41 protein-coding genes and 1 tRNA gene (1 of these 42 cut by a window edge) are annotated in these 49,283 nt (G+C 63.8%); 17 read left to right on the plus strand and 25 right to left on the minus strand.

From position 1 onward, the window contains the following. From C4S71_RS09750 to C4S71_RS09775, 6 genes are all read right to left on the minus strand, one after another. On the minus strand, positions 1-333 hold the 5' end (the start) of the coding sequence (locus C4S71_RS09750) for an ABC transporter permease (RefSeq protein ID WP_086510913.1). The gene continues 474 nt to the left of window position 1, outside the view; 333 of the gene's 807 nt are visible here — the first part of the coding sequence; the start codon lies at positions 331-333; its stop codon lies beyond the left edge, outside the window. After that, positions 330-1,217 carry an ABC transporter permease gene (locus C4S71_RS09755; RefSeq protein WP_086510912.1) on the minus strand — a complete coding sequence of 296 codons (888 nt, stop codon included), beginning with the start codon at positions 1,215-1,217 and terminating at the stop codon, positions 330-332. Before C4S71_RS09755 ends, C4S71_RS09750 begins: the two co-directional genes overlap by 4 nt. After that, a complete protein-coding gene (locus C4S71_RS09760; RefSeq protein ID WP_086510911.1) occupies positions 1,210-2,379 on the minus strand; it encodes an ABC transporter ATP-binding protein in 1,170 nt (389 codons plus the stop codon). The genes C4S71_RS09755 and C4S71_RS09760 overlap by 8 nt, the downstream gene beginning before the upstream one ends. 204 nt (positions 2,380-2,583) lie before the next feature. Continuing rightward, entirely contained in the window at positions 2,584-3,699 is a 1,116-nt protein-coding gene (locus tag C4S71_RS09765; RefSeq protein WP_086510910.1) for a substrate-binding domain-containing protein, read from the minus strand. A 168-nt stretch (positions 3,700-3,867) separates the two neighbouring features. Next, positions 3,868-4,947: an NAD(P)-dependent alcohol dehydrogenase gene (locus tag C4S71_RS09770; RefSeq protein WP_086510909.1), complete on the minus strand. Its 1,080-nt coding sequence runs from the start codon at positions 4,945-4,947 to the stop codon at positions 3,868-3,870. An 88-nt stretch (positions 4,948-5,035) separates the two neighbouring features. Beyond that, positions 5,036-5,602, minus strand: a complete 567-nt coding sequence (locus C4S71_RS09775; protein ID WP_103969025.1) for an NnrU family protein — start codon at positions 5,600-5,602, stop codon at positions 5,036-5,038. A 196-nt stretch (positions 5,603-5,798) separates the two neighbouring features. On the opposite strand from C4S71_RS09775, the gene C4S71_RS09780 reads away from it, so the two are divergent. Together C4S71_RS09780 and C4S71_RS09785 are read left to right on the plus strand one after the other, a co-directional pair. Then, positions 5,799-6,266 carry a DUF2243 domain-containing protein gene (locus C4S71_RS09780; RefSeq protein ID WP_086510907.1) on the plus strand — a complete coding sequence of 156 codons (468 nt, stop codon included), beginning with the start codon at positions 5,799-5,801 and terminating at the stop codon, positions 6,264-6,266. A gap of 3 nt (positions 6,267-6,269) precedes the next feature. Next, positions 6,270-7,070 (plus strand): cytochrome c oxidase assembly protein, encoded by an 801-nt coding sequence (locus tag C4S71_RS09785; protein WP_103969026.1) that lies wholly within the window; start codon positions 6,270-6,272, stop codon positions 7,068-7,070. 37 nt (positions 7,071-7,107) lie between these two features. Here the strand turns inward: C4S71_RS09785 and C4S71_RS09790 are convergent, their stop codons facing one another. Then, the gene (locus C4S71_RS09790) at positions 7,108-8,598 is read right to left on the minus strand and encodes an FAD-dependent oxidoreductase (protein ID WP_103969027.1); all 1,491 of its coding nucleotides are present in this window, start codon (positions 8,596-8,598) and stop codon (positions 7,108-7,110) included. 229 nt (positions 8,599-8,827) lie between these two features. On the opposite strand from C4S71_RS09790, the gene C4S71_RS09795 reads away from it, so the two are divergent. Beyond that, entirely contained in the window at positions 8,828-9,319 is a 492-nt protein-coding gene (locus C4S71_RS09795; protein WP_010629529.1) for a YciE/YciF ferroxidase family protein, read from the plus strand. 78 nt (positions 9,320-9,397) lie between these two features. On the opposite strand, the gene C4S71_RS09800 is transcribed toward C4S71_RS09795, so the two are convergent. From C4S71_RS09800 to C4S71_RS09810, 3 genes are read right to left on the minus strand one after another with little or no spacing between them, the layout of a single operon-like run. Next, on the minus strand, positions 9,398-12,268 hold the full coding sequence (locus C4S71_RS09800; protein WP_103969028.1) for a type III restriction-modification system endonuclease: 2,871 nt from the start codon (positions 12,266-12,268) through the stop codon (positions 9,398-9,400). Further along, positions 12,252-12,956: a hypothetical protein gene (locus tag C4S71_RS09805; protein WP_086510903.1), complete on the minus strand. Its 705-nt coding sequence runs from the start codon at positions 12,954-12,956 to the stop codon at positions 12,252-12,254. Before C4S71_RS09805 ends, C4S71_RS09800 begins: the two co-directional genes overlap by 17 nt. Beyond that, on the minus strand, positions 12,956-14,848 hold the full coding sequence (locus C4S71_RS09810) for a site-specific DNA-methyltransferase (protein ID WP_103969029.1): 1,893 nt from the start codon (positions 14,846-14,848) through the stop codon (positions 12,956-12,958). Before C4S71_RS09810 ends, C4S71_RS09805 begins: the two co-directional genes overlap by 1 nt. A gap of 318 nt (positions 14,849-15,166) precedes the next feature. On the opposite strand from C4S71_RS09810, the gene C4S71_RS09815 reads away from it, so the two are divergent. From C4S71_RS09815 to C4S71_RS09835, 5 genes are all read left to right on the plus strand, one after another. Beyond that, positions 15,167-16,846 carry a methyl-accepting chemotaxis protein gene (locus tag C4S71_RS09815; protein WP_103969030.1) on the plus strand — a complete coding sequence of 560 codons (1,680 nt, stop codon included), beginning with the start codon at positions 15,167-15,169 and terminating at the stop codon, positions 16,844-16,846. A 154-nt stretch (positions 16,847-17,000) separates the two neighbouring features. Then, positions 17,001-17,528: a helix-turn-helix domain-containing protein gene (locus C4S71_RS09820; RefSeq protein WP_086510900.1), complete on the plus strand. Its 528-nt coding sequence runs from the start codon at positions 17,001-17,003 to the stop codon at positions 17,526-17,528. Then, complete coding sequence (locus C4S71_RS09825; RefSeq protein WP_103969031.1) at positions 17,525-18,271, plus strand: AzlC family ABC transporter permease; 747 nt, start codon at positions 17,525-17,527, stop codon at positions 18,269-18,271. Before C4S71_RS09820 ends, C4S71_RS09825 begins: the two co-directional genes overlap by 4 nt. Beyond that, positions 18,264-18,602 carry an AzlD domain-containing protein gene (locus C4S71_RS09830; RefSeq protein WP_103969032.1) on the plus strand — a complete coding sequence of 113 codons (339 nt, stop codon included), beginning with the start codon at positions 18,264-18,266 and terminating at the stop codon, positions 18,600-18,602. Before C4S71_RS09825 ends, C4S71_RS09830 begins: the two co-directional genes overlap by 8 nt. A 51-nt stretch (positions 18,603-18,653) precedes the next feature. Further along, positions 18,654-20,384, plus strand: coding sequence for an ExeM/NucH family extracellular endonuclease (locus C4S71_RS09835; protein WP_103969033.1), 1,731 nt, complete (start codon positions 18,654-18,656; stop codon positions 20,382-20,384). Between the two features lie 78 nt (positions 20,385-20,462). Here C4S71_RS09835 and C4S71_RS09840 read toward each other — a convergent pair whose 3' ends face one another. Further along, entirely contained in the window at positions 20,463-20,699 is a 237-nt protein-coding gene (locus C4S71_RS09840; RefSeq protein ID WP_010629537.1) for a hypothetical protein, read from the minus strand. A gap of 642 nt (positions 20,700-21,341) precedes the next feature. Further along, positions 21,342-21,418: transfer RNA gene (locus C4S71_RS09845), tRNA-Ile, on the minus strand. Positions 21,419-21,562: 144 nt separating this feature from the next. On the opposite strand from C4S71_RS09845, the gene C4S71_RS09850 reads away from it, so the two are divergent. Together C4S71_RS09850 and C4S71_RS09855 are read left to right on the plus strand one after the other, a co-directional pair. Beyond that, positions 21,563-22,156 (plus strand): hypothetical protein, encoded by a 594-nt coding sequence (locus C4S71_RS09850; RefSeq protein WP_103969034.1) that lies wholly within the window; start codon positions 21,563-21,565, stop codon positions 22,154-22,156. Positions 22,157-22,307: 151 nt separating this feature from the next. Further along, on the plus strand, positions 22,308-23,891 hold the full coding sequence (locus C4S71_RS09855) for a sodium:solute symporter family transporter (RefSeq protein WP_103969035.1): 1,584 nt from the start codon (positions 22,308-22,310) through the stop codon (positions 23,889-23,891). 163 nt (positions 23,892-24,054) lie between these two features. Here the strand turns inward: C4S71_RS09855 and C4S71_RS09860 are convergent, their stop codons facing one another. Then, positions 24,055-25,866, minus strand: coding sequence for an ABC transporter ATP-binding protein (locus tag C4S71_RS09860; RefSeq protein ID WP_086511875.1), 1,812 nt, complete (start codon positions 25,864-25,866; stop codon positions 24,055-24,057). 138 nt (positions 25,867-26,004) lie between these two features. Here C4S71_RS09860 and C4S71_RS09865 point away from each other — a divergent pair, with 138 nt between their 5' ends. The 4 genes from C4S71_RS09865 to C4S71_RS09880 all read left to right on the plus strand — a co-directional run bounded on the left by C4S71_RS09865 (position 26,005) and on the right by C4S71_RS09880 (position 31,049). Continuing rightward, complete coding sequence (locus tag C4S71_RS09865) at positions 26,005-26,880, plus strand: AEC family transporter (RefSeq protein WP_086511876.1); 876 nt, start codon at positions 26,005-26,007, stop codon at positions 26,878-26,880. A 108-nt stretch (positions 26,881-26,988) separates the two neighbouring features. Beyond that, on the plus strand, positions 26,989-28,143 hold the full coding sequence (locus C4S71_RS09870; protein ID WP_103969036.1) for a PQQ-dependent sugar dehydrogenase: 1,155 nt from the start codon (positions 26,989-26,991) through the stop codon (positions 28,141-28,143). A gap of 63 nt (positions 28,144-28,206) precedes the next feature. Beyond that, the gene (locus C4S71_RS09875; RefSeq protein WP_086511878.1) at positions 28,207-29,664 is read left to right on the plus strand and encodes a sensor histidine kinase; all 1,458 of its coding nucleotides are present in this window, start codon (positions 28,207-28,209) and stop codon (positions 29,662-29,664) included. Next, complete coding sequence (locus C4S71_RS09880; protein WP_086511879.1) at positions 29,661-31,049, plus strand: sigma-54-dependent transcriptional regulator; 1,389 nt, start codon at positions 29,661-29,663, stop codon at positions 31,047-31,049. Before C4S71_RS09875 ends, C4S71_RS09880 begins: the two co-directional genes overlap by 4 nt. 233 nt (positions 31,050-31,282) lie before the next feature. Here the strand turns inward: C4S71_RS09880 and C4S71_RS09885 are convergent, their stop codons facing one another. The 6 genes from C4S71_RS09885 to phnC all read right to left on the minus strand — a co-directional run bounded on the left by C4S71_RS09885 (position 31,283) and on the right by phnC (position 36,393). After that, a complete protein-coding gene (locus tag C4S71_RS09885; protein ID WP_103969037.1) occupies positions 31,283-31,951 on the minus strand; it encodes a hypothetical protein in 669 nt (222 codons plus the stop codon). A 107-nt stretch (positions 31,952-32,058) separates the two neighbouring features. Continuing rightward, entirely contained in the window at positions 32,059-32,481 is a 423-nt protein-coding gene (locus tag C4S71_RS09890) for a hypothetical protein (protein WP_086511881.1), read from the minus strand. A gap of 343 nt (positions 32,482-32,824) precedes the next feature. Then, positions 32,825-33,820 (minus strand): NAD(P)-dependent oxidoreductase, encoded by a 996-nt coding sequence (locus C4S71_RS09895; RefSeq protein ID WP_086511882.1) that lies wholly within the window; start codon positions 33,818-33,820, stop codon positions 32,825-32,827. A gap of 2 nt (positions 33,821-33,822) precedes the next feature. Then, a complete protein-coding gene (gene phnE / locus C4S71_RS09900) occupies positions 33,823-34,632 on the minus strand; it encodes a phosphonate ABC transporter, permease protein PhnE (protein WP_086511883.1) in 810 nt (269 codons plus the stop codon). Continuing rightward, positions 34,632-35,498: a phosphate/phosphite/phosphonate ABC transporter substrate-binding protein gene (gene phnD / locus C4S71_RS09905; protein WP_086511898.1), complete on the minus strand. Its 867-nt coding sequence runs from the start codon at positions 35,496-35,498 to the stop codon at positions 34,632-34,634. Before phnD ends, phnE begins: the two co-directional genes overlap by 1 nt. 19 nt (positions 35,499-35,517) lie before the next feature. Further along, the gene (gene phnC / locus C4S71_RS09910; protein WP_086511884.1) at positions 35,518-36,393 is read right to left on the minus strand and encodes a phosphonate ABC transporter ATP-binding protein; all 876 of its coding nucleotides are present in this window, start codon (positions 36,391-36,393) and stop codon (positions 35,518-35,520) included. A 126-nt stretch (positions 36,394-36,519) separates the two neighbouring features. Here phnC and C4S71_RS09915 point away from each other — a divergent pair, with 126 nt between their 5' ends. Next, positions 36,520-37,401, plus strand: coding sequence for a LysR substrate-binding domain-containing protein (locus C4S71_RS09915; protein ID WP_086511885.1), 882 nt, complete (start codon positions 36,520-36,522; stop codon positions 37,399-37,401). A gap of 62 nt (positions 37,402-37,463) precedes the next feature. Here the strand turns inward: C4S71_RS09915 and C4S71_RS09920 are convergent, their stop codons facing one another. The 4 genes from C4S71_RS09920 to C4S71_RS09935 all read right to left on the minus strand — a co-directional run bounded on the left by C4S71_RS09920 (position 37,464) and on the right by C4S71_RS09935 (position 41,969). After that, a complete protein-coding gene (locus C4S71_RS09920; RefSeq protein ID WP_086511886.1) occupies positions 37,464-38,315 on the minus strand; it encodes an ABC transporter permease in 852 nt (283 codons plus the stop codon). 3 nt (positions 38,316-38,318) lie between these two features. Further along, positions 38,319-39,572 (minus strand): ABC transporter permease, encoded by a 1,254-nt coding sequence (locus C4S71_RS09925; RefSeq protein ID WP_103969038.1) that lies wholly within the window; start codon positions 39,570-39,572, stop codon positions 38,319-38,321. A gap of 79 nt (positions 39,573-39,651) precedes the next feature. Further along, positions 39,652-40,773, minus strand: a complete 1,122-nt coding sequence (locus C4S71_RS09930; protein ID WP_200825270.1) for an extracellular solute-binding protein — start codon at positions 40,771-40,773, stop codon at positions 39,652-39,654. A gap of 50 nt (positions 40,774-40,823) precedes the next feature. Further along, a complete protein-coding gene (locus tag C4S71_RS09935) occupies positions 40,824-41,969 on the minus strand; it encodes an ABC transporter ATP-binding protein (RefSeq protein ID WP_200825271.1) in 1,146 nt (381 codons plus the stop codon). A 567-nt stretch (positions 41,970-42,536) separates the two neighbouring features. On the opposite strand from C4S71_RS09935, the gene C4S71_RS09940 reads away from it, so the two are divergent. Beyond that, positions 42,537-44,216, plus strand: a complete 1,680-nt coding sequence (locus C4S71_RS09940) for a BCCT family transporter (RefSeq protein WP_086511888.1) — start codon at positions 42,537-42,539, stop codon at positions 44,214-44,216. Positions 44,217-44,457: 241 nt separating this feature from the next. Continuing rightward, on the plus strand, positions 44,458-46,242 hold the full coding sequence (locus tag C4S71_RS09945; RefSeq protein WP_103969039.1) for a putative bifunctional diguanylate cyclase/phosphodiesterase: 1,785 nt from the start codon (positions 44,458-44,460) through the stop codon (positions 46,240-46,242). 31 nt (positions 46,243-46,273) lie between these two features. Here C4S71_RS09945 and C4S71_RS09950 read toward each other — a convergent pair whose 3' ends face one another. Beyond that, a complete protein-coding gene (locus tag C4S71_RS09950) occupies positions 46,274-46,999 on the minus strand; it encodes a 3'-5' exonuclease (RefSeq protein WP_103969040.1) in 726 nt (241 codons plus the stop codon). A 3-nt stretch (positions 47,000-47,002) separates the two neighbouring features. Next, positions 47,003-48,922, minus strand: a complete 1,920-nt coding sequence (locus C4S71_RS09955; protein WP_086511891.1) for a DUF294 nucleotidyltransferase-like domain-containing protein — start codon at positions 48,920-48,922, stop codon at positions 47,003-47,005. Between the last annotated feature and the right edge of the window lie 361 nt (positions 48,923-49,283).

A 49,283-nucleotide genomic window follows, 5' to 3' on the forward strand; every position in this document is an offset into this window, starting at 1 on the left:
GAGTAGCGGCGAGAGGATCAGGGCGTACAGGAACGGCTTGGCACGACTGGTCACGGTATTGAGGAACAGCGCCGTGGCGATGCCGATGGGCACCGCCACGACCAGCACCCCGGCGGCCACGATCAGGCTGTTGCGCAGCGCCTGCCACATGCCGCGGTCGGCGGCCAGCTCGCCGAACCAGCGCAGCGTGGTGCCGTCCCAGGGCGTCACCGTGGGGAAGCGGCTGTCGTTGAAAGTGGCTGCCGCCATGATGATCAGCGGCAGGAACAGGTAGATGAAGAAGATCACCACGTAGAAGCGCAGGCCGAAGGCGAGGAAGCGTTGCGAACTCATTTTCCTATATCCCCCAGACCCACTTTAAACACTTTCATGATCAACGACATGAAGCCGATACACAGCACCAGCAGCAGGAAGGCGTAGGCCGCGCCCTGGTTCCAGTTGCCGCCCTCGAAGAACCAGTTGTAGATGATCTGGGTGAACCAGCGGCTGCCCGGCGAGCCGAGCAGCGCCGGCACCGCGTAGCTGCCCGCCGCCAGCATGAAGGTCATGATGCAACCGGTGGCGATGCCCGGCTTGGCGTGGGGAATGACGATACGGCGATGAGTACGCACGGTGCCGGCACCGAGATCCCGGGCGGCACGCACCTGGTTGTCGTCGAGGCTCTCGATGGCGTTGTAGACCGGGAACACCATGAACAGGATATAGGCGTAGACCATGCCCACCATCACCCCGCCGTTGCCGCTGAGGAAGCGGATGGGTCGATCGATCAGTCCCAGCATCATCAGCACCTCGTTGAGCGGGCCGCGAAACGCCAGGATGATGAACCACGAGTAGGTGCGCAGGATCTCGTTGATCCAGAATGGAATGATCAGCAGCAGGATGCACAGCGCCGCCTGCCGCGGGGTCGCCACCTTGGCCAGGTACCAGGCCAGCGGATAGCTCACCGCCAGCGTCAGCAGCGTGACCAGCACGCTCGACCAGATGGTCTTGAAGAAGATGGTGCGGTGGATGTCGTTGTTGAACAGGGTGGCGTAGTTGGCCAGGGTGAGACGGTCGTCCGGCCCACCGATCTGCGCCGGCAGCAGATTGGGCCGCAGCGAGTACTCGATCATCTGCAGCTGCGGCAGGGTCACCATCACGATCAGCCAGATGCCCAGCAGAGTGACGATGGCCATCGCCAGCGGCCCACCGAAGCGGGCCCGCAGTTGCCTAAACATGGGCACCCCCCGCAGCCGCCGGGCGCCCTTCCACCACCTCGCCGGTCTCCTCGTCCACCACCGGGCTGCCGTCGTCGGGCAGCACCACGGCATCGGCCGGGTCGAAGCCGAAGACGAGCCGCTGGCCCACCGAGAGGGTATCGGCCTGGCTGCGCGACAGCTCATGACCGAGCTGCACGCGCAGCTTCTCGCCCGAGGCGACCAGGCGCGTCTCGAGCATCACCCAGGCGCCCTCAAAGTGCACCGCCTCGATCTCGCCCTCGAGCTTCGGCCCCGAGGCCTGGGGCTCCACCGGACGCAGATGCTCGGGGCGCACGAACAGCACCGCCGCCTCGCCGTTGCTCAGGCGCGCGCTACCGCTCGCCCGCCCCGCCAGCTCGCCCAGGGCACCGCCATCGAGGCGCACCCGCTCGCCTTCGCAATCGATCACCCGCGCCTGGAGGCGGTTGTTCTCGCCGACGAAGGCAGCCACGAAGCCGGTGGCGGGCTGGCGATAGAGCGTCATGGGGTCGGCGACCTGCTGAATGCGCCCGGCGGACATCACCGCCACCCGGTCGGACATGTTCAGCGCCTCGCCCTGGTCGTGGGTGATGTAGATGAAGGTGATGCCGGTCTTGCGCTGGATCGCCTTGAGTTCGGTGCGCATGTGCTGACGCAGCTTGAGGTCGAGCGCCGAGAGCGGCTCGTCGAGCAGTAGCACCCGGGGCTCCACCGCCAGGGCACGAGCGATGGCCACGCGCTGCTTCTGCCCGCCGGAAAGCTCGGTCACCATCTTCGGGCCGCTGCCTTCCAGCGCCACCAGCGCCAGCAGACGCTCGGACACCTCACGCCGCTTGCGCTTGTCGACCCCGCGCACCTCGAGGCCGAACTCGATGTTCTCGAACACGGTCATCAGGGGGAAGAGCGCCAGGTTCTGAAAGATCATCGCCGTGGGCCGGCGATTCACCGGCACCCCGGCCATGGGCTCGTCGCCGATGTAGACCTGCCCTTCGCTGGGTACGAGAAACCCGCTGACGATGTTGAGCAGGGTGGTCTTGCCGCAGCCCGAGGGGCCGAGAAAGCTGAAAAATTCGCCTGAACCTATCGCAAGCGAGGTCTTCTCGATGGCGGTGAAATCGCCGAAGCGCATCACCACCTCGTCCAGTCTGACGCTACCGTCCATTCAATGACTGCCTATTCTTGTTCCAATAATGCGAGAAGCGGCCTCAAACATCGAAGCCGCCTTTCAGAGCTACTTGCGGAAAGTCGGCGAGCAATGGCCAGACTAGGCAAAAATCAGCGAAAGAGCGGAGTTTACTGTAGTAAATGAGCATCTTAAGCTGATTTTTAACGACGTATGGCCGAGCGCAGCCACTTTCATACCCCTTCAAGCGCTCAAATAGCGATCCTGGTACTCATTGCGCAGCGCCACGTACCACGGCTCCTGGATCGGCCACCACCACAGGTTGGCCAGGTCCTCATCGGTATAGGAGTCGGTGAAGAACTGGCGCGTTTCCTCGGGCAGCAGCTCGGTGGCGCCCTTGGAGGTGGAGTTGTAGCCGGTGGCCTTGACGAACATGGCCCCCGCCTCCGGCGTGTAGTACCAGTTGATCAGTTCGTAGACGGCGTCCGGATTCTGGGCGTTCTTGGGGATCACGAAGCCCTCCATCCACGCCAGGGCACCTTCCTTGGGCGCACCGTAGGCGATGTCCTCGCCCTCCTGCTGCAGGCGGAAGGCGGTGGAGTCCCAGGTCTGACCGATGACGGCGCCGTTGGTGCGGAAGGCCGCCTGGGCTTCGTTCTCGGTGTTCCAGAACTGCACCAGCATCTGCTTGTGCTTGACCGCCTCCTCGAGGATCACGTCGAAGTTGGCGCGCATGGCCTCCTCGCTCCGGTAGGAGTCGAGCAGCGGATAAGGCAGCCGGCCCTCACGCTCCAGCCACAGGCCGATGCCCACCAGCGCTGAGTGGCCACGCACCGTCACCCCCTGGCCGTGCTCGGGGTTCCACAGGTCGGCATAGCTGAGGTTGGCGCGGTCGATGTCAGCGTAGCGACGATGCCAAGTGATCGCCTCGGTACCCCAGTCGCTGGGCGCGAAGTAACGCTTGCCGTCGACCACGCCGCCGACTCTGGACCCCTCGATGGCGCTGTCGAGCGCCCCGGACCAGTTGATGCGCGACTCGTCCAGCGGCTGCACCAGGTCGTAGTCCAGGTAGCCCGGTACCCGGTCCACGGTGGGCATGATCACGTCGAAGCCGGTGCCGTCGGTGGCCCGCAGCGAGTTCATCAGCTCGTCGTTGGTACCGTACGGAGTGAAGGTGGCGCGAATGCCGGTCTTCTCGGTGAAGTCGGCCAGCATCTCATCGGTGAAGTAGCCCGCCCAGGCATAGATGCGCAGGGTCTGCTCCTGAGCCAACACCTTGTTGATGTAGAACGAAGGGACGGTGGCAACCGCGCCGGCAGCCAGGGTGCCTTTGAGGAAACGGCGGCGAGTGAACGACATGACGAGCTCTCCATGAGGAACTTGCACAGGTGACAAAGGCGGGGTTCTGCCCCCGCCCCTTATCGCGTGACTTCATGACGAGAGGATGAACATTGAATGACCGTTCAATCCCATGTAACGAAGAGTAGCAGCCTGTGCAGAAAAGAGCGTATGCCGTTTCAACGCTATTCAGCTTGCTTGTATCGCCACCTTCAAGACGCCATCGCGCTGATGCGAGAACAGGTCGTAGGCCTCGACGATGTCCGCCAACGCATAGCGGTGCGTGACCATCGGGCCGAGGTCGATGCGCCCGGTTTCGATCACCTGCATCAGCCGCCGCATACGCTCCTTGCCGCCGGGGCAGAGCGAGGTGACGATCTTGTGATCTCCCAGGCCGGCACAGAAGGCGCCCAACGGAATGGTGAGATCGCTCGAATAGACGCCCAGGCTCGACAGGGTGCCGCCCGGCTTGACCACCCGTAGCGCGGCTTCGAAGGTGGATTGCAGCCCCAGCGCCTCGATGGAAGCATCCACGCCGCGCCCGCCGGTGATGCGCAGGATCTCCTCGACCACGTCGACCTTGCGGAAGTCCAGGGTCACGTCCGCGCCCATCTGCCGCGCCATGGCCAGGCGTTCATCGACCCCATCCACGGCGATGATCAGCCCGGCGCCGCGAAGCCTCGCACCGGCCGTGGCGCACAGCCCGATGGGGCCTTGGGCGAACACCGCCACGCTGTCGCCGATCTTGATGCCCGCAGACTCGGCACCGGCAAAGCCGGTCGACATGATGTCGGGACACATCAGCACCTGCTCGTCGGTCAGTCCATCGGGCACCGGGGCGAGGTTGGCCTGGGCGTCCGGCACCAGCAGATACTCCGCCTGGGCGCCGTCGATGGTATTGCCGAAGCGCCAGCCGCCCATCGGCTTGTAGCCGTGGGCATGGTGGCCGCCGTCCTGGGCGCAGCAGCCGTCCTGGCAGGCGTAGGAAGTGAAGCTGGGACAGATGGCGCCGGCGATGACCCGCTGCCCCTCCTGATACCCCCTCACGTTGGCCCCCAGCTTCTCGATCACACCCACCGGCTCATGCCCGATGGTGAGCCCGCGCGCGACCGGGTACTCGCCCTTGAGGATGTGCACGTCGGTACCGCAGATCGTGGTGGTGGTGACGCGAATCAGGGCGTCATTGGGCCCGATGTCGGGTATCGGCTTGTCGTCGATCTCGATGCGGCCGGGCTCGACGAAGATGGCAGCTTTCATCATGGCAGGCATGGTTGTCTCTCTGGTCGTGGAGTAGGTAGATAGTCTCCCTAGCTTCGACCACGGACGAGCATGCCGCCTTGATATAAATCAATGCTGACTACATGACGGGCACGCCGGTCACCCATACGTGCAGGTGGAAGGCAAACAGGTAGTAGGCAATCACCCCGCCGACCACGGTGATGGCAGTGCCGACGGGGCGCGGCGTCACCGCAGGCGCCGGCTGACGGCGCCTGGCGGCACGGAAGTCGAGTACCGCCCACAGCAGAAAGGCGCCGAAGAAGATGATGTCGCCGAGGCGGCCGTTGGCCAGCAGGTGAGACAAGGCCCACACCTTCACCGCCAGCACCATGGGGTGCCCCAGCTTGGCCTTGATGTGGTTGTTGGGCACGTAGGCCGCCACCAGCAGGATGAAGGCGGGGATCATCAGCAGCGCCACGGCATGCCGCAGGCCCACCGGCGGAAACCACACCCAGATGGGGTCGAGCCGCATGCGCCCGAACCCCCAGATCGCCAGCGCCAGACCGACGATGGAGACGACCGAGAACAGCGCCTTCCAGCGCATCTCCCCCAGGCGGCGAATCTGCTCGCTGCGCCAGTCCTCGGCAAAGATACGAACGGAGTGGGCACCGAGAAAAATCACGAGGCCAAGGATCATCACGAGCATGGGTAGCTTCCTGTGCAAAGCGTATTGGGGCGGCGAGCCTTACGGCTACCGACAATGAAACATGATGCAGCTTAACCATACTGATGGGTTACACCAACTTTCCCAGGCAGAGAAGTCTGCCGTGAACGCCGCCGCCCGCTTGCACCGCGGCCGGGCTGACCTACCTTGAGAGAAGCCATCAAGCGCAAGGATGCCCATGACGACCCCGTCTTTCCACTCGCCCAAGGAGAGGGGCGCTCGCCGCTCGCTGTGGTCTGCCGCACTGGTCGGAGCTGGCGTCATGGCCGGCATCGACGAAATCGTCTTCCACCAGTTGCTGCAGTGGCACCACTTCTTCGACCACGCCACGCCGACCGTCGGCATCGTCTCCGATGGCCTGCTGCATGCAGCGGAGCTGCTCGCCATCGTGATCGGGGCCTCTCTGCTGATCGACCTGGCACAGCGGCGCAGGCTGGCGACGCATTGGGCCTGGGCCGGCTTTTTCCTCGGCATGGGTGGCTTTCAGCTCTTCGACGGCATCGTCAGCCACAAGCTGCTGCGCATCCACCAGATTCGCTACGGGGTCGATCTGTTCTACTACGACCTGATCTGGAACCTCTCCGCCCTGGCGTTGCTGCTGGTAGGCATGTGGCTCTATCGACGAGCCAGACGGCTGGAGCGCTGAGCCATGCATGCGCATACCGACGAGATCACGCTGCTGGCATGGCTACCGCTCGCCCTGGTCGGGTTGATCACCCTGGCCTACCTGCTGGCCGCCAGGCGACAGCGCCAGCGAGGCAACGGCTGGAACCGCTGGCGCAGCGCCTTCTTCCTACTGGGCAGCGCCCTGCTCGCCCAGGCGGTGGCGCCGCCCGTGATGGCCTGGGCGCACCATGATCTGAACGGCCACATGGCGCTGCATCTGGTGATGGGCATGCTGGCCCCGCTGGCCTGGGTGCTGGCGTCTCCCGTGACGCTGCTGCTGCGCTCACTGCCTCAGGCGGCTTCGCGCCGTGTCGCCGGGTGCCTCAGTAGCGGGCCGGTGCGAGTCGTATCGCACCCGCTGAGCGCCCTGCTGCTCAACATTGGCGGCATGTACCTGCTCTACCTCACACCGCTGTATGCCCTCTCGCTGCACAACGCCTTCCTGCATTACTGGGTACACCTGCACTTCCTGGTGGCGGGCTACCTGTTCTGCTGGGCCATCCTGGCGGGACCCGACGCCTCGCCTCACCGGCTGAGCCTGCGCTTTCGTCTGGGGGTGCTGTTCCTCTCCATGGCCGCCCACGCACTGCTCGGCAAGCTGATGTACGGCTATCACTGGCCACGCGGCACCGACCACAGCGTGGCGGAGATCCAGGCCGCCGCGCAGATGATGTACTACGGCGGCGACCTGGCCGAGGTGCTGCTGGCCGTGGCCCTGCTGATCATGTGGCTGCGTACCCCGGTCGAGCGGCGCGAGGCCCTACTGCCTGCTCCGCTGCGATGATCGAAGACGCTGCAATGAGCGGAGACTCCTCGAAAGCTCAGCGCTGCTCTTGTACTGTCTCCAGCGGCCTGAAGGCTGGCCCTTCGATCACCTCGCCGTCGGTATCGAAGCGGCTGCCGTGACAGGGGCAATCCCAGGTGGCCTCGGCGGCATTCCAGTGCACGATGCATTTCATGTGCGGGCAGATCGCCGAGAGCACCTTGAGTTCACCGGTCGTACTGCGGTGGATGGCGAGTTTCTCTCCGTCGACGGTCGCCACCCGCCCCTCTCCCGCCTTGACCTCGCTGAAATCCGCCAGCTTCTCGGTACCCAGGTAGTCCTTGAGCATGTGCTTGGTGACGGTGACGTTCTCCTTGGCGTACTGCAGCGCCGATTTGCCCGGCGTGATGCGACGCGCGCCGAAGCGGGCCTGCCAGGGGTTGTCGTTGCCCTGGATCCGATCGGCAATGATCCTGCCGGCCAGCGTGCCCCAGATCAGGCCGTCGGCACCGAAGCCGGTGGCCATGTAGAGATTGTCGCTGCCGTGCATGCGCCCGATGTAGGGCAGCCCATCGGGCGAGCCGTACTGCTGGGCCGACCATTGATGAGTGAACGCCTCGATATCGAACCGGCTCTGCAGGTACTCGCGCAGCAACTGGTAGTGATCGCCCTGATGCTCGCCGGTCTTGTGCTTCTCGCCGATCACCAGCAGGTATTGCTCGTCGCCATGGCGATAGCTACGCAGCGAGTGGAACGGGTCGAGCAGCCAGATGATGCCTTCGGGATAGTCACCGCTCCTCAGCTTGGCGCATACCGCATATTCGCGGTATACCAGCATGCCGGCCTGAACCAGGCTGATGCCTTTGGGGGTGTGGGTGGCCTGCACGATCTGCCTCGCGGTGACGTTGGCCGCTTCGGTCCTGACCAGGCCCTTGCCGGCATCGATCTCGCGAACCGGGCTGTGCTGATGAATCAACACGCCTTCGCCGATGAGGCGATTGGCCAGTCCCTGGAGATAATGCAGCGGGTTGAACTGGGCCTGGTTGGCGATGCGCAGCCCCCAGCTATCGAACGGCAGCCCGGGGCCGCCGCTCATTTCGGCATCCAGCCCGGCACTGACCAGCGCATCGAGTTCGTCGTTCAGGTTGTGCTGGGTATGCTGACGATCCTCGGTCAGCAGCCGGTAGGCCGGCTGACGCTGGAATTGGCAGTCGATGGCGTAGCGCTCGACCAGCGCCTCGATGTGATCGAGGGCCTCCGCGCGGGCCCGTACCACGTCGGCCGAGACCTGATCGCCCCACTTGCGCCGCAGCGCGGCCTGCCCGGAGGCCAGCGTGGCATACAGGTTGCCGGTGGAACCGCCGGTCACACCGGCTCCCACCCTGCCCGCTTCCAGCACCATGACGCGCTGGCCGGCTTCGACCAGCGCCTGCGCCGTCGTCAGCCCGGTGATACCGGCTCCGACGATGACGACATCCACCTCGATATCTCCGGCAAGCGGCGGGTGTTCGGCCACGTTGCGGCTTCCCAGCGTCCATATCGCATCCATAACGACTCCTTTCGTGGACAACTCGCACTCTGCCCTCAGTTATAGAAGCCCCGGCGTAATAGCGCTAAGGGTTCTACCTGCCCGAGGCGAAGACGTGCCTGGCCATCGGCCGGTTTGCACACCCTCACATATCGTCGCCGAATGGAAATAAAGCCTTGTCTGCGTACCTGCTACGTTAGAAAGGCCGTGAAGGAAGACGGCCACGGAAACGATCCAGAGGAGGAGCCTCATGATGATCAAGGATGCACAGGAACTGTTCATGCGCCTGCTTTCGGAAACCAACAGCGCCGAAAAGCAGATGACCCGCGCGCTACCGAAAATGGCCCGCGCCGCCGATGACGAGAAGCTGGTCGAAGCCTTTCAGCACCACCTCGAGGAGACCCAGGGCCAACTGGAGCGTCTCGAGCAGGCCGCCGACTCCATTCCCGATATCCGCATCAAGCGCCTCAAGAGCCATGCCATGGAGAGCCTGATTCAGGAAGGGGAAGAGCTGATCGACTCCACTGAGAAGGGCCCCGTGCGCGATGCCGGCCTGATCGCCGCGGCCCAGAAGGTGGAGCACTTCGAGATTGCCGCCTACGGCACCCTGTGCGAACTGGCCGAGCAACTGGGCCATACCAAAGCCAAGGAGATCCTGGCCGAGACGCTCAAGGAAGAGAAATCGACCGACGACAAGCTGAGCAAACTGGCCAAGCAGAACATCAACAGAAAGGCTGGCTGAGCACGCCGCTAGGCGAAAGGGAACCGGCCGGCGGCGATACCGGCCGGTTTTTTTATCTGGCGCCCCCGCTGGATGGCGTCACGCCCTCTCCAACTGTTTCACCGCATCCATCAATTCATCGAAGTCCGACACCACCAGATAGCTGAGCTCACCCTCGTCGCTGTCGCTGCCGATGGCATCGAAGAATTTCCGGGCGCACTCGACCTTTGCCCGCTCGATGTCACGCAGCGCCGTCAGCGATGGGCTGCCCTTGGTTTCGACCACGACATGGCGATGGGCACCGCTGCCTTCCCGCAAGCAGATCGCCCAGTCGGGGTTGTAGTCACCCATCGGGGTGGGGATGCGATAGCCGCGCGGAAGCTTGGCATAGACCGTCACGTCCGCGCTGGCCTCCAGCGCCTGGACGAATCTGCGCTCCACCTCGGAGTCGACGATGGCGTAGTCGTAGACGTGCTTGTTCAGCCGGGGCGTGGCACGGGAGAAGTCCTGCCCGCTCTGGGCAGCGGTGAAAATCCCCATGTCATAGCGTTCATCCACGGCGGCATAGGTGAGGTGGCGGACGGTGATCGCCGCCTTCTGCTCGTGAATCAGGCGCGCCGCCTCGGCGATGAAGTGCTCGGGATTGAGCCGATACTGCTCGAAGACGGCGGGAGCAATCCGCTGCAGAATGCCGGCCACGGTTCGGCGCGTGAGCCGAGCGCGCTCGGCCAGCCTGCCGAGCAGGTCGTAGCTGACCTGGGCGGGCGCGGCCTGCGCCCACTCCGTCACACTCTCCATCAGTGAGAAGCCTTCCCCCTGGCGCAGCGTCTCGTCGCTGAGGTCGTCCCGCTGAACGCCCCGCCGCACGCCGTACTGCAAGGAAGTGACCCGCAGCTGACGGTCGAGGGCCTCGGCGCACTGGCGGATCAGGGCGTCGGAGTCGAACTCGACGCGATAGACCGCCTGACGCCCGATGCGCCGCCACAGCGCCTGGAATTCCGCCGTGTCGAAGTTGGCATTGAGTGGATTGGCTTTCGGCTTGCGCCCATCCTCGACCCTGGGCAGCTGCGCCTCGACGAACTCGCAGGGGCGCCCCGTGAGGGTATCGGCGATCTCCCGCTGCAATCCGGTAACGAAATCCTGATAGCTCTCGCTGGCGACCACGGTGAGCACGTTGATCTCGTGCACCACCGCCGGCGCGTCGATCCGCTCGCCCTGCTGGTCGACGCAGAGGCGCAGGCCGCGGCCGACTTCCTGACGGCGGGAGATGCTGTTGTCGCTGTGCTTGAGCATGCACATGACGAAGACGTTGGGGTTGTCCCACCCCTCCCGCAGCGCCGAATGGGAGAAGATGAACCGCGTGGGCTCGGTCAGCGACAGCAGACGCTCCTTGTCCTTGAGGATCAGGTCGTAGGCTTCCACGTCGTCGGATTCGACGCTGCGCGCCCCGACGGCGGGATCCTTCAGCCGGCGGGTTTTCCTGTCGATGGCGAAGTAGCCGCTGTGGGTGGCGGCGACCTCGACGCCTGCCAGGTAGTGGCGATAGGCAGTGTTGTCCAGGGCCAGCTCAGCGAGATACTCGTCCTTGAGCTGCGCGTACTCCTCTTCGAAGATGCGCGCGTACTCGCCCTTTTCGTCGGCCCGGGCGTAGTCGCGGTATTTCGCCACCTCGTCGATGAAGAACAGCGAGAGCACCTTGATACCCTGGGCGAAGAGCTGCTTCTCCTTGTCCAGGTGCGCCTTGATGGTCTCGCGAATCTGGATGCGGCGGATGTCGCTCTCGGCGACGTCTCCCCGCGCCTCACCGGCCTTCACCACCAGGCCGTTGGTGAACTCGACCGTGTCGCGATGACAGTCGATCTCGCTGATGGTGAAGCCGTCGCGATACTGTTCGAGCCCCCCAGAGGCCGCGAACAGATCGTCACCCAGCGCCAGCCGCCGCAGCTTGCGCACGATGGCGCCCGATTCCTGGAGCATCTCCAGCTCGATGCGCGCCACCGGGGCCGACCTGGTGACCTCGATGCCCTCGAGATAGAGATAGGCGTGGGTGCCCGCCAAGCCACGGGTCTGAATGCCACGCACGGCGATCTTCTTGACCAGTTTCTGCTGGTAGGCATCTAGCGCATCGAGGCGGAAAACCCGGTTGTAGCGGGTTCGGTGGGTAGCCGAATAGCGCAGAATCATCAACGGCTTGAACTGCGGCAGCGCCTCCAGGGTGGCCGCCCCTTCCATCTTCTGCGGCTCGTCGAGAATCAGGATCGGTCGGTTGGCGGCGATCACGTCGATGGGCTTGCGCGACTGGAAGTCGTCCAGCTCGTCGTAGATGCGGCGGTTGTCCTTGCCCCGCGCATTGAACGCCTGGATGTTCATGACCATGACGTTGATGCCGGCGTCCGACGAGAAACTCTCCAGTTCGTGCAGCAGCTTCGAGTTGTAGACGAAGCAGCGTGCCCTCTTGCCGTAGCTCTCGGCGAAATGTTCGGCGGTGATCTCCAGCGACTTGGCCACCCCTTCGCGAATGGCGATGGTGGGCACCATGACGATGAATTTGGACCAGCCATAGCGCTTGTTCAGCTCGAATATCGTCTTGATGTAGCAGTAGGTCTTGCCGGTGCCGGTTTCCATCTCGACATCGAGGTGCACCCCGGTGGCCGCCAGGGCATCGCGCCGGTAGGCCGGCTTGACGGGGACGATCTCGCCCTTGGCATCCAGGGTGGTGAAATCGGTGAGCGACGACGGCACGGGCAGGTTCTGGCGCCGCGCCACCGCTTGCACGTTCGCCAGAAGGCGCGCCTCGTCGATGGCGAAGTCGGCATTGGCGACGACCTCGTCGAAGGCCGGTGAGCGAGCCCCACGCCCCAGCTCGAAGCCGGGCAACCGCTCATCGACCCGGGGTTGACCGGCGAAGCAGTCGACCACGGCCTCGACGGCGCTGGTCTGATAGGGCTGAACTTTAAATCGGATCTTCATGTCGGCTCGCCAGGAGGTGCTCGGGTCGCTGTGAGAGAAGGAAGGCGTAGAAATCTTCCAGGCTTCCGGTCTCGCGGGAGTCGTCGTCGAACAGCACGTAATGTTCGATGGCCTTGCCCACCCGAACCGGCACGGGCTGGTAGCACTGGTTCGGGTCGGGCCGGATGAACACCAGCTTTTCGCTGGGGCGGGCGTAGTGCAGGCAGATCCAGACGTGCTGCTCCGGGTGGTGCTGGGCATAGCTCAGCTTGTCGGGCCTGACCCAGTAGTCCGCCCCTCTTCTCACCTCGGTGCCCGACACTTCCAGGGCGCAGTAGGTCTGCCCCGACTGCTTGCCGCGAATGCTCAGATCGGGCTTGCCCGGCTCCTTCGGGTGCTCGGGAATGAAGTCGTTGGAGTCGGCGCCGAAGCCTTCCACCAGTACCTCGAGGCCCGAGAAGCGCGCCTCGATGATCGTCTTCACCCGCGCGATGCGCACCTTCTCCTTCTTCCAGGCCGCTTCGCCGTAGGCGTGCTTCCAGTGAAACGCCTCCCGACGCTTGATCTCGTCGCAGTCGATCCGCTGGCCCAGCTCGATGCCCAGCGCGGGAAAGGTGCGCTGCCTGACGCTGGTACAGTAGGCGCCGTCGACGAAGAGGCGGTATCGCCCGGCCTTGGCGTCGTAGCGGATCTCGGTCACGACGGGCATCAGAGCACTCTCAGCTCCGTGGCGGGAGAAAACTGCCGCAGCTGCTGCTCCACGTTGATACGCATGGCATCGGAATCGAAGGCGCTGTCGCGCAGTACCAGCCTGCGCGGCTTGTAGCCCGCCAGCTCCTCAATCAGGGCTTCCGTTATCTCCAGGTCGAAGCAGGCCAGCAGCGCATCGTCCGCCACGCGGTACAGCGTCTTGCCCTGCACCTGCGCTCTGGCGATGGGCAGCGTCAGGTCCAGCCCCCAGTCCACCAGCACCTGGAACAGCAGGTCCTCGGCGCTGCGGCCGGGTTTGACGCTGTCCACGGCGTCGAGCAGGTCGCCCTGAGCGAGCGCCTCCGGGCGTTGCCGCAGCTCCTTCATGTTGGTGCTGTCCACCTTCAGCACGCGAAAGCCCACGTCGCGGCGCCACTCGTCATGGCACGGCCCTTCCAGCACCTTGGCCGCCGCTCGCCGTATGCGCTCCCGGGACAGCTCGGCGATGGTGTAAAAGCCGCGCTTGGCCGCCTCGGAGCGCTCGTCGAGCGCCTCCGGCAGCTGCACCAGGATGTAACGGCGGTTGCCGCCGTCGCTGGCGTTGCACTCCATCACCGCCTGGGCGGTGGTGGCGGAGCCGGCGAAGAAGTCCAGCACCAGGGCATCGCGGGAACCACCCTGCTCGATCAGGGCCTTGATCAGATCCACCGGCTTGGGGAACGAGAACAACTTCTCGCCCAGCAGTTCCTTGAGCGCCCGGGTGGCGGCGCTGTTCATCGGCGAGACCAGAGTGCTCTGGCCGTTGCCGGCGCCGGGCCGCTCGATCCACGAGGAGACAGGAATGGTCGGCTTCATCGCCTCCGCGGCGAACCGCTTCAGCATGGGGGTGCCGGTGGCCTGCTTGGGGAAGATCACGCGGCCTTCGGCGATCTTCTGGGCCATGGTCGTACGGCTGTAGGGCCAGTAGCGCCCCTTGGGCGGCCAGAACTCGTTACCGGTGGCGGGGTCGCGAATGGCGTAATGGGTGTCGCCGCCCGGCTTGCCGGCGCTCAGGTTGTCCGAGATCCACGGCCCCCGCGGGTCGTCGTCGGGGTTGGCGTACTTCTCGAAGGTGCGCTCCACGCCCTTCAGTGTCGCCTTCGCCTTGGCGTACACCAGCACGTATTCGTGGTCTTCACTCAGATTGGTGACGGCATCCATGGCGCCGCTGCGGCGCTTCCAGACGAAGCAGCCGAGGAAGTTGCCGCCACCGAAGATCTCCTCGCACAGCTTCTCGAGGTTGGCGCGCTCGTTGTCGTCGATGGAGATGAAGAGGATGCCGCTTTCGGCGAGCAGCTGGCGCGCCAGGCGCAGCCGCGGGTACATCATCGACAGCCAGTCGGAGTGAAAGCGGCCGTTGCTCTGCAGGTTGGCGACCAGCCTGCCGCCCGCCTCGTCCACCTGGCCGCTTCTCACCAGGTACTCGTCCTTGGCCGTGATGAAGCGGTCGTTGTAGATCAGGTCGCTGCCGGTATTGTAGGGCGGGTCGATGTAGATGACGTCGACCTGACCCAAATAGCTCTCGCGGAGCAGCTTCAGGGCATCGAGGTTGTCGCCCTCGATGAACAGATTGCGGGTGTGGGCGAAGTCGACGCTTTCGCGCTCCGCGGGGCGCAGTGCCATGCGGATCGGGGCATTCGCTTCGCGCAGCGCGGCGCGCTTGCCCGGCCAGTCGAGCTGATAGCGCTCCTGCTGCTCGTCGGCTGCCGCGTCACCCAGCGCCTGGCGCAGCAGAGAGAAGTCGATCGTCTGCTGAAGGCGACCATCCCGATCTCGCGTTTCCGTGAGCACGTCCGGCACCAGCTCCGCGATCGTGCGCGCCAGCTCGAGCGACAGGTCGTCGGTCTTCGTCTTGAGTTTTTCGATGCTCATTTCATGCCCAGTCCAGATACGCCATCGGTCTCTGCCCCGCCACCGCCTCGGCCCCGCGATGCTCGGTCGCCTGCGGCCTTGCGACCCACTGGCCAGCGTCGTTGCGGAAGCAGCGGCCCTCATCGGCACGCCGCCAACATACTACCAGCGTTGCCGGCCGGGGGCAGGGCCGAGTCGCCGGGAAAGAGGCCGATTCAATTATGGAAAACATTTCCTGTATACAATTTTTTTAGATACTGTAGACACTAGTCGCGGCCGAGCCCCTCGTTTCATCGCGATGCAATTCGAGCCCTGCCCCGGGGCCGCCAGGAGACAACCGTGAAAAGCCTGAGCCACCTTTCCGTCAAAATGAGCTGGACGCTGGTCCTGCTCGCCTTTCTCTCCCTGCTGATCGCCTTGAGTGCCATGGGGCTCTATGCGGTCAACCACAGCCAGCGCAGCTTCGATACCTTCAGCGCGGTGAACGTCACCCAGCAGGCCGCGCTCAACCGGGCCAACTCGGTACTGCTGAGCACCCGCATCGACATGGCCGAGGTTTACGAAGGACTGCTCGAGCGCTCCAGCAGCACTTTCGATACCGCCCATGACGCCGATATCCAGGCCCAAGCTCAGCATCTCAGCGCACAGCTCGACGAGATGGCCGGTATCTTCGAGCTCTTTCTCGAACTGCCGGTACGAGCCGAGCATGCGGAGCTGATGGGCCCCATCGAAGCCAGCTTCAACGCCCTGCTGGAGAACAGCCTGAGGCCGCAAGCCGAAGCGCTCGCCGGGGGCGATCTGGCCACTTACCAGGCGCTGCGCGAGCGGGCCGCCGCGGAGAACGCCAGCTTCTATCAGGCCGCCGTCGGCTTCTTCCATCGGGTGGAGGCCGAAGGGGCTGCGCGGGCGGAGAACTTCGGCTCGGTGGTAACGACCGCCCAGCGGGTGATCGTCTTCGTCTTACTCGTCGCCCTGGTGGTGATCGGCATCGTCTACCGCGGGGTGAGCGCCAACCTGATCCGGCCGCTGGACCGCATCGTGCAGCACTTCCAGCGCATGGCCAGCGGCGACCTCTCTTCGCCAGTCGAATCCCACGGCAGGAACGAGATCGGCAAGCTCTTCACGGCGCTGGCCACCATGCAGCAGGGCCTCTCGGCCACCGTCGCCACGGTGCGCGACAGCAGCGCGGAGATTCTCGCCAACTCACGTGAGATCGCCAGCGGCAACCGCGACCTGGCAGCCCGTACCGAGCGCCAGTCCGCCTCGCTGACCGAAACCGCCTCGAGCATGGAGGAGATGACCTCCACCATGGAGCGCAACAGCGAAAACGCCTCGCTGGCCAGCGACATGGCGCGTGAGGCGGCCGAGCGGGCCCAGCAGGGTGGCGAGGTGGTGGCCAACGTGGTCACACGGATGCAGGAGATCCGCGACAGCTCCCAGCAGGTCACGGAGATCATCGGCCTGATCGACTCCATCGCCTTCCAGACCAACATCCTGGCCCTCAACGCCTCGGTGGAAGCGGCCCGAGCCGGCGAACACGGCCGCGGCTTTGCCGTGGTGGCCAGCGAAGTGCGCCAGCTCGCCACCCGCAGCGCCGACGCCGCCACCGAGATTCGTCAGCTGATCGAGACCTCCGTGCGTCAGGTCGAAGCCGGCACCCAGCAGGCCGACAGCGCCAGCAGCACCATGGCCTCGATCATGGCCTCGGTGCAGCGCGTGAACGAACTGATGAACGAGATCGCCGTGGCCTCCAACGAGCAGCGCAGTGGCATCGGCGAGGTCAACACCGCGGTCGGCGACATGGATCACACTACCCAGCAGAACGCCGCTCTGGTCCAGCAGGCCAGCCTGGCCGCCAGCCAGCTGCAGGCCGAAGCGCAACGCCTCGACGAAGCCGTCGCCAGGTTCAAGCTGGCTGACATGGCTCAGGAGCCGGCGGATACCGCGGCGGCCCTGCCAGCCGGCCATGCGAGCGATGTGCCGAGGCTGACGGACCAGACCGGATGGGCAACGGCCTGAAGTCCGAATAGAGGCTCGAATAGCAGTACGTGACGCTTGTCGCGGCTCGGATGAGCCGCGACATCTTTTTGTGGCTTGGCTGCACGATGAGGTTGACAGATATCCGTTCCTTTTATAGAACGTTCGTTAAAAGGAACAATCTGAGGCCATCCGCTTGGACAAGCTCTCCCTCGGCACCCTGGGCCAGCATCTGCAGACCCTGCGTCAGGCGCAGGGCTTGTCGCTGTCGCAGCTGGCCGCCGCCGCCGGCATCGCCAAGTCGAACCTGTCTCGCCTCGAGCAGGGCAACGGCAACCCCACCCTGGACACCATCTGGCGCCTGGCGGTGCAGTTGAAGGTGCCCTTCGGCACGCTGGTGGCGCCTATCGCCGTGCCCCTGGGCGAGGACGGCGTGGAGGTTCGCCTGCTCGACCAGGGCAAGGACCACCCTCAGGTCGATGCCTACTGGATGCGCTGCGCACCGCATACCCTGCGCCGCGCCGAGCCTCATACTCCCGGCGCCCGTGAAACGCTCACCCTAATCAGCGGTACGCTGGAGGCCGGCCCGGAAGGCGACACCCGCACGCTCTCGGCGGGTGAGTCCCTCACCTTCGCCGCGGACGGCCCCCACCTTTACCGCACCGGAGATAGCTGGGCCACGCTGCTGCTCAGCGTCGTCTATCACGAGGAACAGAGCTCATGAACCTGCAAGCCGCCTCCTCACCCAGCCGTGCCTGCCTGACCGGCATGAGCGAGGCCGTCCCGCTGCTCGGCGGCTATGTGCCGGTGGCCATCTCCTTCGGGCTGATCGCCACCCAGGCCGGCTTCAGCGCCTGGGAAGCCGTAGCGATCTCGACGCTGATCTATGCCGGTGCCTCGCAGTTCCTGTTCGTCGGCATGGTCGCCGCCGGCGCGCCGCTGTGGCTGGTGGTGGCCATGACGCTGCTGATCAACCTGCGCCATGTGGTCTACGCCCCCAACCTGGCCCCCTGGCTGACACCCAGCCGCCTGTGGCCTTGGTTGATGCACGGCCTCACCGACCAGATCTTCGCCCTGGCCCACGCCCGCCTGCCGCAACTGCCCGCCGCCCAGCGCCTCGGCTGGTACACCGGCGCCGCCCTGCTGGCCTGGTTGAGCTGGATCGGCGGCACGGCGCTGGGCGCCCTGGTCGGCGGCGAGCTGGTCGCGCGCTGGGCCATGATGGGCGAGATCCTGCCCTTCGCCCTGCCCGCGCTCTTCCTGGTGCTGGTGGCACCGCGCTTCACCTCCCGCCGCTGGAGTCTGGCCCTGGGCCTGACCATTCTCAGCGCCCTGCTGCTGACGCTGCTCGGCCTGACCAACGTGGCGATTCCCCTCGCCGCCGTTTGCGGCGCGCTGTGCTTCCAGCTCGTCAAGTTCGGTCACACAGCGGAGAGAAAAGACGCGCAAGGAGAGCGCCATGAGTAACGCCCTGTGGATCGCCGTGCTCGCCTCGGCGGCGGGCACCCTGCTGATACGCCTGCTGCCGCTGGTGTGGATGCAGCGCCGCCTCGCGCGGCAAGCCAGCGACGACCGCCTCGAGGCCATGCCCCAATGGCTGAGCCTACTCGGCCCGCTGATGATCGCCGCCCTGTTCGGCGTGTCGTTGATGCCGGTGACCCCCGATGCCATCTCCTGGCTGGCCACCGCCATCGGCGTTCTGGCGACCCTGGCCGTGTGGTGGTACAAGCGTACCCTGGGCTGGCCGGTGGCCGCGGGCGTGGCGGCGTATGGAGCGGTGATGATGCTGCTCGGGTGAGCGCTGTTACTCTTCTCATTTAGCCAAGACAGCCTTTACCTTGGAGAACGCATGACCCTCACCGCCCAGCCGCGTACTACCGGCACGCGCCGACACCCTGTCGTGACCCGCCGTGCAGGCTCCTGCAGCCTGTTGCTGGCCCTGCTGCTGGTGGCCCTACCGGCGGCAGCCAGCTGCCCCGAGACATCCAGCGCCGACCTTGCCGCCATCAAGGGGATGGGTGAACGCGCGGCCCTGCCCGCCGACCGTGAGGTGATCGTCGACGGCGTGGTGACCGGCGAGTTTCTCGGCCGCGAGCGACTGAATGGCTTCTACTTGCAGCAGGACACGGAGCATGGCCCCGTCGGCCTGTTCGTCTACATGCCTGGCGCCACGCCGAGCGATGGGGCGCTCATTGCACCCGGCACACATCTGCAACTCCACGCCCGTACCGGCGAGTACCGCGGCCAGATCCAGCTGCAGCGGGTCGAGCGGATCGAGACCTGTGCCCGCGATCGACTGCCCGAGCCGCTTGCGGTCGAATGGCCGCTCAGCGAGGAGCAGCTGTCACGCAAGGAAGGGCTGCTGCTGACGTTTCCGCAGACGCTGACCGTCACCGGCAACTACGAGCTTGCCCGCTACGGCTCCTTGAGACTGGCCGCCAACCGCCTGTTCCGCCCCACGAACTCGCCCGGCGAGGCCCAGCAGCGGGACATCCTCGAGCTGGACGACGGCAGCTACCGCGCCTTTCCGGACCCCATTCCCTACCTGGATGCGAATGGCACTCGTCGTGTCGGCAGCACCGTTCAGGGCCTGACCGGCATCCTGACCCACGCCTTCGACGCCTACCGCCTGCACCCGATCATCGAGCCACGCTTCGAGGACGCCAACCCGCGCCCGGAACCGCTGCCGGCGCCGGGAGAACGGCTACGGGTGGCAACCTTCAACGTCGAGAACTATTTCATCAGCCTGGGCCAGCGCGGCGCCACCAACACCGAGGAGCTGGAGCGCCAGCGGGCCAAGCTCGCCGCTGCCATCGAGGGGCTGCAGGCCGATATCCTGGCCCTGGTGGAAGTGGAGAATGACCCGCGCGCCCTGGCCGACCTGGTCGAACAGCTCAGCGAGCGAACCGGCATCCGCTATCGTGCGGTGGGCGGGAATGCCGACCGCGGCAGCGATGCCATCAAGCTCGCCTTGATCTACCGGCCGGACCGGGTAGAGGCCATGAGCGAGCTCTACGCCGACAACGCCTCCACTCATCATCGCCCGCCGCTGGCGGCCTTCTTCCGCAGCGTGGACGGCGGCCCGGACTTCGGCGTCGTTACCGCCCACTACAAGTCCAAGACCGGCTGTCCGTCCCGGGGGGATATCGACCGCGGCCAGGGCTGCTGGAACCAGCGCCGGGTGGAGCAGTCGCAGGCCATGAACGCCTTTCTCGAGCGCCTGGCAACCGCCGAGGGGCACCAGCGCCTGTTGCTGACCGGCGACCTCAACGCCTATGGCGCCGAGGACCCGATCCTCACCCTCACCCGCGAAGGCCTCGTAGACCTGATGGCCCGCGAGCTACCGCCGGAGCGCCGCTACAGCTACGTGTTCCGCGGTGAATCGGGCTACCTGGACCATGCCCTGGCAAGCCCAGAACTGGCCGCGGCAGTGGCAGAGGTGCGGCCGTGGCCCATCAATGCCGATGAACCGCCCTACCTCGGTTACGATGGGCCGGACAACGCAGCGCCCCACTTCCGCCCCGACCCCTTCCGCTCCTCGGACCATGATCCCATCGCGGTGGACCTGAAGTGGCGTTAGCAGAAACAGGGCAGCTGACGCATCCGGCAATGATGGAATGATGCTTTCGATTGCTGGGAAGTGCTCTCTCGTCGTCAATCAGCGACGCCGGCGTCCCAGGTCGATGTCATCACGGGTGGTGGCCGCCCCGGCGGCAGCGCCCAGGCCACCACCGATCACCGCCCCTCTGGTCACGCTGCCGCCTGTCATGGCGGCGGTGCCGGCGCCGGCGGCTGCCCCCAGGCCGGCGCCACTCAGCGCTCGCTCACCGGTGGTGGTACCGCAGCCAGCAAGTCCCAGGGCCAGCACACCGCTCAACAGTCCGATAGATAGCATTCGCATGGCATTTCCCTCTCAACAGGGTCAATTACGACCAATCATCCAGTTTGATTTCTTTGGCAACCAAGCAACCGCCCCGGCTTCGGTATCCACTCGACGCCTTGGCCGGAGCGCAAGTCATCGAAACCGCGCAGCGCAGCATCAGATCGCATGCCATGGAGCCACTGGTTGCCGTTGCGCTGTATCCCTTATACAGCCCCGCGGGGAAGACGGTTCATGGATCGGGTAACGATCCACACTCTTTGAGAATTTCAGGCACTTGAGTATCAAAATGACGACAGCTGATCGCCTCCGGGTGGCGAGCTGTGAGGTGATGGCGAAACGGCTCGGGCGAGCCGCCAACCCGCAATTGGACGCTGACACAACCCGCAATTAGACGGCGGATGAACCCGCAATTGGACGCTAGATGAACTCGCAATTGGACGGTGCTGAACGCTGGTCAAACGGGCCGCGAGCGCAGACCAAGGCCACCGCCGACTCACCAACGCCTATGGCTGAAAGTGTCAGGCTGCGACACCGCACCTACTGGTATACGGATGGAGAAAAGTCCGGTCAGCAATTTCAGCGAGGCCATATCAGGCGCTAACTGACCAGGGCCTGCAAGTTAAGCCGCAGAGGATAGAGGAAGGTAACAAAGAATGGTGGGCCCAGCTGGACTCGAACCAGCGACCAAGGGATTATGAGTCCCCTGCTCTAACCAACTGAGCTATAGGCCCTGCATTGCGCCGCCGTATGATAGCGAAAGCTGGTGGGCGTGGCCAGAGCCTGGGCGGCGGCAAATTCGCGCCGCTGCGCCGGGCACTTCCCGGCGTTTGGCGTGTCTTCTGGGTGAGCCTTTCGCTCCTGGAGACGCACCGCTCATGAAACGCCTTTTCGCTTCTTTCTCGCTGTTGCCGCTGGGCGCCACCGCCCTGCTGTTTGCCCTGCCGCTTTCCGCCTGGGAGCTCGACCCGGAGCGCTCGCGGGTGTCGGCCACCGTGATGCAGATCGCCCCCGACGGCCCCATTCCCCGCCAGCACGAGGTGCGCAGGCTGAGCGGCAGTGCCAGTACGAACGGCACCCTGGAGCTGCCGCTGCGGCTCAACCAGAGCGACGTGGTGGAGCGGCTGGGGCCGTTGCCGCCATGGCTCTCCGGCCTGACCGAGCGGCCCATGGCCACCCTGACCACCCAGTTTCCTCCCGAGCGGCTGGAGCGGCTCGAGGTGGGTGAGTCGCTGGTGGAAACCCTGACGATGACGGTACGTTCAGGAAACAACGTACGCCAGGAGTCGCTGCCGGTACGCTTCACCAAGAAAAGCAGTGCCGAGGTGCAGGTGACCAACGCCGAGCGGGTGGCGCTGGATGGCCAGGCGCTGATGGCGGACCCCACCCTGCGCTCGGTGATGCTGCTGCTCGGTTACGAGCAGATCGGCGATGAGGTACCGGTCAGGCTCGATGCCCTGCTGGTGAGGTAACGGGCATCGGCGGCTGCGTTGTCGCCCAGCCACCTCTGAACTAGATTTGTACTGGACTAGGGTTCGTTAAGCAGTCCGACGTCGAAACGGCTCGACCGGGAGGGTCATCGGAGCCGTTTCGATCCTGAACCATGGGCAGAGGAGGGAGACCGTGCCCGAGTTCGAGCTGGCGACGATCGATCTGGTGATCGTGGGCCTGTACGTGAGCATGATCCTTGCCATCGGCTTTTGGGTAGGCCGTAAGAGCAAGGATTCCGAGAGCTATTTTCTCGCCGGTCGCGGCATGATCTGGCCGCTGGTGGGCTTCAGCCTGGTCTCCGCCAACCTCTCCGGCACTTCCTACATCGGCCTGGCCGGGGCCGGCTACGAAGACGGCATCGCCGTGTGGAACTACGAGTGGATGGCCACGCTGGTGCTGGTGTTCTTCGCACTCTTCATCCTGCCGTTCTACCTGCGCTCCCGCGTCAGCACCATGCCGGAGTTCCTGGCTTGCCGCTACGACAAGCGCTCGCGCTACGCCTTCTCCATCTTCTCGGTGTTCACCGCGCTGTTCATCGACAGTGCCGGCGCGCTGTTCGCCGGCGGTATCGTGCTGAAGCTGCTGTTTCCCGAGGTTCCGCTGGGCATGCTGATCACCGCCATGGCGCTGCTCGGCGGTATCTACGTCATCCTGGGCGGCCTGCGCGCGGTGATGATCACCGATACCATTCAGGCCGTGCTGCTGTACGTGGCGGGCGCAGTGATCTTCTTCATGCTGTTTCGCGAACTGGGCTCCTGGGGCGCCGTTCGGGAAGCGGCGCCGGAAGATGGCTTCACGGTGTTCAAGCCGGCAGACGACGACTTCCTGCCCTGGCCCGGGGTACTCACCGGGGTGCTGTGGCTGGGTTTCTACTACTGGACGACGAACCACATCGTCATGCAGAAGGTGCTCTCGGCCAAGAGCATCGACCATGGCCGCTGGGGCGTGCTGATGGCCGGCTTTCTCCAGCTGCCGCTGCTGTTCCTGCTGATTCTGCCCGGCACCATGGGCCGGGCGCTCTACCCTGACCTGTCCGACTCGGATCTGATCTGGCCGATGCTGGCCTTCGACTTCCTGCCCATCGGCATCCGCGGCCTGGTGCTGGCAGCGCTGGTGGCGGCGCTGATGTCGACCCTCGATTCGGTGCTCAACGGCGCCTCTTCGCTGGTGGTGAACGACTTCGTCAAGACCCACGGCAAGCAGCGCAGTGAAAAGCAGATCCTGCTGATCAGCCGGTCCATGGTGGGTGTGTTCATGGTGGCGGCCGGCCTGTGGGCTCCGGTGATCCTGACCTTCGACGGCATCGTCGAGTACTTCCAGTCGTTCCTGGGCTACGTGACCATGCCGGTGGTGGTGATCTTCCTCGGCGGGCTGTTCTGGTACCGGGCCACGGCGACAGCCGCTTTCTGGACTCTGGTGATTGCCGCGCCGATCGGCCTCGCCGGCTTCCTTGCCGGCGAGATCTTCGAGCTGTATCAGCTGCAGTTCCTTTACGGTGCCGGGGTCATGCTGCTGCTGAGCCTTACCCTGTTCGTCGGCATTACCCTGTTCAGCGAGCCGCCTGAGCGGGAAGCGCTCAAGGAATACGTCTGGTCCCGCGAGGCCTGGCATGAAGAGTCGCGCGAGCTGGCCGACAAGCCGCTGTGGAAGAACTATCGCGTGCTGGCCGGCCTGCTTGCGGTGGTCACCGTGATTTGGGTGGCCCTGTTCATCTAGGGAAACACTGCACAAATGCCTGCGCGAGCGAATCACTGCGTTGCGCGGTGCTCGGAATCCTCACATATACCCCATATGCTCCGGTTCCTGTGCTCCGTGCGCCTTGTGCTTCATCCCGCTCGTCGATTTGCTCAGTGCTTCCCTAGCGCGACGACCGCTCAGCCTAGGCAGAGCCCAGCACCTCGCTCTCCTCCAGCGCCCCGGTCTGCACCCGCCACTGCGCGGCGTAGCGACCGCCGCGCTGGAGCAGCTCGGCATGGCTGCCCTGCTCCACCACCCGCCCGCCGTCGACGACCACGATCTCGTCGGCGTGAACGATGGTGGAGAGCCGGTGGGCGATCATGATCACGGTGCGGCCGTGGCCGATCTTGGCCAGCGAGCGCTGGATAGCCGCCTCGGTTTCGTTGTCCACCGCGCTGGTGGCTTCGTCGAGCACCAGGATCGGCGGGTCCTTGAGCAGCGCCCGGGCCAGGGAAAGCCGCTGGCGCTGGCCACCGGAGAGGCGCACGCCGCGCTCGCCCACGGCGGTATCGAGCCCTTGGGGCAGCGCCTGAATGAACTCCCAGGCTTCGGCAGTGCGCGCCGCTTCGATCACCGCCTCTTCGCTGGCATCGGGCTTGCCGTAGGCGATGTTGTCGCGGATCGAACCCTCGAACAGATAGACGTCCTGACTCACCAGACCGATGGCCTGGCGCAGCGAGGCAAGGCTCACCTCGTCGATCGGCTGGCCGTCGATGCGCACCTCGCCGGCCGAGGGGTCGTAGAAGCGCAGCAGCAGCTTCATCAGGGTCGACTTGCCGGAGCCGGTGGCGCCCACCAGGGCCAGGGTGTTGCCGGCAGGCACGTGCAGGCTGATGCCATCGACGCCGACACCGCTCGCTGCGTAGCGAAAGCTTACGTTATCGAAACTCACCTCGCCGCGCACCGGCTCGGCCAGCGGCTGGCCTTCGTTGTCCTTCACCGTGATCGGCACCGCCAGCAGGTCGAGGATGCGCCGCGTGCTGGCCATGGCGCGTTCGAACAGGTCGATTACCTCGGCGAGGCCCGTGAGCGGCCACAGCAGGCGCTGGGTCAGAAACACCAGCACGCCGTAGGCGCCGACGTTGAGGTCGCCGCGCAGCGCCAGCATGCCGCCCACGGTGAAAGTGGCCAGAAAGCCGGCGAGGATCGCCATGCGGATCACCGGGATGAAGGCGGAGCTGACCCGGATGGCACGGCGGTTGGCTTCTACGTAGGCCTCACTGACCGTGCGCAGCCGCTCGGCCTCACGCGCCTCGCTGGTGAAGCTCTTGATGGTGGCGATGCCGGCCAGGTTGTTGGAGAGCCGGCTGGCGAGATCGCCCACCTTCTCGCGCACGTCGGCGTAGAGCGGGCCGGCCTTGCGCTGGAAGAAGAAGGCGCCCCAGATGATCATCGGGATCGGTGTGAAGGCGAGCAGCGCGATCAAGGGCGAGATGACGAAGAACACCGCGCCCACCGCCACCACGGTGACGCCGACCTGGATCAGCGAGTTGGCGCCGCCGTCCAGGAAGCGTTCGAGCTGGTTGACGTCGTCGTTCATGGTCGCCACCAGTTGGCCCGAGCTCTTCGACTCGAAGTAGGCCATGTCGAGACGCTGGGCGTGCTCGTAGGTGTCCAGGCGCATGTCGGCCTGCAGCCGCTGGGCCAGGTTGCGCCACAGGATCTTGTAGAGATATTCGAAGATGGACTCGCCGGCCCAGATGAAGAAGGTGAGCACGGCGAGCACCAGGATCTGCTCCTGGGGCGTGGTGAAGCCAAGCCGGGCGACGAAGCTGCGCTCCTGGTTGACCACCACGTCGATGGCCACGCCGATGAGGATCTCCGGTGCGATGTCGAAGATCTTGTTGATCACCGAGCAGGTGGTGGCGGCAATGATGCGGCGTCGGTAACCGCGCGCATAGCGCAGCAGACGCACCAGCGCATGGAAGCTGTTGGCAGTAGCGTTGGCGGACATGAGAGATTCCTGACGAACAAGATTCGCAGCTTAACGGTTTCTAGCCACTTGCACCAAGGCGGCAACACACGGCTGAGCTTGCATCGCCACCTCACTCTTCACGACAATACTGGGCTTTCTCACCGCCAAGGATGCTCGATGCTCCCCGATCTCTTCGCCGTCATGGCTCCTATACTGGCCGGCGCCGGGCTGGGCTTCATGTGGATCCGCCTGGGGCATCCCTTTCCCGTCGACTTCGTCACCCGCCTGGTCTTCAACATCGGCACGCCGGCCCTGGTCATTGCCTCGCTCACGGGTGCCGACATCGATGCCGGTAGCTTCGGGCGCACCATGCTGGCCGCCGCCCTGGTCATGACGCTGATGGGTGGCGCCACCTTCGTCATGGCGCGTCTGCTGAAGCAGGATTGGCGTGTATTGCTGGCACCGATGATGTACCCCAATACCGGCAACATGGGCCTGCCGGTGGTGCTCTACGCCTTCGGCAGCGCGGGCTTCGCTTTCGGCATCACGGTGATGGTCACGGTCTCGCTGTTCCAGTTCACCATCGGCGCCATCTTCGCCAGTGCCGACAATCCTTTGAAGACTCTGCTCAGGACGCCTACGGTTTACGCTATCCTGATAGCACTGCTCCTGCTGCTGACGGATACCGGGCTGCCGCTGTGGCTGGCCAACAGCGTCGATCTGATCTCGGGTTTCACGGTGCCGCTGATGCTGATCACGCTGGGCGTGTCGCTGGCCAGCATCAAGGTGAAGAACCTGAAGACGGGCATCGGTTTCAGCCTGTTGCGCATCCCCATCGCCGCACTGTTGGCCTGGGGCATCGGCACGCTGCTGAACCTGCCGCCGCTGGCACTTAGCATTCTGATACTGCAGATGTGCATGCCGGTGGCGGTGTTCAACTACCTGTTCGCTCAGCGCGCCAAGCGGGAACCGGAATACGTCGCCAGCCTGGTGTTCTGCTCGACATTGCTGGCGCTGTTCTACTTGCCCATTCTGCTGGCTATCCTGATGTAGCCGGCAAGCGGGACCGAGGGGTGAAGGGAACACCCCGGCTGCACCACAGTCTCTATCCTTTGGGGTGGCAAGAGAAAGGGGCGGCAAAGAAATGCAAGGGAGGAAGTCATGCACGAAGCAAACAAGCCATTGTCCGTCGTTCTGCTGGCAGGCATCGCGGCAAGCGGTAGCGCCCTGTCCACCGCAGCGCTCGGCGTCGAAGTCGTCGAAGAGAGCATCTCCACAGAACACATGGAGCTGCGCCTGGAGCGCATTGCCGAGGGTCTCGAAAACCCCTGGGCGGTAGCCATGCTGCCCGACGGACGCTTTCTGGTCACCGAGCGCCCGGGGCGCCTGGCGCTGATCGACGAAGACGGCAGCATCACGCATCTCGAGGGCGTGCCCGAGGTCAGCGCACAGGGCCAGGGCGGCCTGCTCGACGTCACACTGCATCCGCGCTACGGCGACGGCGAGCACGACTGGCTCTACTTCACCTGGAGCAAGCCCGGCGACGGCGGCACGGCAACGGCCTTGAGCCGCGCCAGACTGAGCGACGACGCCCTGAGCGACGTCGAGACGCTGTTCGAACAGGACCGCTTCTCCGGCCCTGGGCGGCACTATGGCTCACGGCTCGCCTGGCTGCCCGACGAAACCCTGCTGATGTCCATCGGCGACCGCGGCACGCCCGAGCGCGCCCAGGCGGCAGACGATCATGCCGGCAGCGTGCTGCGGCTAGCCGCCGACGGCAGCGCTCCCGACGACAACCCTTTCGCCGACGATGATGCCACCCTGACCGAGATCTACAGCCTCGGTAACCGCAACATTCAGGGTATGGTGGTGACCGAGCAGGGCGAGATCTGGGCCACCGAACATGGCCCCTTCGGCGGCGATGAACTCAATCTCATCGTCGCGGGGGAAAACTACGGCTGGCCCGAGGTCAGCCAGGGGCGCGACTATGGCACCCGCGAGCCCATCGGCGAGGACTCCCTGCCGGGAATGCAGGACCCGATCCACGTCTTCGAAGCTCCCTTCGCCCCCTCCGGTCTGGCTCAGGTGTCCTCGGTCACCTTCGGCGAGTGGCAGGGCGACCTGCTGGCCGGCGGGCTGCGCGGCGAGCGGCTGTACCGCTTGTCGATCGAGGGAGAGCAGCTGGCCGACAGCGAAGTGGTGCTGGACGGACAGATCGGACGCATCCGCGGCGTGCACCAGGGGCACGATGGTGCCATCTACCTGGTCAATGACGAGGCGCAAGGCAGCCTCTACCGGCTGAGGCCGGTGGAGTGATTCAAGCACGGCGCCGGTCCATGGGCCGGTGCCGCCTTCGTCTAATGCTGCCTGCGAGATGCCATGCGCCTACGCAATCTCATCCTCATCACCGTCATAGCACCGCTGTTCCTCGTGCTGCTGATATTCAGCCTGGTGGCCATCAAGTCGCTCGAGGACAACGTGCGCACTCGCCTCGAGCGGGAAGTCCAGGTCATCACCAACGTCATCGGCACGACCCTGAGCCACGCCCTCAGCCGCAACGCCACCGAGCCGCTCGAAGAGTCGCTCTATTCCGCGTTCTCCTTCCATCGCATCTATGGCGCCTATGTCTTCGACGCCAACGGGCGCGAGATCTACGGGCTCGGCCTGGGGCAGGCCCTGTTCAGCCCGGAAACCATTCGCGAGGTCGCCGAGCACGGCGAGATGCGCGCGGCCTATCGCGAGCACGACGGCTGGCATTACTACTCCGCTCTGAAGCCGCTGATATCCAATACCGGCGAGGTGCAGGGCGTACTGCAGGTCAACCGGCTCAATACCGGGATCGAGAACTACACCGGTTTTCTCAGCCAGCTGGCGCTGCTGGCGTTCGTCGTCGGCGCGGCCGGGATCGTGCTGGGTATCTGGTGGGGCTTTCGGCGCCATATCGAGCGTCCGCTGGAACGACTGCTGGCCGTCATGCAGCGGGTGGAGGCCGGCGACCGGGAGCAGCGGGCCGAAGCCGAGGGGCCGCAGGAGTATGAACGCTTGGCAGTGGCCTTGAACGGCATGCTCGACGCCATGGCCGAGAAGGACGCCGATATCGAGACGCGTCGACGCAAGGAGATAGAACTCGAGAAGCGCCTGCGCAAATCGAAGAAGCTCGCCGAGCTCGGCGTGCTGGCTGCGGGCGTCGCCCATGAAATCGGCGCCCCGCTGACGGTGATCAACGGCCAGGCGCAGCGCCTCTCCCGCCGCGAGACGCTCACCGACGCGGACCGCACCAGGCTTGGTCGTATACGCGGCGAGGTGGAGCGTATCGTCGAGATCGTGCGCCAGTTGATGGAACTGGGCCGGCGCCACAACGTCGAGAAGGAGCCGCTGCAACTCGCCGAACTGCTCGAGACCACCCGCGAACTGGTCGAGGAGGATTTCGAACAGAGCGACATCCGGCTCGAACTCGATCTTCCCGCGACGACACCGCCGCTGCTGGCCAACGGCCAGCAGCTGATACAGGTACTGACCAACCTGCTGCGCAACGCGGCGCAGGCCAAGGGCGTCGAGCGCGTGCGCATCCGTGCACAGGACAAGGAGGGCTGGCTGACCCTGTGGATAGAGGATGACGGCCCCGGCATCGCCGATCAGGACAAGCAGAAAGTCTTCGACCCGTTTTTCACCACCAAACCCGTGGGTCAAGGCAGCGGCCTGGGATTATCCATGGTACATCGAATCATCAACGATCATGGCGGCACTGTCGGTGTTTACGACAGCGAGCTGGGGGGAGCCGGCTTCGAGATCGGGCTGCCACTGAACGATAGCGAGGAAGGAGGGACTGCCACGTGACAGGAAGCCACACCCAATCCGATCTGCCGATACTGGTCGTCGAGGATGACGCCGCCATCCTGGAGCTGCTCGAGGAGGAGCTCCAGGAAACCGGCTACCAGACGCTCGGTGTCGGCAGCGCAGAGGAAGCCATGCTCACCTTGAGCCACAGCGAAGTGGCGATGATCATCAGTGACGTGCGCTTGCCCGGCATGAGCGGCATGCAGCTGCTCGAACAGCTTCGCCAGGAGGGCAGCCGCGTCGGTTTCATCGTGATCACCGCCTTCGGCACCATCGACCAGGCCGTGGAAGCACTGAAGATCGGTGCCGACGACTTTCTGACCAAACCGCTCGATCTGGAGAGCGTGGGCGAAGCGGTCTACCGCGTGCTGGAAAACAGGCGTCTGGCCGAACGCTTCCAGCAGGGAGAGGCCCCCGGTCATTTTCACGGCATCGTCGGGGAGAGCGAGACGATGCAGGCCCTGTTCCACGATGCGGCACGCCTGGCCAAGAGCGACGCACCAATTCTGATCCTCGGCGAGAGCGGCACCGGCAAGGAGCTGCTGGCGCGCGCCATTCATGCCGAAAGCCCCCGCGCCGCCGAGCCCTTCATCGCCATCAACTGCGCCAGCATTCCTTCGGAGCTGATGGAGAGCGAGTTTTTCGGCCACGTGAAGGGAGCCTTCACCGGGGCCAGCGATTCGCGCCAGGGTCTGTTCCAGGCGGCCAACGGCGGCAGCCTGTTCCTCGATGAGATCGGTGAAATGTCGCCCGGCCTGCAGGCCAAACTGCTGCGCGCGCTGCAGGAGAAGATGGTCAAGGCCGTGGGTGCCGAGAAGGAGGAAGCGGTTGACGTGCGCATCATCGCCGCCACTCACCGCGACCTCGAACAGGAGATCGAGAGCGGCAATTTTCGCAGCGACCTGTTCTACCGGCTGGAGACCTTCTCGCTGCGCATTCCGCCCCTGCGCGAACGCCAGGGCGACATCGAACGCCTGGTTTCGGCGCTGATCGAGAAGCACGCCACCGCCCAGGGCAAGCGCATCGACAGCGTGGAGCCAGTGGCGCTCCAGACCCTGCTCGACTACCCCTACCCCGGTAACGTGAGAGAGCTCGAAAATGCCATCATGCGGGCGGTGACCCTGGCCGAGGATGGGCTGCTCAGCCACGCCGACCTGCCGGAACGCATACGTCAGCATGGTCAGGAACAGCGCGGCGTGGTGCGTCAGATCGAAGCCGGCAACGCCCTCGTCGCGCGCAGCCAGCAGAGCTGGCCGAGTCTCGAGGAAGTCGAGAAACGCTATATTCAGAAGGTGCTGGAAGCCACCGGCGGCAACAAGCGGCGCACGGCGGACATCCTCGGCATAGCCAGGCGTACACTCTACCGGCGACTGGAGGAGGATTGACGATCATCCAGACGTTACGACCGGAAACGTAAAAAAGCCCCCGTGGGAGCGCGGGGGCGAAGTACGCCATGCAACTCGACTGACGGTGCAAGGGGGGAGGGTGGCGGGCCGTCAGCGAATTGCGACGCGTCATGCTCGGCGGAGAAGAGGCTCGGCCTCCATTGCGTTGCCTCTCCATCCTCGGCAGCGAACCCGGTTACTTCCCTGTTCATCCGCTGCCATCGTCTGCTCAGTTACTGGTTACTGGTAGTGCCAGCGGCACCCGGACCGATTTCCTCCTCCGGAGAGGTAGCATCGTAACCGTCGTTACCCGGCATCGGCTCGGTGCCTTCACCGAAGCCAGCCTCACCTTCCTGCTGCATACCCGGCTGGGTCGGATCCTGCTGGACGCCAGGCGCGGCAGGATCAGCCGGAGCGGTGCCCGGTGCTACGCCATCCTCCATCGGAGCGGGATCGGCACCCGGAGCTGCCCCTGTGCCGGGCGCGGCGTCAGTGCCCGGAGTGGGCTCGGCGCCAGGCGCGCCGTCAACGGCACCGGGCATGGTCTCAGCCCCAGGATCGGTCTGCATTCCCGGGTCGGTACCCGGAGCAGTGGTGCCCGGCGCTGCATCGGTGCCGGTATCCGGGAAGGCCGGATCGGCTTCACCCGGGGCCACGCCATCCTCCATTGGAGCCGGGTCGGCTCCCGGACCTGTGCCGGTTCCCGGCGCGGCGTCAGTACCCGGCGTAGGCTCCGCCCCCGGAGCGCCTTGAACGGCTTCAGCCGGATCCTGGGCTTGTTCTTGAGTCTGGAACTCGTCCTGCTGAGTCTGGGTCTGCTGGGCCAGTGCGAACGGGCTGGCGGTCAGCCCCATGGTCACACCAACGATGCCTAGCTTCTTCAGAAATTCCTTGGACATCATGATTCCACCTCCTGCGGTATCGCCTTGCGCGAAGTGTAATGGGCGTCCTGCCCTGAGCCGCCATCGTCCGGATGGCGGCACGAAGCGAAAGGGGTCAGATCGACAGATCAGTTACCACCTTGCTCTTCTTCCTCTTCAACCAAGGGATCGTCGACCTGTCCTTGGTCCATTGTGTCCTGCTGGCCTTCGAGCTCGTCCTCATCGGGAATCGGCTCTTGCTCGGCTTCGGGCAGCGGGTCTTGCTCGGGCGTTACGTCGCCCATGCCCTCAGGGCTCTCCTCGGCCCCGGTGATCGGCTCCGCCGAGCCGTCTCCAGCGGCCGTATCGGTCTGATCGATGCCCGGATCGGCCGTGGTGTCCTGCATCGGGGAAGTCTGCTCTTCCGTGACCGGACGCTCTTCCTCGACAGGCGGCACGTCATCGTCATTGCCGCAACCAGCAAGAGACAGCGTTCCTAGCGCCAGAGCCACTGCCGAGGCCAAGGCGGTCATCTGCCTGGCAGGTTTGCTTGCACGCGTTCTATGGCTCATCTGGGTTCCTCTCCCTGATTGATTCATTCTCTTCCTGATAGCAGCACAGGTCGTGCCACTCTTCCTGATATTTCTTATAATATATAAAAAACAATTACTTATAGAAAAATTCGGCGAGATGAGATGATCTAAAATCGGCAAGAAAGGTGGCTCAAACTGACACATGGGCAGCTTTGCCACAGCCCAAACCCGGCTGACCACGACAAACAGGGAGACGTCGCGACGTCTCCCTGTTTTTCTTGGGTATCCGGAATAGCTGGTTGATCTCCCCAAATCAGCAGGTTGGGGCGAGAGGTAAGCTGGGAGACTGGGCCTGGCCCCGCCTCCCCGGCTGACGATGGTGTTATGGGCAGACGGCTAGGCGTATCTCAGCCTCGGCGACCGCGTCTTCGGGCGCGCGTCCGGCGAGCACGGCCAGAATGTTGTCCGCAGCCCGGTGTTCTATGGCGCGTCGGGCACTGTGTACAGCCGAACCCAAATGGGGAGTGAACAGGGTGTTTTCGGCCAGCAACAAAGCGTCCGGAATTTTTCGCAAACGCTCCAGATAAGCCCAATCTTCGCAACTGAACACGTCGGCGGCGTAGCCCCCCAGGCGGCCTTCCGCTAGCACGTCGGCTACCGCCAATTCATCCACCACAGAGCCGCGTCCCACATTGATCAGCAGTTGGCCCGGCTTACAGGCACGCAAGTGCGCGGCATCCAGAAGGTGCCAGGTTTCTTCGGACAACGGCAACAAAGAAAACACAAAGTCCGCTTGCGCCAGCGCGTCCTGAAGCGAGCAATTCACCACCCCCGGTAAGCTGGCGTGAGTGTCCACACCCAGTATTCGGGCGCACCCAAACCCCTGCAAGCGCTCCACCAGGGCGCTGCCCAAACGGCCAAGCCCCAGTACGGCGACGGTGGAATTGTGCAATCCGTAGCCGTAAAAGTGCGGACGCCAACCACGGTAATTGCCTTGCCGGACAAAGGCATCACCTGCGCGCACATGACGGGCGAGACCCAGCGCCAGCGCCACGGCCAGTTCAGCCGTGGGGGCGGTGAGCAGGTCCGGCACAATGCTGAGCCACACCCCGGCTTGGGCGCAGGCCTCGGCATCGTAGTTGTCGTAGCCTTTCAGCGCGCAGGCGATGATTTTTAACCGCGGTGCGTTGGTCAGTAATTCGGTGTCCACTCGGTCCGTCATAAAACCCATGATGGCGGTAGCGTCGGCGGCGCGGCGGCACACTTCAGCGTAGGGCCAGGGTTCCAGATCGGGGTTCATGTCCACCTCGGCTACGGCAGCCAATCGGTGGTATACATCCTCGTGTACCGGGTGGGTGATCAAAATCTTGTCTGTCATAGTTATCGAAGCCTTTTTCGCAAAGCGGCACCTATGCCGTCTACCACAACAACGCAGGCCAGAATTGCCAGCAATATGGCCGATACTTCGGCGTAGTTAATCAGGCGCAGAGCGGCCATTAATTCAAAACCGATACCACCGGCACCGACGATGCCCAACACCGCCGAGGCACGGAAGTGATATTCCCAGCGGTAGATGGTGATGTCCGCCAATTGCGGTAGCACTTGGGGCATTACCGAGTGGGTAATCACCTGCATGCGGCTAGCCCCGGCGGCACTGGCCGCCTCCAGGGGTTTGGGGTCTACATGCTCTATGGCTTCGGCGTAGAACTTGCCCACCATGCCCACCGAGTGCAGCGCCAGAGCCAGCACACCGGGCAATGCGCCAAAACCCACCGCAGCCACGAACAGTATGCCCAATATGATTTCGGGTACGGAGCGCAGCGCCGCCAACAGCGTTCGTGCACTGTGGTACACCCAGGGGTTGGGCGAGGTGTTCGCCGCCGCCAGCAATGCCAGTGGCAGTGACAACAGCACCGCCAGCACCGTGCCCGCAATGGACATGGCTAAAGTATCCAATAGCGGTTTAAGCCAGTGCTGCCAACGGCTAAAGTTGGGTGGCACCATTTCCGAAGCCAGCTGTGCGATGGCCGGGCCGCCCTCAATGAAGCGCGCCGGGTCAAAAAAGCCGGTGATTGCGAGAGCCGCCAGACATACCGCCAAAATCACGGCCACCAAACGTGCCTTGCGCACCGCTTGGGTCCGGGCTTGGCCCAGGAGGTGGTCGTAGGATGGTGTTGCCACCGAGCTCATTACATTTCTCCCAGGTTTATGTTCAGAATGCGGGCGGTATCACGCAGCACGTCATAGGCCGAATCGTCGGTGGCGGCAAAGCCTTCAACCCGAAACGCCGCCAGTACTTCGGGGCTCGACATGTTCAAAAACGCATCGCGAATGGACTGCTTCAGCGCCGGAGCCAAGTCGCCCTGCATGACAATGGGATAGTTGGGAATCGGTGCAGTTAGCTCCAGCTCTACCAATTTGCTGGCGTCCACCGTACCGCGAGCCACCAACATATCGTAGATGGGTTTGGACAGAGCGCCGGCCGGAATCTGCCCCGCCTGAACCGCCCGGGCTACCGCATCGTGAGTCCCCAGGTGTACCGGTCGATAGTCTTTATCGCCATCCAGTCCGACTTGGTTGAACAGGTGTGCTCTCGGAACCAAATGACTGGAAGTGGACGCTTGGTCACCATAACCAAAAGACTGACCGCGTACATCCGCCAAAGATTTCACCGGGCCGGCGGCGTTGGCGATGATGACGGAGTGGTAGGTGGGAGTACCGTCTTCAACGCCTACAGCGAACGGCTCCAGACCGGGCGCGAGGGACTTGGCTAACACATAGGACAAGGGGCCAAAGTAAGCCACTTCAATACGGCCGAAACGCATGGCTTCAATCATGGAGGAGTAATCCGTGGTGACCACAATTTCGATGCGTTTGCCCAGGGTTTTTTCCAAATATTGTTTTAGTGGCTGAGCGTTTTGAATCAGAGTGGAGGCGTTTTCATCGGGAAGCAGGGCGACACGCAGGCGAGAAGGGTCTTTCCCTTCGGCAAATGCCGGTGTGCAAACCAGGGTCAATAAGCTTAAGCAGGCAACAAATAGCCAATGCAGTTTCATAATAATCTCCGAGAGTAATTTACAGGGCTGAAGGAAGTGGAGCATCGCGGAATGGCTCATTCCGCAAGGCCTGTTGAGGTTGTTCTTGCGTGGATTTGGCTTTGTCCGGTCGTTGATAAAGTCCATGGGCGGCGGCCTCGGTGAGCGCGCCGGGCAGGCCGTCGAATACCACGGCACCGCTACGCAGACCGACAATGCGGTCGGCAAAACGCCGGGCGAAATTCACTTGGTGCAAACTGACGATAGCGGTCAGTCCATCGCTCTTACAGATGCTGTGAATCAGGGTCAGCAGTTGCTCCGCCGTGGCGGGGTCGAGACTGGCCACAGGTTCGTCGGCCAGCAAAATGGAAGGCTGCTGAATCAGCGCCCGGGCCACACCAACACGCTGCTGTTGCCCGCCGGACAATTGGTCGGCCCGCTGCAGGGCATAGTCCAACAGACCCACACGATCAATGGCCGCCAGCGCCATGCGCTTCTCATCTTTGGACCAGGGCAACAGGGTGCGCCAGCTGTTGTGGTAGCCAATACGCCCAAGCAACACATTGTCCAAAACGGACAGCCGCCCAATCAGGTGATGTTGCTGAAAAATCATGCCCGTTTGGCGGCGGTGGGCTCGCCGTGCTTCGGCCGTAGCGATATCCCCACAAGCCGAAGACAGGACTTTGCCTTGTGAAGGCTTTACGAGCCCGTTCAAACAACGCAGCAACGTGGACTTACCGGCACCGGAAGCGCCCAATAGAACCACAAACTCGCCTTGCGCAAAGGCCAGGGAGTTGGGCTGTAACGCTTGATGACCGTTGCTGTAGGTCACACTCAATTGTTCGGTTTGAAGTTGTGCCGGTTGGCTCGGGGATGCAGTATCCCGGGCGGCGGCCTCGGTGTTGGTGCTCGACATAATCTTGGCTCCTCTCCAGGGGTTGGAGCCGACAGTATGCCGAGCCTTGATGACGTGCCTATTAATTAAATCGACATATTTACCGCTTAGGGTATAGGTGGAGTCTATAGTCTCGCGGAGTGAGTAATGACAAATTCATCCAGCGCCGAACTTCGAGCCTTCGAAGCGGTTGCCCGCTGTGGCAGCCTGTCCGCCGCCGCCCGCTTTTTGGGATTGCGCCAGCCTACGGTTTCCGCCCACTTGAGCCGCCTGGAAACCCGCTACGGTGTGGAGTTATTGCACCGCACGCCGCGCGGTGCCGAGCTGACGGACTTTGGCAAACTGCTGCACGAAACCACCAGCCGCCTTTATCAGACCGAACAGCAAGCCATGTTGCTACTGCTCAGTGCCCGTTGCCAGTATCAGGGCCATTTGAAAGTCGGGGCCATAGGGCCCTACAACGTGACGCCGATGATCAAACGATTCCGCGAGCAGTACCCGCAGGTGCGAGTGTCTGTCTGCATGGGCGATTCGCGCCTGATCACCCGACGCGTCCTGGATCAGGAAGATGATGTGGGTGTGGTGTTGCATCACGTGGATGACCCCAATGTGTGGTGTATGCCGTTCAAGCGGCAACTGTTGGTCGTGTTCGCCGCCGTGGGCCATCCGCTGGCCCGTAAAAGTTCATTGACTCTGCATGACCTGCAGGATCAGGAATTTGTGATGCGCGAAGATGGTTCACGCACGCGCACCGTGTTCGAGCTCGGCCTGGCCGCCGCGGGGGTGAGAGTGCGCACATCCGTGGAGATGGGCAGCCGGGAAGCCGTTCGCGAAGCTGTGGCTCAGGGCTTGGGGTTGGGCGTCGTCGCGCAAACGGCTTTTACGCCCAGTAAGCGATTGGTGGCCTTACCCGTGGCAGGGTTGGAGCTCTATACACACGCGCACGTCATCTGTCTCAAGGACCGGGCAGAAGCCTCATTAATCAGTAAGTTTTTGGCCGTGGCGGAGGCGTCACGAGTTGGAGGGTGAAGGTGCCCCATCAACCATTAAATCCGTATACCCTTTTTCTTGCCGAAGCGAGAGGGTGGGATTTATTCCGGTGTGACGCCCCGTAGCCGCTCACTGCGTCGACGCAGCAGCTCCAGTGTCGTCAGCAGCAGCATGGAAAGCAGTACCAGCAGTGTGGCTACGGCGAGGATGGTCGGGCTGATCTGCTCGCGAATGCCGGACCACATCTGGATCGGCATGGTGCGCTGCTCGGGGCCGGAAATGAACAGCACCACCACCACCTCATCGAAGGAGGTGATGAAGGCGAACAGCGCACCGGACACGACCCCAGGAGTGACCAGCGGCAGCACGACCTTGAAGAAGGTGCGCGTGGGATTGGCCCCCAGGCTGTGGGCCGCCTTGATCAACGTCGTATCGAAGCTCGACAGCGTTGCCGTCACGGTGATCACGACGAAGGGGATCCCAAGCGCGGTATGCGCCAGTATCACGCCGAGATAGGTCTGGGCCAGATTGACCTTGGAGAAGAAGAAGAACATGGCGGCAGCGGAGATGATCAGCGGTACGATCATCGGCGAGATCAGCAGCGCCATGATGACACTGCGCGCCGGCATGTGGCGGCTCGACAGCCCCAGTGCCGCGACGGTGCCCAGAATGGTCGCCAGGATCGTCGAGGCGATGCCGATGATGAAGCTGTTCTTGATCGCGTGCAGCCAGGCCCGCGAGGTAAAGAAATCCTCGTACCAGCGCAGCGAATAACCCGCCGGGTCGAGAGATAACATCTCCTGGGAGAAGGTGAAGTACGGCTGCGCATTGAAGGAGAGCGGGATGATGATCAGCAGCGGACCCACCAGGAACAGAAAGATGAGCGCACAGATACCGAGGAACACGTAGTGCCAGATGCGCTCGCCGCGGGTGGCATAGGAAGGAATGGCCATCGTTTACCCCAGCTTGACCTTGTCGACGCCGATCAGGCGATTGAAGACCAGATAGAACACCACCACCACGAACAGCAGGATCGAAGCGATTGCCGCCGCCAGGCCCCAGTTGAGGGAGGTCTGCATGTGGTAGGCGATATAGTTGGTGATGAAGCGTCCCGACTGGCCACCGACCAGTGCCGGAGTGATGTAGTAGCCGATCGAAAGGATGAACACCAGGATCCCCCCGGCGGCAATGCCCGGAATGGTGAGCGGGAAGTAGACCCTTCGGAAACACAGGAACGGCCTGCCGCCCAGGGAGCGCGCCGCACGCATGTAGCTCGGCGGGATGGTCTTCATCACCGAGTACAGCGGCAGGATCATGAACGGCAGCAGGATATGGGTCATGGCGACGATGGTGCCGGTCTTGTTGTGGATCATCTGCCAGCGCGCCTCGTCGGCGATCACCCCGACGGCGACCATCAGGTCGTTGAGCACCCCTTGGGACTGAAGAATGGCGATCCAGGTCGTGGTGCGCACCAGCAGCGATGTCCAGAACGGCAGCAGCACCAGGATCATCAGCAGGTTGGAATAGCGCAGCGGCAGGCTGGCCAGCAGGAAGGCCACGGGGTAGCCAAGCAGCAGCGTCAGGCCGGTGATGACCAGGCTCATCCAGAAAGTGCGCCAGAACAGAGTGACGTGCAGGCGCTGGGATTCGGGTGCGCGAACGATCTCGCCATCGGGCGTGAGCTGACGGTCCATCGCCGCCAGGTAGTAGCTGATCGTCAGCGGCGAGGACTCGCGCTGTATCAGCTTCCAGGTATCGAGCTCGCCCCAGGTGTCATTGAGCTCGATCAGCGCTTCACGGTAGGGCGGCTCGAGCGTACCGATGTTGCGGGCGGTGCGGGTGATGGTCGAGCGCATGCCCGACTTCTCGTAGTTCAAGCGGCTCGACAGCAGCCCCAGGTTACGTGCCTGCTGCCCTTCGTGCAGGTCCTCGGTCAACGCAGCGAAGACCTCCTCCCCGGGCAGCGACTCTCTGTCCCAGCCCTCCAGGGCCTCGACGGTGCGCGACAGATGGGTCGACACTTCGGGATTGTCGACGCTGCGCCACAGCATCTCGAAGATGGGCATGACGAAGGCGACGACGAGAAACAGCAGCAGCGGCGATACCAGCAGGAAAGCCTTGATCTTCGAGCGCCTCACGGCGCGGCGCAGACTGACCTTGAGCGGCACGCCATCGGCCGTGGTCAATGGGGATGCAGGAGAATCGGACACTCTGGCCCTCCGGAAGGCAACATGACGACGAAGGCGGCGGATAGCGCCGCCCGGCCAGCAGCCGGGCGGCGATCACACCTTACTGAGCCAGCCAGGCGTCGAAGCGCTGATTCAGCTCGTCGCTGTAATCGGCCCAGAATTCATCGTCCTTCTGGATCGCGGTCGCGAAGTTGGGCGGGAACGTCGGCATGTGCGGCATCATGTCGATACCCGTTTCCGCATGCACGGAGACCTTGTCCGAGGAGGAGTAGCGGGCCGGGCCATAGGAGATGTACTGAGCCTGGTCGGCCAGGCGCTGGGTGTCGGTGGCGAAATGGAGATAGTCGCGCACCTTGTCGAGCTTGCCGGTCGGTACCACCCAGCCATCCAGCTCGAAGACCTGAGCGTCCCAGATGATCTCGAAGGGCTGGTTCTCGCTCACCATGGCATCGAAGATACGACCGTTGTAGGCCGAGGCGAAGGCGACCTCACGGTCTGCCAGCAGCTGCGGGGGCTGCGAGCCCTCTTCCCACCAGATGACATGGTCCTTGATGGTGTCGAGCTTGGCGAAGGCGCGCTGAATGCCCTCTTCCGTCTCGAGCATGTCGTAGACGTCCTCGCGGTCGACGCCGTCGGCGATCAGAGCCCACTCCATGTTGTTGATCGGCCGCCGCATCAGAGCACGCTGACCGGGGTAGTTCTCCAGGTCGAACACGTCTTCGATGGTACTCGGCTGCTTGTCCTCGGGGAACATCGAGCTGTTGAAGGCGACGATGTTGGAGTAGACGATCGAGGCCACGAAGCACTCGCCCAGCGCGCCATCGACGAAGTCTTCACTGGGTGGCGTCCCGTCGGGTGCCGGCGCCAGCAGTTCATCGTGATCGAGCGGCTCGATCAGGCCTTCGGCACAGGCGATCATGGCATCCGCCGGCAGCATGTCGACCAGATCCCAGGTGACGTTGCCGGCCTGACTCTGGGCGCGCAGGCCAGCCAGGGCGTTGGCGCTGCGGTCGATATTGACGATATTGTCGCCGGTCTTCTCCATCCAGGGCTCATGATAGGCCCGCTGCTGGCTCATGCTGTAAGCGCCGCCCCAGGAGACGATGTTGAGCGTCTGCTGGGCCTGGGCAACGCTCGCCAGCCCCATGACCGAGGCGCCGGCCACGGCACATACCACCAGCTTGAGTGCCGGTTTGCCTGCTTGTTGAGTGTTAGGTTTCATCGTCCATCTTCCTCTTTTTTCTTGTTGAACTGCCATGGGTTCGACCTGCGTCAGGCGTCCAGCGCCCGACAGTCGCTGCTGGACCAGCCGATATCGACCGACTGCCCCGGCCTCAGCGAGGCATAGCTCTTTGCATTGGGCGTCTTGAGGATGAACTCTTCGTTGCCGCACACGCTGACCCGCGTGCGCAGGTGGTCGCCGAGATAGATCACCTCCCTCACCTCGGCGCGAAAACGGTTGTCGAAAGTCTCTTCGGCACCACTCGATACGATGTCGACACGCTCGGGGCGCAGCGAGAGCGTGGTACGCGCGCCAATGCCGCCGGCGGCAACGGGCTTGGCCAGCACCGTTTCCCCACTGTCGAGCCGCACCTGACACTTGTCGCCGATCATTTCCGTCACTTCGCCGTAGAGCCGGTTGTTCTCACCGATGAAGTTGGCAACGAAGGCATTCTCGGGAGCCTCGTAGAGGGTTTCGGGGGCTGCCAGCTGCTGCACCACGCCATCGTTGAACACGGCGATGCGGTCGGACATGGTCAGGGCTTCGGTCTGGTCGTGGGTCACGTAGATCATGCTGACCCCCAGCTCGGCATGGATGCGCTTGATCTCGTACTGCATCTCTTCGCGCAGGTTCTTGTCCAGCGCGCCCAGCGGCTCGTCCATCAGCACCAGCTCGGGCTCGAAGACCAGCGCTCGGGCCAGTGCCACCCGCTGCTGCTGGCCGCCGGAGAGCTGCGCCGGCCGCCGGTCGCCGAAATTCTCCAGACGCACCATGGCCAAGGCCCGCGCCACCTTGCGCTTGATTTCCGCCTTGGAGAGATGGCGAACCTCGAGCGGGAAAGCGAGGTTTTCGGCAACCGACATGTGGGGAAAGAGCGCATAGTTCTGAAAAACCATGCCGATGCCCCGCTTGTGCGGCGGCAGGTCGTTGATGGGCTCGCCCTTGAGCAGAATCTGGCCGTGAGTGGGGGTCTCGAAGCCCGCCATCATCATCAGACAAGTGGTCTTGCCCGACCCGGAAGGCCCCAACAGGGTGACGAACTCACCCTTGTGGATGTCGAGGTCGAACCCCTTCACCACCAGCTCGATTCCGTCGTAGCTCTTCTGGACGTTAATGAAACGGACAAAGTGCGCTTCCGCTGCGTGACTGGCTTCCCTTGCGCTGTCATTACGCTCTTGTTGCAGACTTTCGTTCATGCAGGGTTCTCACTCGCAACCAGATCCGGCAAAGCAGTGTGATGTCACTGATGCAAGCTGGCTGGTTCTTTATCGTTGTAGCCATCTACCCTATGCGCTACCCGCTATCCACCGCAATCCCCGCTGTGTCCAAAAAGCGTTGAAGCGGAGGCGGGACAGACCGGACCTTATCGATTACGCACCGTTACCCAATAAAACCCGGTGATTACGCTGCATTTTCCTTTCCACTCTGAAGAGAATAGGAGAACGTGGGCGCCTCGGCAGGCAGGACCTTTTCGTGTATAATTTCTGTCCACAATCATGTCGCTATGGGTACGGGTTCTTAGCGCTATCGAGCTAGCATTGCTCGCCAACGGTGCCAGACTTGACGTGGGGGCCACGGTGTCATCTTGCACGCCTCGGCACACCTCACTCGACTGCGTCTTCTACATGGCACGTAAAGCAAGGTCATGATTTTCATCGACCTCATCATCTTGAGGGACTTGTACCCTCTTGTTAACCGCCGGCCCGCCCGGCATCACCGCAACAAATATCACAACACCACCATCCTCGTACCAGGACGTTTCAATGGGAGAGCGTAACGTGGACAACACTTCTCGCGACGAACGCCACAAGGAGGCCGAGACCTCCGAAGGCGTGCCGGCTCCGGAAGGACCGGCCAACCTGATCGATACCGATTACGTCATCGGCCAGGACAATCTGGCCACCGACAAGTTGGGCTTCAGCATCGACCTGCACGGCAAGGTATTTACCATCTCGGCACTGGTCACGGTGTTCTTCGTGGTAATCACCCTTGCCCTGCAGGCCGAGGTCGAGCCGCTGTTCAATGCCATGCGCGACTGGCTCACCGGCAACCTGGCATGGTTCTTTCTGCTGGCCGGCAACATCTTCGTGCTGCTGTGTCTGGTGCTGATCGTGTCGCCGCTGGGCAAGGTGCGCATCGGTGGCATGCATGCCAAGCCGGATTTCAGCTACACCGGCTGGTTCGCCATGCTGTTCGCCGCCGGCATGGGCATCGGCCTGATGTTCTACGGCGTCTCCGAACCCATGTCGCACTTCGGGGCTGCCCTGGGCGGCATTGACGCCGAGAATGGCGCACGTACCGACTGGGCTCCGCTCGGCGCTGCCGCCGACGACCCTGCGGCCGCGGCCCGTCTGGGTATGGCCGCCACGATCTATCACTGGGGACTCCATCCCTGGGCGATCTACGCCGTGGTGGCACTGGCACTGGCCATCTTCTCCTTCAACAAGGGCCTGCCGCTCACCATGCGCTCGATCTTCTACCCGATTCTGGGCGAGCGGGTATGGGGCTGGCCGGGCCACATCGTCGATATCCTCGCGGTGTTCGCCACTCTGTTCGGTCTCGCCACCTCGCTGGGCCTGGGCGCCTCCCAGGCCTCGGCCGGCTTGAGCTACCTGTTCGGCGTGCCCGAGGCCGACGCCACCATGGTGCTGCTGATCATGGGCATCACGGCCGTGGCCATCGTGTCGATCCTGGCCGGCGTCGACAAAGGCGTGCGCCGACTCTCCGAGATCAACATGATCCTGGCCGTGCTGCTACTGCTGTTCGTGATTCTGGTGGGACCGACCCTGCTGATTCTCACTGGCTTCTTCCAGAACCTCGGCGCCTACGTGGTCAATCTGCCGGCACTCTCCAATCCCTTCGGGCGCGAGGATGCCAATTTCACTCAGGGCTGGACCGCCTTCTACTGGGCCTGGTGGATCTCCTGGTCGCCCTTCGTCGGCATGTTCATCGCGCGTGTCAGCCGGGGCCGTACCGTACGTGAATTCCTGACTGCCGTGCTGCTGGTTCCTTCGCTGGTCTCGGTACTGTGGATGACCGCCTTCGGCGGCACCGCCATCGACCAACTGGTCGGCGCCGGCTTCGAAGGCGTGCAGGACGCCGCTCTCGAGCTGCAGCTGTTCGTCATGCTGGGTGAGTTACCGCTGACGGCCATCACCTCGTTTGTGGGGATCGTGCTGGTAGTGGTGTTCTTCATCACCTCGTCGGATTCCGGCTCGCTGGTGATCGATACCATCACCGCCGGCGGCAAGGTCGATGCGCCCAAGCCACAGCGTGTGTTCTGGGCCATCATCGAAGGCGTCATCGCCATTGCCCTGCTGCTTGGCGGCGGCCTGATCGCGCTGCAGGCGATGGCGGTTTCCACCGGACTGCCCTTTACCCTGGTGTTATTGGTGGGCTGTTATGCCATCGTCAAGGGATTGATGAGCGAGCCTCGCGGCTGATCCGCAAGTCACCTTGCCAGGGCGGCCACGGAAGGCTGCCCGGTCTCGAATATCTCACCGCGCCGAGACCGGCGAAGCACTCCCCCGACGGGACAGAGAGATCCACGGCAGGCAGTGAGGCTGAGAAAAATCCCATTAGTCAAGTGGTTCATGCTCCATACGACCACTAGCAACCCGCCACCGCTTCGGGCATATTTCGAATAGATCATTACAACTATGCCGAAGGAGCCGTTCTACGCCCATGATGGCACCCGAAGACGCCTTTCGTCTGCTCGCCGATGGCTTGGGCAAGGCCGGCACTCCCCTGGCGTTCGACCATCTTGTCGAACGCATTTCCTCCATTTTCGATGGAGAGCATGTGCTTATCGGTAAGCTGCTTTCCGATAACGCCACTATCCGCACCGTCGCTTTCTGGTCGCAAGGCTCGCTCCAGCCCGCCGCCGTCTACACGCTGGCAGGCACACCCTGCGAGCACGTGCTGAACGACGAGGTGTGCGAATTTCCCGAGGGCGTCTGTCAACGCTTTCCGGACGATGTCATGCTGCAGGAGCTGGGGGTCGAAAGTTACGTGGGCGTTCCGCTGCGCTCCCCCCAAGGCCACCTCGTCGGCTTGCTGGCCGTGCTTTCGAGCCAGCCGCTCGATCTTGCCGCCTATGGTGCAGAGGTACTGCGCATTGCCGCGGCCCAGGCAGGCGCCGAGATGGCACGCCGGTCCGAAGAGGAAAAGCGGCGCAGCAGCGATTACCGTATCCAGCAGCTCATCTATTGGGACAGCGTCACGGGGCTGCCCAACAGGCGCTGCCTAATGGAGCGGCTGGAAGAGGCCTGCGAGCAGGCGCGGCTGCGCGACAGCTGTCTGGGCCTGCTCTATCTCGACCTGCAGCGTTTTCGTCAAATCAACGACACCCAAGGCCACGAGTTGGGCGATCAGGTTCTCGCCGAGATCGCCAGCCGTTTCAGCGCCCAGGCCGAGGCGGGTGAGTTCCTGGCCCGTCTGGGCGGGGATGAGTTCATGGTGCTGCTCACCGATACCCGGCCGGCCGCCATGGCACACGCCATCGAGCGCTATCGCAACAGCCTGCTGGCGCCGATTCAGCTCTCGGAGCGCAGCTTCTCGATCTCCGCGAGTGTCGGTGCCGCGCTGTTCCCGCGCGATGCCGACAACGCTCAATCACTGTTCCAGCACGCCAGTATTGCGCTCAACCATGCCAAGCGAGACAGCAGCCGCACACGGTTCTTCACTGCCACCATGGCCGATGAGCTGCAGCAGCACGAGATTCTGCAGCTGCGTTTCAGCGACGCCTTGGCCAAGGGCAAGCTGTCGCTGGCCTTCCAGCCGCAGTTCAGCCTCAAGAGCGGCAAGTTGATCGGCGCCGAAGCCCTGTGCCGCTGGCACGACGAGATACTCGGCCAGGTCAGCCCCGGCACCTTCATTCCCTTGGCAGAAGAGCAGGGGCTCATTCGCCCCTTGGGCGAATGGGTGCTGGAAGCCGCCTGCCAGCAGATCGCGTCCTGGGAGCGGCAAGGCAAACCGTTTCCAGGCCGACTCAGCGTCAACGTATCCGCCCAGCAGATGGATGATCCGCGCCTGGCCGAGCATATCCAGCGCATCGCCACCCGGGTTCCCCCCGGCAAGCTCGGACTGGAGCTCACCGAAAGCGGCCTGATGCGCAACCCCGAGCAGACCGTGCGTATCACCCGAGCCCTGTGCAAGGCCGGCTTCAGCCTGGCCATCGACGACTTCGGTACCGGTTACTCCTCTCTCACTTACCTCAAACGCTTCGCCGCCGACACCCTCAAGATCGACATGTCCTTCGTCCAGGACATGCTCAAGAGCAGCCACGATCACGCCATCGTTTCCACCATCATCGCCATGGCCCAGACCCTGGGCATGCAGACCGTAGCCGAAGGTGTCGAGGAGGCCGAACAGGCCGAAGCGCTGCGAGCACTCGGCTGCACCGGGGTGCAGGGTTTCCATTTCGGCCGCCCCGTGGATGGCGACACCTTCGCCGAGCTCTGGCTTTAGGCGAGACCCGCCTGGCGACGAAGGTGCGGCATCAGGTCCAGAGCTTGCCTACCGGCGTCGCGGCATCGTAATGCTTGGCTACCTGGGCCTGGAACAGCTCGGCCGTGGCCAGCGCATCGACCAGTGCGTGATGGCCCTGGTAATCCGGTAACCCATAGCGTCGCCGACTATCTCCCAAACGTATCGACACCGGCGGTCGCCGCATCCAGCGCTGCAGGCGCGCCCACAGCGAGAGCCGGTGCAGCCGCGCTTCCAGCGACATGGTATCGATCATCGGAAATCGCGCCCCTTCCCCCAGCCGCGCCTGGATCGCGTCGGCCAGGAAGGGCCGCTCGATATGGCGGAAGTGCACGACGACGATGCGCCCGGCCAGGGCCTCGAGGAGTTCGGGCAGGATCTCGCCGAAATCGGGGGCCTCGGCCACTTCGGAATGCGTGATGCGGTGCAGGGTGATCGAAGTATCGGAAAGCGCCCGACTGGGACGCACGACCCAGTAGCGCCGGCGGGCCAAGGGAATGCGGGAAAGGCTGAAGGGCACCAGACCGATGCTCACGATGGCGTGACGCTGAACGTCGAGTCCAGTGGTTTCCAGGTCCAGGGAGACCAGCGGTGCCTCACCGATCGGCGTCTCGGGCGCAGGACAACCGGCGGCGAAGAAGGCTTTCAGCAGCGGATCGCGGGCTTCGTCGGCGCGCTGTTGCAGGTAGGCGGGCCACTCCAGCCCCTGTGAACGCGATGCCAGGCGATGGGACAGCATGATTCAACGATCCCGCCCGCTTGGCCCCGGTATCGGATAGCGATACTTGAGGAACTTCTGGGCACGGCTGAGGACCTGGAACGCATCCTTGAGATGATGGCGCTCGCTATCGGCGACGTTTTCCGGCTCGATGTTGTTGTCCGGCTCGTGCTCCTGCTGAAGATCGATGACCTGATGGCGAATCCGCACCATGGAGAGCAGTTCCATGGCATGGCGCAGCTTGGCGTCGACGCCAGGCGCCAGCAGCTGCGTGGCGGCAATGTCATCCAGCCGCTCGAAGCTGTTCTGGGCCCGTGAGCCGCAGGCCAGGGCGTGCACGCGTATCAGATCGACCAGCGGCGCCGTGCCCCTGCGCTTGAGATTGATGGAGTTGTTGTGCTTGCCATCCTTCTCCATCACGAAGGTACGGAAGAAGCCCAGCGGCGGCGTGCGGTTCCGCGCATTGCGGGCCACCGCGGCCAGAAACCGCGGGCTGCGTGGCGCCTTCTCGGCGATCAGGTCCTGCAGCTGCTCGACGTAGGCCTCCTCGCCGTAGGCACTGTCGAGGTCGAAGAAGATCGAACAGTGCAGCAGGCGCTCCGGAGTGGGCGAGTCGATCCACTCGCTGAAGTAGCGCTTCCACACCTTCAGTGGCTGTCGCCATCTGGGGTTGGTGGCCATCACCTCGCCCTTGCAGTAGGGGTAGCCGCAGGCCGCCAGTCCATCGCTGACGAACTGCGCCAGACTGGCGAAATAGTCGTCATGCCGGGCGGGGTCGAAGTCGTCGGCGAGGATCAGCGCATTGTCCTGATCGGTGACGACGGTCTGCTCGTTGCGTGCCATGGAACCGTTGACCATGAAGCAGTACGCCACGGGCGGGGGGCCCAGCGACGCTTCACCCAGCTCCAGCAGCCGCCGCACGAAGCTGCGTCCGATGGTGGAGAGCGCCGCTCCCACCATCTGCGAGTTGGCCCCCTCCTCCACCATGCGCACGAAGGCGATGCGCACGTCCGGCGCCAGCCGCGCCAGCCCTTCGACGCTGGACTGATGAAAGATGTTGCTCACCAGGTAGAGGCTGCTGTGTGTCTCGTAGCGGATGATGTCGGAGAGATGGACGATGCCCATCGGCCGCCGACGGTAGAGCACCGGCAGGTGATGGATATTGTTGCGCAGCATGCACAGCATCGCTTCGTGCACGGATTCGTCGGACTGAATCGTGATCACCTTGCCCCCCGTCAGCTCCCCTACCGGGGTGTCGGGCGGCAGCCCCTCGGCCACGATGCGCGTACGAAAGTCGCTGTCGGTGAGGATGCCCCGCAGTCGCCAGGCGCGGTCCTGGCTGTCGGTGAAGGTGTGGCGGGGATCGTGATCGTCGCCGGGTTCATCGAGAATCAGCGCCGACGATGCCTGAGCTTCGGTGATCTGGCGCGCCGCTTCCTGCACCGTGGCGCTGGCCTCGACCATTACCGGGTAGCGCGTGAGCAGCTTGCGCACCCGGGTGATCATCATGTCGTTGGCCTTCTTGTGCTGCTCCACCGCCGCTTCCAGCCGCGGGCGCTCCAACTCGACGAAGTCGGAGAAGTGCTCGTCGGCCTCGCACAGACGCACGAAGAGAGCCTCGGGTATGAAGTAGATCAGGGTGTCTTCCAGGGCTCGGGCAGGGAAACGCACCCGGTGATTTCTCAGCAGGCTGAAGTGGCCGAAGATGTCCCCTTCGCCCAGACGATTGTACAGATCGCCCGTGCGGCGTCGCACTTCCACGGCGCCGCTGCGGATGTAGCAGAGTTCGTGCAGCTCCTGATCGAACTGCAGAATGTCGGAGCCGGCCTGGAAATAGCCCACCTCGACCTGCCCGGCCACCTCGTCGAGCAGTTCATCGTCCAGGGCTTCGAAAGGCGGGAAGCGCCCCATGTGCTGGCGTATCTCGAGTACTTCCGCATCCATGTCGCAGCGGGCTCCCTATGGCGGTGACGACGTGCCCCGACAGAGTAAAGGGGGGCGAATGCCAAACAATCGGGTAGGGGCCGGGGTCACCCCCGGCGCCCTCCCACACCACCGTACGTACCGTTCGGTATACGGCGGTTCATGAAGAACGGCTAAGCCCTCTTACCGTATCGAGTACCGAGATCAGGCCCAGTCCATCAAACCACTTCCTTGGCAGGGCCTGATTCATGTGCGAGGCCCCGGCGTTCCACCAGGCGCCTCGCCCATTTCCCGCTGACTTCCACGCCCGATAGTCGTCCAGCCCCAGCGCCAAGAGCTTACGACGCCGGGTCCGCGGGCGCTTCCACTGCCGCCAGATCAC

Source organism: Billgrantia desiderata (genome assembly GCF_900108215.1).
In the GTDB taxonomy this organism is placed as follows: Bacteria; Pseudomonadota; Gammaproteobacteria; order Pseudomonadales; family Halomonadaceae; genus Halomonas; species Halomonas desiderata.

Bases quoted from the DNA above. Each gene is read 5' to 3' on its own strand.
- C4S71_RS09755 (WP_086510912.1), bottom strand. From the start codon at position 1,217: ATGTTTAGGCAACTGCGGGCCCGCTTCGGTGGGCCGCTGGCGATGGCC.
- C4S71_RS09760 (WP_086510911.1), bottom strand. From the start codon at position 2,379: ATGGACGGTAGCGTCAGACTGGACGAGGTGGTGATGCGCTTCGGCGAT.
- C4S71_RS09765 (WP_086510910.1), bottom strand. From the start codon at position 3,699: ATGTCGTTCACTCGCCGCCGTTTCCTCAAAGGCACCCTGGCTGCCGGC.
- C4S71_RS09770 (WP_086510909.1), bottom strand. From the start codon at position 4,947: ATGCCTGCCATGATGAAAGCTGCCATCTTCGTCGAGCCCGGCCGCATC.
- C4S71_RS09775 (WP_103969025.1), bottom strand. From the start codon at position 5,602: ATGCTCGTGATGATCCTTGGCCTCGTGATTTTTCTCGGTGCCCACTCC.
- C4S71_RS09780 (WP_086510907.1), top strand. From the start codon at position 5,799: ATGACGACCCCGTCTTTCCACTCGCCCAAGGAGAGGGGCGCTCGCCGC.
- C4S71_RS09785 (WP_103969026.1), top strand. From the start codon at position 6,270: ATGCATGCGCATACCGACGAGATCACGCTGCTGGCATGGCTACCGCTC.
- C4S71_RS09790 (WP_103969027.1), bottom strand. From the start codon at position 8,598: ATGGATGCGATATGGACGCTGGGAAGCCGCAACGTGGCCGAACACCCG.
- C4S71_RS09795 (WP_010629529.1), top strand. From the start codon at position 8,828: ATGATGATCAAGGATGCACAGGAACTGTTCATGCGCCTGCTTTCGGAA.
- C4S71_RS09800 (WP_103969028.1), bottom strand. From the start codon at position 12,268: ATGAAGATCCGATTTAAAGTTCAGCCCTATCAGACCAGCGCCGTCGAG.
- C4S71_RS09805 (WP_086510903.1), bottom strand. From the start codon at position 12,956: ATGCCCGTCGTGACCGAGATCCGCTACGACGCCAAGGCCGGGCGATAC.
- C4S71_RS09810 (WP_103969029.1), bottom strand. From the start codon at position 14,848: ATGAGCATCGAAAAACTCAAGACGAAGACCGACGACCTGTCGCTCGAG.
- C4S71_RS09825 (WP_103969031.1), top strand. From the start codon at position 17,525: ATGAACCTGCAAGCCGCCTCCTCACCCAGCCGTGCCTGCCTGACCGGC.
- C4S71_RS09830 (WP_103969032.1), top strand. From the start codon at position 18,264: ATGAGTAACGCCCTGTGGATCGCCGTGCTCGCCTCGGCGGCGGGCACC.
- C4S71_RS09835 (WP_103969033.1), top strand. From the start codon at position 18,654: ATGACCCTCACCGCCCAGCCGCGTACTACCGGCACGCGCCGACACCCT.
- C4S71_RS09840 (WP_010629537.1), bottom strand. From the start codon at position 20,699: ATGCTATCTATCGGACTGTTGAGCGGTGTGCTGGCCCTGGGACTTGCT.
- C4S71_RS09850 (WP_103969034.1), top strand. From the start codon at position 21,563: ATGAAACGCCTTTTCGCTTCTTTCTCGCTGTTGCCGCTGGGCGCCACC.
- C4S71_RS09860 (WP_086511875.1), bottom strand. From the start codon at position 25,866: ATGTCCGCCAACGCTACTGCCAACAGCTTCCATGCGCTGGTGCGTCTG.
- C4S71_RS09865 (WP_086511876.1), top strand. From the start codon at position 26,005: ATGCTCCCCGATCTCTTCGCCGTCATGGCTCCTATACTGGCCGGCGCC.
- C4S71_RS09870 (WP_103969036.1), top strand. From the start codon at position 26,989: ATGCACGAAGCAAACAAGCCATTGTCCGTCGTTCTGCTGGCAGGCATC.
- C4S71_RS09875 (WP_086511878.1), top strand. From the start codon at position 28,207: ATGCGCCTACGCAATCTCATCCTCATCACCGTCATAGCACCGCTGTTC.
- C4S71_RS09885 (WP_103969037.1), bottom strand. From the start codon at position 31,951: ATGATGTCCAAGGAATTTCTGAAGAAGCTAGGCATCGTTGGTGTGACC.
- C4S71_RS09890 (WP_086511881.1), bottom strand. From the start codon at position 32,481: ATGAGCCATAGAACGCGTGCAAGCAAACCTGCCAGGCAGATGACCGCC.
- C4S71_RS09895 (WP_086511882.1), bottom strand. From the start codon at position 33,820: ATGACAGACAAGATTTTGATCACCCACCCGGTACACGAGGATGTATAC.
- phnE (WP_086511883.1), bottom strand. From the start codon at position 34,632: ATGAGCTCGGTGGCAACACCATCCTACGACCACCTCCTGGGCCAAGCC.
- phnD (WP_086511898.1), bottom strand. From the start codon at position 35,498: ATGAAACTGCATTGGCTATTTGTTGCCTGCTTAAGCTTATTGACCCTG.
- phnC (WP_086511884.1), bottom strand. From the start codon at position 36,393: ATGTCGAGCACCAACACCGAGGCCGCCGCCCGGGATACTGCATCCCCG.
- C4S71_RS09915 (WP_086511885.1), top strand. From the start codon at position 36,520: ATGACAAATTCATCCAGCGCCGAACTTCGAGCCTTCGAAGCGGTTGCC.
- C4S71_RS09920 (WP_086511886.1), bottom strand. From the start codon at position 38,315: ATGGCCATTCCTTCCTATGCCACCCGCGGCGAGCGCATCTGGCACTAC.
- C4S71_RS09930 (WP_200825270.1), bottom strand. From the start codon at position 40,773: ATGAAACCTAACACTCAACAAGCAGGCAAACCGGCACTCAAGCTGGTG.
- C4S71_RS09935 (WP_200825271.1), bottom strand. From the start codon at position 41,969: ATGAACGAAAGTCTGCAACAAGAGCGTAATGACAGCGCAAGGGAAGCC.
- C4S71_RS09940 (WP_086511888.1), top strand. From the start codon at position 42,537: ATGGGAGAGCGTAACGTGGACAACACTTCTCGCGACGAACGCCACAAG.
- C4S71_RS09945 (WP_103969039.1), top strand. From the start codon at position 44,458: ATGATGGCACCCGAAGACGCCTTTCGTCTGCTCGCCGATGGCTTGGGC.
- C4S71_RS09950 (WP_103969040.1), bottom strand. From the start codon at position 46,999: ATGCTGTCCCATCGCCTGGCATCGCGTTCACAGGGGCTGGAGTGGCCC.
- C4S71_RS09955 (WP_086511891.1), bottom strand. From the start codon at position 48,922: ATGGATGCGGAAGTACTCGAGATACGCCAGCACATGGGGCGCTTCCCG.